Source organism: Bacillus mycoides (genome assembly GCF_001757995.1).
In the GTDB taxonomy this organism is placed as follows: domain Bacteria; phylum Bacillota; class Bacilli; order Bacillales; family Bacillaceae_G; genus Bacillus_A; species Bacillus_A mycoides_B.
Genome location: NZ_LXLV01000062.1, coordinates 115,343 through 173,013, shown reverse-complemented (window position 1 = coordinate 173,013; position 57,671 = coordinate 115,343). Strand labels below are relative to the sequence as shown.

The 57,671-nt window shown below is 37.1% G+C and carries 52 protein-coding genes and 1 riboswitch (1 of these 53 cut by a window edge); all 52 genes read left to right on the top strand.

The genetic code is table 11. From position 1 onward, the window contains the following. The first annotated feature begins 38 nt into the window (after positions 1-38). A complete protein-coding gene (gene xerC, locus BWGOE10_RS19190) occupies positions 39-938 on the top strand; it encodes a tyrosine recombinase XerC (protein ID WP_081338190.1) in 900 nt (299 codons plus the stop codon). Positions 939-980: 42 nt separating this feature from the next. Next, complete coding sequence (gene hslV / locus BWGOE10_RS19185) at positions 981-1,523, top strand: ATP-dependent protease proteolytic subunit HslV (RefSeq protein ID WP_070144585.1); 543 nt, start codon at positions 981-983, stop codon at positions 1,521-1,523. 22 nt (positions 1,524-1,545) lie between these two features. Continuing rightward, complete coding sequence (gene hslU / locus BWGOE10_RS19180) at positions 1,546-2,937, top strand: ATP-dependent protease ATPase subunit HslU (RefSeq protein ID WP_070144584.1); 1,392 nt, start codon at positions 1,546-1,548, stop codon at positions 2,935-2,937. Between the two features lie 77 nt (positions 2,938-3,014). Continuing rightward, on the top strand, positions 3,015-3,794 hold the full coding sequence (gene codY, locus BWGOE10_RS19175) for a GTP-sensing pleiotropic transcriptional regulator CodY (protein ID WP_002014541.1): 780 nt from the start codon (positions 3,015-3,017) through the stop codon (positions 3,792-3,794). 353 nt (positions 3,795-4,147) lie between these two features. After that, complete coding sequence (gene rpsB / locus BWGOE10_RS19170; protein WP_000111485.1) at positions 4,148-4,849, top strand: 30S ribosomal protein S2; 702 nt, start codon at positions 4,148-4,150, stop codon at positions 4,847-4,849. Between the two features lie 103 nt (positions 4,850-4,952). Then, positions 4,953-5,840 carry a translation elongation factor Ts gene (gene tsf, locus BWGOE10_RS19165; protein ID WP_002088177.1) on the top strand — a complete coding sequence of 296 codons (888 nt, stop codon included), beginning with the start codon at positions 4,953-4,955 and terminating at the stop codon, positions 5,838-5,840. A gap of 66 nt (positions 5,841-5,906) precedes the next feature. Then, the gene (gene pyrH / locus BWGOE10_RS19160; protein WP_002111372.1) at positions 5,907-6,629 is read left to right on the top strand and encodes a UMP kinase; all 723 of its coding nucleotides are present in this window, start codon (positions 5,907-5,909) and stop codon (positions 6,627-6,629) included. A 3-nt stretch (positions 6,630-6,632) separates the two neighbouring features. Beyond that, positions 6,633-7,190 carry a ribosome recycling factor gene (gene frr / locus BWGOE10_RS19155; protein ID WP_000531506.1) on the top strand — a complete coding sequence of 186 codons (558 nt, stop codon included), beginning with the start codon at positions 6,633-6,635 and terminating at the stop codon, positions 7,188-7,190. 85 nt (positions 7,191-7,275) lie between these two features. Beyond that, positions 7,276-8,052 carry an isoprenyl transferase gene (gene uppS / locus BWGOE10_RS19150; protein ID WP_002111371.1) on the top strand — a complete coding sequence of 259 codons (777 nt, stop codon included), beginning with the start codon at positions 7,276-7,278 and terminating at the stop codon, positions 8,050-8,052. A gap of 17 nt (positions 8,053-8,069) precedes the next feature. Beyond that, complete coding sequence (cdsA, locus tag BWGOE10_RS19145) at positions 8,070-8,861, top strand: phosphatidate cytidylyltransferase (RefSeq protein ID WP_070144583.1); 792 nt, start codon at positions 8,070-8,072, stop codon at positions 8,859-8,861. A gap of 23 nt (positions 8,862-8,884) precedes the next feature. Next, positions 8,885-10,027 (top strand): 1-deoxy-D-xylulose-5-phosphate reductoisomerase, encoded by a 1,143-nt coding sequence (gene dxr, locus BWGOE10_RS19140; RefSeq protein ID WP_070144582.1) that lies wholly within the window; start codon positions 8,885-8,887, stop codon positions 10,025-10,027. A gap of 17 nt (positions 10,028-10,044) precedes the next feature. Continuing rightward, positions 10,045-11,301 carry an RIP metalloprotease RseP gene (gene rseP, locus BWGOE10_RS19135; RefSeq protein WP_070144581.1) on the top strand — a complete coding sequence of 419 codons (1,257 nt, stop codon included), beginning with the start codon at positions 10,045-10,047 and terminating at the stop codon, positions 11,299-11,301. Positions 11,302-11,410: 109 nt separating this feature from the next. Continuing rightward, the gene (locus tag BWGOE10_RS19130) at positions 11,411-13,111 is read left to right on the top strand and encodes a proline--tRNA ligase (RefSeq protein ID WP_070144580.1); all 1,701 of its coding nucleotides are present in this window, start codon (positions 11,411-11,413) and stop codon (positions 13,109-13,111) included. Positions 13,112-13,235: 124 nt separating this feature from the next. After that, positions 13,236-17,537, top strand: a complete 4,302-nt coding sequence (locus BWGOE10_RS19125; RefSeq protein WP_070144579.1) for a PolC-type DNA polymerase III — start codon at positions 13,236-13,238, stop codon at positions 17,535-17,537. Between the two features lie 333 nt (positions 17,538-17,870). After that, positions 17,871-18,341, top strand: coding sequence for a ribosome maturation factor RimP (rimP, locus tag BWGOE10_RS19120; protein ID WP_000359098.1), 471 nt, complete (start codon positions 17,871-17,873; stop codon positions 18,339-18,341). A gap of 17 nt (positions 18,342-18,358) precedes the next feature. Continuing rightward, positions 18,359-19,465 carry a transcription termination factor NusA gene (nusA, locus tag BWGOE10_RS19115; RefSeq protein ID WP_002173086.1) on the top strand — a complete coding sequence of 369 codons (1,107 nt, stop codon included), beginning with the start codon at positions 18,359-18,361 and terminating at the stop codon, positions 19,463-19,465. 11 nt (positions 19,466-19,476) lie between these two features. Beyond that, positions 19,477-19,749, top strand: coding sequence for an RNase P modulator RnpM (gene rnpM, locus BWGOE10_RS19110; protein ID WP_002088161.1), 273 nt, complete (start codon positions 19,477-19,479; stop codon positions 19,747-19,749). Further along, a complete protein-coding gene (locus BWGOE10_RS19105) occupies positions 19,750-20,061 on the top strand; it encodes a YlxQ family RNA-binding protein (RefSeq protein ID WP_001286519.1) in 312 nt (103 codons plus the stop codon). A gap of 4 nt (positions 20,062-20,065) precedes the next feature. Further along, positions 20,066-22,132: a translation initiation factor IF-2 gene (gene infB, locus BWGOE10_RS19100; RefSeq protein WP_070144578.1), complete on the top strand. Its 2,067-nt coding sequence runs from the start codon at positions 20,066-20,068 to the stop codon at positions 22,130-22,132. Then, positions 22,129-22,410 carry a DUF503 domain-containing protein gene (locus BWGOE10_RS19095; protein ID WP_002088157.1) on the top strand — a complete coding sequence of 94 codons (282 nt, stop codon included), beginning with the start codon at positions 22,129-22,131 and terminating at the stop codon, positions 22,408-22,410. The genes infB and BWGOE10_RS19095 overlap by 4 nt, the downstream gene beginning before the upstream one ends. A gap of 15 nt (positions 22,411-22,425) precedes the next feature. Next, on the top strand, positions 22,426-22,782 hold the full coding sequence (gene rbfA, locus BWGOE10_RS19090; protein WP_000776437.1) for a 30S ribosome-binding factor RbfA: 357 nt from the start codon (positions 22,426-22,428) through the stop codon (positions 22,780-22,782). 90 nt (positions 22,783-22,872) lie between these two features. Then, entirely contained in the window at positions 22,873-23,796 is a 924-nt protein-coding gene (gene truB / locus BWGOE10_RS19085) for a tRNA pseudouridine(55) synthase TruB (RefSeq protein WP_070144577.1), read from the top strand. Positions 23,797-23,839: 43 nt separating this feature from the next. After that, a complete protein-coding gene (ribF, locus tag BWGOE10_RS19080; protein WP_070144576.1) occupies positions 23,840-24,811 on the top strand; it encodes a bifunctional riboflavin kinase/FAD synthetase in 972 nt (323 codons plus the stop codon). A 100-nt stretch (positions 24,812-24,911) separates the two neighbouring features. Continuing rightward, positions 24,912-25,181, top strand: a complete 270-nt coding sequence (rpsO, locus tag BWGOE10_RS19075) for a 30S ribosomal protein S15 (RefSeq protein ID WP_001229392.1) — start codon at positions 24,912-24,914, stop codon at positions 25,179-25,181. A gap of 161 nt (positions 25,182-25,342) precedes the next feature. Next, positions 25,343-27,496, top strand: coding sequence for a polyribonucleotide nucleotidyltransferase (pnp, locus tag BWGOE10_RS19070; RefSeq protein ID WP_070144575.1), 2,154 nt, complete (start codon positions 25,343-25,345; stop codon positions 27,494-27,496). Between the two features lie 154 nt (positions 27,497-27,650). After that, complete coding sequence (locus BWGOE10_RS19065; protein ID WP_070144574.1) at positions 27,651-28,550, top strand: polysaccharide deacetylase family protein; 900 nt, start codon at positions 27,651-27,653, stop codon at positions 28,548-28,550. A gap of 86 nt (positions 28,551-28,636) precedes the next feature. Then, complete coding sequence (locus BWGOE10_RS19060) at positions 28,637-29,878, top strand: M16 family metallopeptidase (RefSeq protein WP_002088150.1); 1,242 nt, start codon at positions 28,637-28,639, stop codon at positions 29,876-29,878. A gap of 133 nt (positions 29,879-30,011) precedes the next feature. After that, positions 30,012-30,263, top strand: coding sequence for a YlmC/YmxH family sporulation protein (locus BWGOE10_RS19055; protein ID WP_070144573.1), 252 nt, complete (start codon positions 30,012-30,014; stop codon positions 30,261-30,263). A 169-nt stretch (positions 30,264-30,432) separates the two neighbouring features. Continuing rightward, complete coding sequence (dpaA, locus tag BWGOE10_RS19050; protein ID WP_070144572.1) at positions 30,433-31,335, top strand: dipicolinic acid synthetase subunit A; 903 nt, start codon at positions 30,433-30,435, stop codon at positions 31,333-31,335. Further along, a complete protein-coding gene (gene dpaB / locus BWGOE10_RS19045; protein WP_002111357.1) occupies positions 31,332-31,931 on the top strand; it encodes a dipicolinate synthase subunit B in 600 nt (199 codons plus the stop codon). The genes dpaA and dpaB overlap by 4 nt, the downstream gene beginning before the upstream one ends. A 150-nt stretch (positions 31,932-32,081) precedes the next feature. Continuing rightward, a complete protein-coding gene (gene asd / locus BWGOE10_RS19040; RefSeq protein WP_002014577.1) occupies positions 32,082-33,128 on the top strand; it encodes an aspartate-semialdehyde dehydrogenase in 1,047 nt (348 codons plus the stop codon). Positions 33,129-33,151: 23 nt separating this feature from the next. Next, positions 33,152-34,384 (top strand): aspartate kinase, encoded by a 1,233-nt coding sequence (gene dapG / locus BWGOE10_RS19035; RefSeq protein ID WP_070144571.1) that lies wholly within the window; start codon positions 33,152-33,154, stop codon positions 34,382-34,384. A gap of 11 nt (positions 34,385-34,395) precedes the next feature. Next, complete coding sequence (dapA, locus tag BWGOE10_RS19030; protein WP_070144570.1) at positions 34,396-35,274, top strand: 4-hydroxy-tetrahydrodipicolinate synthase; 879 nt, start codon at positions 34,396-34,398, stop codon at positions 35,272-35,274. A 607-nt stretch (positions 35,275-35,881) separates the two neighbouring features. Continuing rightward, complete coding sequence (locus BWGOE10_RS19025) at positions 35,882-37,552, top strand: ribonuclease J (protein WP_070144569.1); 1,671 nt, start codon at positions 35,882-35,884, stop codon at positions 37,550-37,552. A 102-nt stretch (positions 37,553-37,654) separates the two neighbouring features. Further along, the gene (tepA, locus tag BWGOE10_RS19020; RefSeq protein ID WP_070144568.1) at positions 37,655-38,404 is read left to right on the top strand and encodes a translocation-enhancing protein TepA; all 750 of its coding nucleotides are present in this window, start codon (positions 37,655-37,657) and stop codon (positions 38,402-38,404) included. Further along, complete coding sequence (locus BWGOE10_RS19015; RefSeq protein WP_002088064.1) at positions 38,401-38,604, top strand: YlzJ-like family protein; 204 nt, start codon at positions 38,401-38,403, stop codon at positions 38,602-38,604. The genes tepA and BWGOE10_RS19015 overlap by 4 nt, the downstream gene beginning before the upstream one ends. Positions 38,605-38,818: 214 nt before the next feature. Further along, complete coding sequence (locus tag BWGOE10_RS19010; RefSeq protein WP_070144567.1) at positions 38,819-41,203, top strand: DNA translocase FtsK; 2,385 nt, start codon at positions 38,819-38,821, stop codon at positions 41,201-41,203. A 203-nt stretch (positions 41,204-41,406) separates the two neighbouring features. Further along, positions 41,407-41,508, top strand: a riboswitch (purine riboswitch). A gap of 232 nt (positions 41,509-41,740) precedes the next feature. After that, positions 41,741-42,466 (top strand): GntR family transcriptional regulator, encoded by a 726-nt coding sequence (locus BWGOE10_RS19005; RefSeq protein WP_070144566.1) that lies wholly within the window; start codon positions 41,741-41,743, stop codon positions 42,464-42,466. Positions 42,467-42,556: 90 nt separating this feature from the next. Beyond that, complete coding sequence (locus tag BWGOE10_RS19000; protein ID WP_070144565.1) at positions 42,557-43,633, top strand: BMP family lipoprotein; 1,077 nt, start codon at positions 42,557-42,559, stop codon at positions 43,631-43,633. Between the two features lie 108 nt (positions 43,634-43,741). Then, positions 43,742-45,274, top strand: a complete 1,533-nt coding sequence (locus tag BWGOE10_RS18995) for an ABC transporter ATP-binding protein (RefSeq protein ID WP_070144564.1) — start codon at positions 43,742-43,744, stop codon at positions 45,272-45,274. Beyond that, on the top strand, positions 45,267-46,325 hold the full coding sequence (locus tag BWGOE10_RS18990; protein ID WP_002111343.1) for an ABC transporter permease: 1,059 nt from the start codon (positions 45,267-45,269) through the stop codon (positions 46,323-46,325). The genes BWGOE10_RS18995 and BWGOE10_RS18990 overlap by 8 nt, the downstream gene beginning before the upstream one ends. Further along, a complete protein-coding gene (locus BWGOE10_RS18985; RefSeq protein WP_000008059.1) occupies positions 46,326-47,285 on the top strand; it encodes an ABC transporter permease in 960 nt (319 codons plus the stop codon). A 210-nt stretch (positions 47,286-47,495) separates the two neighbouring features. After that, positions 47,496-48,770 carry an EF-P 5-aminopentanol modification-associated protein YfmF gene (yfmF, locus tag BWGOE10_RS18980; protein WP_070144563.1) on the top strand — a complete coding sequence of 425 codons (1,275 nt, stop codon included), beginning with the start codon at positions 47,496-47,498 and terminating at the stop codon, positions 48,768-48,770. Further along, a complete protein-coding gene (yfmH, locus tag BWGOE10_RS18975) occupies positions 48,771-50,057 on the top strand; it encodes an EF-P 5-aminopentanol modification-associated protein YfmH (protein ID WP_070144562.1) in 1,287 nt (428 codons plus the stop codon). Positions 50,058-50,161: 104 nt separating this feature from the next. Continuing rightward, positions 50,162-50,875, top strand: coding sequence for an elongation factor P 5-aminopentanone reductase (gene ymfI / locus BWGOE10_RS18970; RefSeq protein WP_070144561.1), 714 nt, complete (start codon positions 50,162-50,164; stop codon positions 50,873-50,875). Between the two features lie 75 nt (positions 50,876-50,950). After that, on the top strand, positions 50,951-51,199 hold the full coding sequence (locus tag BWGOE10_RS18965) for a DUF3243 domain-containing protein (protein WP_000114449.1): 249 nt from the start codon (positions 50,951-50,953) through the stop codon (positions 51,197-51,199). 139 nt (positions 51,200-51,338) lie between these two features. Continuing rightward, on the top strand, positions 51,339-52,124 hold the full coding sequence (locus BWGOE10_RS18960; RefSeq protein WP_070144560.1) for a DUF3388 domain-containing protein: 786 nt from the start codon (positions 51,339-51,341) through the stop codon (positions 52,122-52,124). Positions 52,125-52,144: 20 nt separating this feature from the next. Beyond that, positions 52,145-53,071: a helix-turn-helix domain-containing protein gene (locus tag BWGOE10_RS18955; RefSeq protein WP_070144559.1), complete on the top strand. Its 927-nt coding sequence runs from the start codon at positions 52,145-52,147 to the stop codon at positions 53,069-53,071. A gap of 63 nt (positions 53,072-53,134) precedes the next feature. After that, a complete protein-coding gene (gene pgsA, locus BWGOE10_RS18950) occupies positions 53,135-53,713 on the top strand; it encodes a CDP-diacylglycerol--glycerol-3-phosphate 3-phosphatidyltransferase (RefSeq protein ID WP_002014596.1) in 579 nt (192 codons plus the stop codon). 20 nt (positions 53,714-53,733) lie between these two features. Beyond that, a complete protein-coding gene (locus BWGOE10_RS18945; protein WP_070144558.1) occupies positions 53,734-54,972 on the top strand; it encodes a competence/damage-inducible protein A in 1,239 nt (412 codons plus the stop codon). A gap of 143 nt (positions 54,973-55,115) precedes the next feature. Further along, positions 55,116-56,147: a recombinase RecA gene (gene recA, locus BWGOE10_RS18940; protein ID WP_070144557.1), complete on the top strand. Its 1,032-nt coding sequence runs from the start codon at positions 55,116-55,118 to the stop codon at positions 56,145-56,147. A 484-nt stretch (positions 56,148-56,631) separates the two neighbouring features. Beyond that, positions 56,632-57,671, top strand: the 5' portion of a protein-coding gene (gene rny / locus BWGOE10_RS18935) for a ribonuclease Y (RefSeq protein WP_070144556.1). 523 nt of this gene lie beyond the right edge of the window; 1,040 of the gene's 1,563 nt are visible here — the first part of the coding sequence; the start codon lies at positions 56,632-56,634; its stop codon lies off the right edge, out of view.

The window sequence follows — 57,671 nt, the reverse complement described above, 5'->3', positions numbered from 1 at the left end:
ACGATTTAGTAGCCTTTATTGAGGTGAGTTATATGGATGTGAATGTGAAGAAATTGTTACAATTATTCGTTGGATATTTACAAATTGAAAGAAATTATTCAAAATATACAATTGCAAGTTATCAAAATGATTTAGAACATTTTGTGCAATTTATGGAGCGAGAAGGCATATCCTCTTTTTTAGATGTTACATACGCGGATGTTCGTTTATACTTGACGACGTTGCACGATGAAAAGTTAGCCCGTAAATCTGTCGCAAGGAAAGTATCAAGCTTACGAAGTTTATATCGTTTTTTGATGCGTGAAGGTTATCAAAAAGATAATCCGTTTGCACTTGCGTCACTCCCCAAGAAAGAATTGTCAATCCCAAAGTTTTTATATGCTGAAGAGTTAGAGGAATTGTTTGAAGTTTCTGATACAGGGGCGCCATTAGGTCAAAGGAATCAAGCTTTATTAGAGTTGATGTATGCAACTGGGATTCGTGTAAGCGAATGCGTTAATTTGCAACTTACCGACATTGACTTTGCAGTGGGAACAATTTTAGTGATGGGAAAAGGGAAAAAACAAAGATATATTCCGTTCGGAAGCTATGCGCAAGATGCTTTAATTACTTATATAGAGAACGGGAGAAAACAGTTAGCTCAAAAGACTGAAGAACAATCTCATATGGTATTTTTAAATGCGAAAGGTAAGCCGTTAACAGATCAGGGTGTACGTTATGTGTTGAACGAACTCATTAAGAAAGCTTCACTTACAATGCGGATAAGTCCCCATATGTTAAGGCATACATTTGCTACACATATGTTGGATGAAGGAGCGGATTTACGTACTGTGCAGGAGCTATTAGGTCATGAGAATTTGTCGACGACACAAATTTATACGCATGTCTCTAAAGAAAGATTGCGTTCTGTGTACATGAAGCATCACCCGCGGGCATAAATTGCTTTTAAAGCTATAAAAACATATAAAGGAGTTTTTTCTATGGGAAATTTCCACGCTACAACGATATTTGCAGTTCATCATAATGGAGAATGTGCAATGGCTGGAGATGGTCAGGTAACGATGGGGAATGCTGTTGTAATGAAACATACAGCTCGCAAAGTTCGCAAACTTTTCCAGGGGAAAGTTTTAGCTGGTTTTGCAGGCTCAGTTGCTGATGCATTTACTCTTTTTGAAATGTTTGAAGGAAAATTAGAAGAGTATAATGGCAACTTGCAGCGCGCTGCAGTTGAGATGGCGAAACAATGGCGTGGTGATAAAATGCTACGTCAGCTAGAAGCAATGCTCATTGTCATGGATAAAACAACGATGCTCCTTGTTTCAGGTACAGGAGAAGTAATTGAGCCAGATGATGGTATTTTAGCAATTGGTTCAGGTGGACATTATGCGCTTGCTGCTGGTCGTGCTTTAAAGCAACATGCAAGTGAACAATTAACAGCGAAACAAATTGCGAAGGCCAGTTTAGAAATTGCAGGCGATATTTGTGTTTATACGAACCACAACATAATTGTTGAAGAATTGTAGAATCGTAAGGGAGGCATTTTATATGCATTTACATTTTACTCCGCGTCAAATTGTGGAAAAATTAGATCAATACATCATCGGTCAAAAAGATGCAAAGAAAGCGGTTGCTGTAGCTCTACGAAATCGATACCGTCGCAGTAAATTAGTTGAAAATTTACGTGATGAAATTGCACCTAAAAACATTTTAATGATTGGACCGACAGGTGTTGGTAAAACAGAGGTAGCACGGCGGATGGCGAAACTCGTTGGAGCACCTTTTATTAAGGTTGAAGCGACGAAATTTACAGAAGTTGGATATGTGGGTCGAGATGTAGAGTCGATGGTCCGCGACCTTGTTGAAACGTCCGTTCGTATCGTGAAAGAGGAAATGGTAGTTAAAGTTCAAGATAAAGCAGAAGAGCAAGCGAATCAACGTCTTGTTGAAATTTTAGTGCCTAGTCCGGAGAAACAATCTGGATTTAAAAATCCATTAGAAATGCTTTTTGGTGGTACTCAAAATTCAAACCAAACATCTGATGCACAGGAAGATGATGAAATCGAAAAGAAACGTCAAGATGTGGAAAGAAAGCTTGAGGCAGGCCTTCTTGAAGATGAAGTGGTATCGATCGAAGTGACGGAACAACAGTCTTCTATGTTTGATATGTTGCAAGGAACTGGCATGGAGCAAATGGGAATGAATTTCCAAGATGCACTAGGAAGTATCATGCCGAAAAAAACGAAAAAACGTAAACTTTCTGTAAAAGAAGCAAGAAAACTCTTGACAAATGAAGAGGCACAGCGCTTAATTGATATGGATGAAGTTACACAAGAGGCTGTTTATCGTGCTGAACAGCTCGGGATTATTTTTATCGATGAAATTGACAAAATTGCTGGTAAGCAGTCGAATAGCGTAGATGTATCGCGTGAAGGTGTGCAACGTGACATTTTACCGATTGTAGAAGGATCGAATGTTGCAACGAAATACGGATCAGTAAAAACGGATTATATTTTATTTGTTGCAGCTGGAGCGTTCCATATGTCTAAACCGTCGGATTTAATTCCGGAATTGCAAGGGAGATTTCCGATTCGAGTAGAATTAACAAAATTATCGGCGGATGATTTTGTTAAAATATTAATCGAGCCTGACAATGCGCTAATTAAACAGTACATGGCGTTATTAGCGACTGAAGGTATAGAAATTGAATTTTCAGACGAAGCTATTCGTAAGATTGCTGAGATTGCTTATCAAGTTAATCAGGATACAGATAATATTGGAGCGAGAAGACTTCATACTATTATGGAGAAGCTCCTTGAAGATTTATCGTTTGAGGCATCTGAAATTACGTTAGAGAAAATAACGATAACACCTCAATATGTTGAGGAAAAATTAGCGACAATAGCTAAAAATAAAGATGTGAGCCAGTTTATTTTGTAATAGTGTCATCAGGTGACTCGCCCTAGTTTCCAAGTGATGAAAAAATATGTAAGTAACATGTAGGAGGAAATTTTGAAATGGAATTATTAGCAAAAACGAGAAAATTAAATGCGTTATTACAGAGCGCAGCAGGAAAGCCTGTAAACTTTAGAGAGATGTCTGATACAATGTGTGAAGTAATTGAAGCGAACGTGTTCGTTGTAAGTCGTCGCGGTAAATTATTAGGATATGCGATTCACCAACAAATCGAGAACGAACGTATGAAGCACATGCTTGCAGAGCGTCAATTCCCAGAAGAGTATACGCAAAGCTTATTCAATGTTACAGAAACATCTTCAAATTTAGGTGTGGATAGTGACTACACAGCATTCCCAGTAGAAAATAGAGAATTATTCGGTCAAGGTTTAACTACAATCGTACCAATCGTTGGTGGCGGTGAGCGTCTAGGTACACTAGTCTTAGCTCGTCTTGGTCAAGAGTTCTTAGACGATGATTTAATTCTTGCTGAATACAGCTCAACTGTTGTAGGTATGGAAATCTTACGTGAAAAAGCAGAAGAAATCGAAGAGGAAGCACGTAGTAAAGCTGTTGTTCAAATGGCGATTAGCTCATTATCTTACAGTGAGTTAGAAGCAATCGAGCATATCTTCGAAGAATTAAATGGAACAGAAGGTTTACTTGTTGCAAGTAAAATTGCTGATCGCGTAGGAATTACTCGTTCTGTAATCGTAAATGCACTACGTAAATTAGAAAGTGCTGGTGTTATTGAGTCTCGCTCTTTAGGTATGAAAGGAACATACATTAAAGTGCTAAACGACAAGTTTCTACAGGAACTTGCTAAATTAAAAACAAACTAATTTATAAAAAAACTCTCCTCGCTTGAGGAGAGTTTTTTGTTTTTTTAAGAGAATGATTTTGCTTACGTAAGGCGTCATGCCAACATTCATTAGAAAACTATTAATTAACCTTCAATTCCTTGCTTAAAGGAATTGAAGGTTGGTAATACTAGAATTTGAGCGTAAAAAAAAGAAAGTTTTACATTGTTCTCATTTTCGACTTGATTGTAATATTTCAGTATGATATAGTAAGCAGTGGTGTCAGTACAAAGTACACACGTTTACTGATTTAAGTGTTGGTGCTACGTTCGTAGTTTCGCTTAGAGATGAAGTAAACGGAGGATATCAAAAAACCATTTAGGAGGAACTAAATTATGTCAGTAATTTCTATGAAGCAATTGCTTGAAGCTGGTGTTCATTTCGGACATCAAACTCGTCGTTGGAACCCAAAAATGAAGCGTTACATTTTCACAGAGCGTAACGGTATCTACATCATCGACTTACAAAAAACTGTGAAAAAAGTTGAGGAAGCTTACAGAACGATGCGTGACATCGCTGCTGAAGGCGGAGACATCTTATTCGTAGGTACTAAAAAACAAGCACAAGAAGCTATTAAAGAAGAAGCAACTCGTGCTGGTATGTACTTCGTTAACCAACGTTGGTTAGGTGGAACTTTAACAAACTTCCAAACAATCCAAAAGCGTATCAAGCGTCTTAAAGATATCGAAAGAATGCAAGAAGATGGTACTTTCGAAGTACTTCCTAAGAAAGAAGTTGTTCAACTTAAAAAAGAGTTAGAGCGTCTTGAGAAATTCTTAGGCGGTATTAAAGATATGAAAGGTCTTCCAAGTGCATTATTCGTAGTAGACCCTCGTAAAGAGCGTATTGCAGTTGCTGAAGCACGCAAATTACACATTCCAATCATCGGTATCGTTGATACAAACTGTGATCCAGACGAAATCGATCACGTTATCCCAGCAAACGATGATGCAATTCGTGCTGTAAAACTTCTTACATCTAAAATGGCAGACGCGATCCTTGAAGCAAAACAAGGTGAAGAAACTGTTACTGCGTAACAAATTTGGAAAGGTGATAAGGGGTTCGGCCTTTTATCACCTTTTTTAAGGTATAAACACCTTTTTAAAAGGTATAAATACATATTTTAGGAGGATGAAAAACATGGCAATCACTGCACAAATGGTAAAAGAACTTCGTGAAAAAACTGGCGCAGGTATGATGGACTGCAAAAAAGCTTTAACAGAAACTAACGGCGACATGGAGAAAGCAATTGACTTCTTACGTGAAAAAGGTATTGCGAAAGCTGCTAAAAAAGCAGACCGCATCGCTGCTGAAGGTTTAACTTTCATCGAAACAAACGGTAACGAAGGTTTAATCTTAGAATTAAACTCTGAAACTGATTTCGTTGCGAAAAACGAAGGTTTCCAAGCATTAATTAAAGAACTAGCTGCTCACTTATTAGCTAACAAACCTGCTAACGTTGAAGAAGCTATGGCTCAAACAATTGAAGGCGGCAAAACAGTAGAAGAGCACATCAATGAAGCAATCGCTAAAATTGGTGAAAAACTTACACTTCGTCGTTTCGAAATCGTATCAAAAACTGATGCAGATGCATTCGGCGCTTACCTACACATGGGTGGACGTATTGGTGTATTAACAGTTCTTGAAGGTTCTACTGATGAAGCAGCTGCTAAAGATGTAGCAATGCACATTGCAGCAGTTAACCCTAAATACATCGACCGCGATGCTGTAACAGCTGAAGAAGTTGAGCATGAGCGTCAAGTATTAACACAACAAGCTTTAAACGAAGGCAAGCCTGAAAAAATCGTTGCGAAAATGGTAGAAGGTCGTCTGGGCAAATTCTTCGAAGAGATCTGCTTACTTGACCAAACATTCGTTAAGAACCCTGACATGAAAGTTCGTCAATTCGTTGAGTCTAAAGGCGGAACATTAAAAGGATTCGTTCGCTACGCTGTTGGTGAAGGTATCGAAAAACGCGAAGACAACTTTGCTGAAGAAGTAATGAACCAAGTAAAAGGTAACAACTAATACAGATTAGGGAACACATTGTGTTCCCTTTTTTAAAATAAAGATGTAAGCAATTGGAGGTTCATTATGAGTAAACCGAAATATAATCGTGTCGTTTTAAAGCTGAGCGGAGAAGCTTTAGCTGGCGAGCAAGGATTTGGAATTAACCCAGCTGTTATTAAATCAGTTGCGGAACAAGTGAAAGAAATTGCAGAACTTGATGTAGAGGTTGCTGTTGTTGTTGGTGGCGGTAACATTTGGCGTGGAAAAATTGGAAGCGAGATGGGCATGGATCGTGCAGGAGCAGATTACATGGGCATGTTGGCAACAGTTATGAATTCATTAGCTCTTCAAGATAGCTTAGAGAATATTGGAATTCAAACTCGCGTACAAACTTCAATTGAGATGCGTCAAGTGGCAGAGCCTTACATTCGTCGTAAAGCAATTCGTCACTTAGAGAAAAAACGTGTTGTTATCTTTGCTGCAGGTACTGGTAACCCATACTTCTCTACAGATACAACAGCAGCATTACGTGCAGCTGAAATCGAAGCGGACGTTATTTTAATGGCGAAAAATAATGTAGATGGCGTATATAGTGCAGATCCATCTATTGACCCAACAGCTACGAAATACGAAACACTTACTTACTTAGATGTATTAAAAGCAGGTTTAGGTGTAATGGATTCTACAGCTTCTTCTTTATGTATGGATAATGATATTCCATTAATTGTATTCTCGGTTATGGAAAAAGGTAATATTAAACGTGCCGTTTTAGGCGAAAATATTGGAACAGTTGTAAGGGGGAAATAAATTATGGGACAACAAGTATTGAAGTCTTCAAATGAAAAAATGGAAAAAGCAGTTGCTGCTTATTCTCGTGAATTAGCAACAGTTCGCGCTGGTCGTGCAAGCTCGTCTGTATTGGATAAGGTACAAGTTGATTACTATGGTGCACCAACACCAGTTGTGCAATTAGCGAACATTACAGTTCCAGAAGCACGTTTGCTTGTAATTCAACCTTATGATAAAACTTCTATCGGTGATATTGAAAAAGCAATTTTAAAAGCAGATTTAGGTTTAAACCCTTCTAATGATGGAACTGTAATTCGTATTGCATTCCCTGCATTAACAGAAGAGCGTCGTCGTGATCTTGTAAAAGTTGTGAAAAAATATGCTGAGGAAGCAAAAGTGGCTGTTCGTAACGTACGTCGTGACAGTAATGATGACCTTAAGAAGCTTGAAAAAGCTGGCGACATTACAGAAGATGATTTAAGAGGATATACTGAAGATATCCAAAAAGAAACAGATAAATATATTGCAAAAGTTGACGAAATCGCAAAAAACAAAGAAAAAGAAATTATGGAAGTGTAATAGCGATAATTTCGCAAATATGACCCTCTTCTTAAGGGGGTCTTTTTACACTTTTAGGCATACGTCTGCTTGTTGGAGGGTATGAATGATGTTTAAAAAGTTTCCTTTTTTTAAAAGTAAAAAGGTCACATCGTTTGATCATCTCATTGAAAAAGTAAAAAAAGGATATATCCCAGAACACATTGCTATTATTATGGATGGTAATGGAAGATGGGCAAAGAGAAGAGCGATGCCTCGCATTGCTGGCCATCATGAAGGTATGCAAGTTGTGAAAAAAATCACAAAATTTGCAAGTAAGCTTGATGTGAAAGTATTAACTCTTTATGCTTTTTCGACTGAGAACTGGAAAAGACCGAAAAAAGAAGTTGATTATTTGATGAAGCTTCCAGAAGAATTTTTAGGTGCATTTTTACCAGAGTTGATTGAAGAAAACGTACAAGTCCGAGTAATAGGGCAAAAAGATCGTCTTCCTACGCATACGCGCAGAGCGATGGAAAAAGCCATGGAAGATACGAAAGAGAATACGGGATTAATTCTTAATTTCGCGTTAAACTATGGAAGTCGAGATGAAATCGTTTCTGCTGTGCAACATATGATGAAAGATAGTGAGGAAGGAAAAATTCGTTCGGAAGAAATAAGTGAAGAAATGATTTCTTCTTACTTAATGACGAGTTCTTTACCTGATCCAGAGTTGTTAATCCGTACAAGCGGAGAGCTACGTATTAGTAATTTCATGTTATGGCAAATTGCTTATTCGGAATTTTGGTTTACAGATGTGTATTGGCCAGATTTTACCGAGGAACATTTGCTAAATGCGATTACGGACTTTCAACATAGAGGGCGCAGATTCGGAGGCGTGTAGAAAGAGAGGGTTTGGTAGTGAAACAGAGAATTATTACTGGAGTGATTGCTGCCGCGCTATTCATTCCCATCGTAATTTACGGTGGCGTGCCTTTTACAGTTTTAGTGTATGCACTTGCTTCTATAGGTTTATATGAATTAATTCGTATGAACAAGCTTACGCTTATTTCGGTACCAACAGTTTTAGCTGCAGTATTATTGTGGATTATTTTAATTCCGAGTAGTGCATCAGAACTGTTTACATGGATTGGGTTAGGTAAATTAGAAATCACATTTGTGATTGTTTTATTACTTTTATCATATACAGTCCTTTCTAAGAATACATTTACTTTTGACAATGCTTCATTTTTACTTATGGCAACGACATATGTTGCAATGGGATTCTTATATTTAAATGAAACGAGAATATTAGGAATCAAATATGTGTTCTGTGCACTATTTGTCATATGGGCAACGGATTCAGGTGCATATTTCATAGGAAAAGCATTTGGAAAAAGAAAATTGTGGCCAGAAATTAGTCCGAATAAAACGATTGAAGGTTCATTAGGCGGTATTGTTTGTGGAATTGTTGTTGCACTTGTTTACAATATGTTCTTCCCAGTTGAAGCAAATGTAGGAGTTTTAATCGTTCTGACGATTATCATTTCTATTTTTGGACAAATTGGTGATTTAGTACAATCTGCATTTAAACGCCATTATGGTGTAAAGGATTCAGGTACAATTTTACCTGGACATGGTGGTATTTTAGATCGAACAGATAGTTGGTTATTTGTGTTACCAATTCTATACTTCTTATTACAATACAATTAATAAATGAACGAGGGGTTGGAGTCATGAAAAACATTAGTTTATTAGGTGCAAGCGGATCGATCGGTACACAAACATTAGATGTGTTACGCTCGCACCCAGACCAATTCCGTCTCGTTGCTTTTTCTGTAGGGAAAAATGTTGATTATGCAATAAAGGTAATTCAAGAATTTTCTCCGCAACTTGTCTCTGTGCAAAGAGAGGAAGATGTTTTAAAATTACAAGCTGTTTCTGGTAATACAAAAGTCGTATATGGTAGCGAAGGCTTATTAGAAGTAGCGCTCTGCCCAGATACAGAAATTGTAGTGAATGCTGTTGTAGGTAGCGTAGGGTTGTTACCGACACTCCGCGCAATTGAGGCGAAAAAAACAATTGGAATTGCAAACAAAGAAACGTTAGTAACTGCAGGGCATCTTGTAATGGAAGCAGCACGAAAACATAATGTATCGTTACTTCCAGTAGACAGTGAACATTCAGCTATTTTTCAATGCTTGAATGGTGAAAATGAAAAAAGAATCTCTCGATTAATTATAACTGCTTCAGGCGGAAGTTTTCGTGATAAAACGAGAGATGAATTGCATCATGTGACCGTAGAAGATGCGCTTCGTCATCCAAACTGGTCAATGGGTTCGAAAATTACAATTGATTCTGCTACAATGATGAATAAGGGGCTAGAAGTAATTGAAGCACACTGGCTTTTTGGTATCCCTTATGAGCAAATCGATGTTGTTCTACATAAAGAAAGTATTATTCATTCTATGGTTGAATTTGAAGATCGTAGTGTAATGGCACAGCTTGGCTCACCTGATATGCGAGTACCGATTCAATACGCGCTTACATACCCTGATAGATTACCTCTTTCAGACACAAAACAGTTAAATTTATGGGAAATGGGAACATTGCATTTTGAGAAAATGGATCAAGAACGTTTCCGTTGTCTACGTTTTGCGTATGAAGCTGGAAAGACAGGTGGAAGTATGCCAGCTGTAATGAACGCGGCAAATGAAGTAGCTGTTGAAGCTTTTTTACAAAAGAGAATTAGTTTCTTAACAGTGGAAGACCTCATTGAAAAAGCAATGCACCATCACACTGTCATTGCACGTCCGAGCTTAGAGGAAATTCAGGAAATTGATGCAGCCACAAGACGGTTTGTGATGGAACAAATTTAGCAAAGGTGGTTATGGAATTGAATACAGCGATTGCCTTTATATTAATTTTCGGTGCACTCGTATTTTTCCATGAGCTAGGGCATCTATATTTCGCAAAAAGAGCAGGTATTTTGTGCCGCGAGTTTGCGATTGGTTTTGGTCCGAAAATATTCTCATTTGAAAAGAATGAAACGGTGTATACGATTCGATTACTGCCCCTTGGTGGCTACGTAAGAATGGCTGGCGAGGATGCGGACACAGTTGAGTTAAAGCCTGGAAAAAAGGTTGGACTTGTATTAAATGAAAAAGACGAAGTTGTGAAATTAGTTTTTGACGGGCATGAAAAATATCCAAATGTTCGTGTCATTGAAGTTGAACAAGCTGATTTAGAGCATAATCTTACAATTTCGGGTTATGAAGAGTACGAGGAAGAGCTGCAAACATTCCGAGTGAATGAAAAAGCTCGTATCATTTCTGCGGGAGAAGAAATTCAAATCGCTCCGTACAATAGACAATTTGGCTCTAAAAAATTGGGCCAACGTGCTCTAACAATCTTTGCAGGTCCTGCAATGAACTTTATTCTAGCATTTGTTATTTTTGTAATTCTTGGATTTGTACAAGGAGTTCCTGTTGACAAACCGATGGTCGGAAAAGTAATGGAGAATAGTGCTGCAGAACAAGCTGGATTAAAAGAAAACGATACAATTCAAGCAATCAATGGGAAAAACACTAGTACATGGAAAGATGTTGTAACGATTGTACGTGAAAACCCAAATAAAGAAATTACGTTACATGTAAAGCGTGATAGTGAGCAATTTAATGTGAAAGTAACACCGACGCTTGATAAAGAAGGGAAAGACGAAGTTGGTAGAATTGGTGTTTATTCTCCTGTAGAGAAAACAGTGATGGGTTCTATTAAATCAGGATTTGAACAAACATACGAATGGACGAAACTAATTTTTGATTCTCTTATGAAATTAGTAACGGGTCAATTTTCTATTAATGAGTTGTCAGGTCCAGTAGGAATTTATAATCTAACAGATCAAGTTGTAGATTATGGATTTACGCGTGTACTAAGTTTAGCGGCAGTTTTAAGTATTAACCTTGGTTTATTTAATTTATTACCAGTCCCAGCTTTAGACGGTGGACGTTTGTTCTTCTTCTTAATTGAAGCATTACGAGGAAAACCAATTGATCGTCAAAAAGAAGGAATGGTTCACTTTATTGGGTTTGCATTATTAATGTTGCTTATGTTAGTTGTAACATGGAATGACATCCGTAAGTTTTTCTTGTAAAATAAGAAGAAGTTTATAATGAAATAGAGCTCGTAGAATAAAATCCCTCACCTAACTCGAGGTGAGGGATTTTATTGCATGTAAGAGTAAAATGAAGAGGTGCGAATAAATGAAACAAAGTATGGTATTCAGTCCTACATTACGTGAAGTTCCAGCAGATGCTGAAATTAAGAGTCATCAATTATTACTTCGCGCAGGGTTTATGCGTCAAAATGCTTCTGGTATTTATAGTTTTCTACCATTTGGTTTAAAAGTGTTACACAAAGTAGAACGTATTGTTCGTGAAGAAATGGAGCGCGCAGGGGCAGTAGAACTATTAATGCCAGCTATGCAAGCTTCTGAATTATGGCAAGAATCAGGCCGTTGGTATTCTTACGGATCAGAATTAATGCGTATGAAAGATCGTAATGCTCGCGAGTTTGCGCTAGGGGCAACTCATGAGGAAGTAATTACAGACCTTGTACGTGATGAAATTAAATCATACAAAAAACTACCATTAACATTATATCAAATTCAAACAAAATTCCGTGATGAGCAAAGACCACGTTTCGGTTTATTACGCGGAAGAGAATTTTTAATGAAAGATGCGTATTCTTTCCATGCAACACAAGAAAGTTTGGATGAAGTATATAGCGGTTTATACAAAGCGTATTCTAATATCTTTGCTCGTTGTGGTTTGAATTTCCGTGCAGTTATCGCTGATTCTGGAGCAATGGGCGGAAAAGATACACACGAATTTATGGTGTTATCTGATGTAGGTGAAGATACAATTGCGTATTCTGATACATCTGATTATGCGGCAAATATTGAAATGGCTCCTGTTGTTGCTACGTATACGAAGAGTGATGAAGACGTAAAAGCACTTGAAAAAGTAGTAACTCCAGATCAAAAAGCTATTGAAGAAGTATCTGCATTCTTAAATATTGCAGCGGAAAAATGCATTAAATCTATGGTGTTTAAAGTAGATGAGAAATTAGTAGTAGTACTTGTTCGTGGCGATCATGAAGTCAATGATGTAAAAGTGAAGAATGTATACGGAGCTTCAGTCGTTGAGCTTGCTTCCCATGAAGAAATAAAAGAGTTATTAAACTGTGAAGTTGGTTCTTTAGGACCGATTGGTGTTACAGGGGATATCGAAATTATCGCTGATCATGCTGTAGCATCAATTGTCAACGGATGTTCAGGAGCGAACGAAGAAGGATTCCATTATATAAATGTAAATCCAGAACGTGACTTTAAAGTAAGTCAATATACAGATTTACGCTTCATCCAAGAAGGAGACCAATCTCCAGATGGAAATGGAACAATTCTTTTCGCACGTGGAATTGAAGTTGGTCATGTATTCAAATTAGGAACTCGTTATAGTGAAGCAATGAACGCAACGTTCCTAGATGAAAATGGAAAAACAAAACCACTTATTATGGGTTGTTACGGTATCGGTGTATCTCGTACAGTGGCAGCAATTGCAGAGCAGTTTAATGATGAGAATGGTTTAGTTTGGCCAAAAGCTGTAGCACCGTTCCATGTGCATGTAATTCCAGTAAATATGAAATCTGATGCGCAACGTGAAATGGGTGAAAATATCTACAACTCATTACAAGAGCAAGGATACGAAGTATTACTAGATGATCGTGCAGAACGTGCAGGTGTTAAATTTGCAGATGCAGATTTATTCGGCCTTCCAGTTCGTGTTACAGTTGGTAAAAAAGCAGATGAAGGTATTGTAGAAGTGAAAGTACGTGCTACAGGCGAGTCTGAAGAAGTGAAAGTAGAAGAACTTCAAACATATATTGCTAATATTTTAAAATAAGAAGAGGTACCTCGTAATGAGGTACCTTCTCTTTCTTTGTAAACGTATTTTGTAAAAGAAGAAGGAAGAAATCTTTCTTTGTAGTACGTTTCAATTTATAATAGCAAATGGAAGGAGAGTGCTTATGTCATTAACAAATGAACAACAAGAGCGATTTCAAATTTTGCTCCAACAGTTGCAAATACCAGAAGACCTTATAAATCAATATTTACATGGCGGTGGTATTGAAAAGCTAGTTATTGATAAAGCGAATAAAAGTTGGCATTTTGACTTACAAGTGCCACGTATTTTGCCGACAGAATTATATGAGTTGCTAGAAACAAAGCTTAAGCAATCATTTTCTCATATTGCAAGAACAACATTTGCATTAGAAACAGAGAATAAACAATTTACAGAAGAAGAAGTGAAGGCATATTGGCCGCTTTGTACAGAACGAATTACATTTTCACCTATGTTCGCGTACTTAAAGAAGCAACTTCCGCAGGTCAATGGCGTGAAGTTGCTAGTAAATGTGAATAATGAGCTGGAATCTACTGCTTTAAAGAAAAACGTTGCGAAACCAGTAGGTGATCAATACGAAGCTTTTGGATTCCCACGTTTTCAGTTAGACACACATATAAAGCAAAATGCAGAAGAAATGCAAAAGTTTCGTGAGCAAACACAGGAAGAAGATCGTCAACGAGTTATACAGGCTATGGAAGAGATGGCTAAAAAGCAAGCTGAAGAAAGTGATGTTGTTCATGAAGGACCAGTTGTGCTTGGTTATCTTATTAAGCCAGGTGAAGAGATTACGCCGCTGCGTGAAATTCAAGATGAAGAAAGAAGAAAAACCGTTCAAGGGTATGTTTTCCATGTAGAGACGAAAGAACTTCGTAGTGGACGTACGTTATTAACTTTAAAGATAACTGACTATACGAATTCTATTATGATTAAGATGTTCTCACGTGATAAAGAAGATATCCCGATGTTACAATCCTTGAAAAAAGGAACTTGGGTAAAAGCGCGTGGTTCAGTTCAAAATGATACATTCGTGCGTGATTTAGTTATGATCGCAAATGATATAAATGAAATAACGGGACCTTCTCGTAAAGATAAAGCAAAAGAAGGGGAAAAAAGAGTAGAACTTCATCTTCATACTCCAATGAGTCAAATGGATGCTGTTACTTCTGTTTCTAAGCTCGTTGCCCAAGCAGGAAAATGGGGGCATGAGGCTATTGCAGTTACAGACCATGCTGTTGCACAGTCATTCCCAGAAGCATATTCTGCTGGTAAAAAGGCTGGAGTTAAAGTTCTATATGGTGTAGAAGCAAATTTAGTTAATGATGGTGTGCCAATAGCGTATAACGAAGCACATCGTCTACTTGCAGAAGAAACATATGTTGTCTTTGACGTTGAGACAACAGGGTTATCTGCTGTATATGATACAGTCATTGAGTTAGCTGCTGTAAAGATAAAAGGTGGCGAAATTATTGATCGCTTTGAATCTTTCGCAAATCCTCATCAACCATTATCGGCGACGATTATTGAATTAACAGGTATTACAGATGATATGTTAACCGATGCACCAGAAGTGGACGAAGTGTTTAAAAAGTTTGAGGAATGGATGGGTGACCATACACTTGTTGCTCATAACGCAAGCTTCGATATGGGCTTTATTAACGTAGGTTTTAAAAAGGCTGGGATAGAAAAAACGAAAAATCCAGTTATTGATACGTTAGAACTTGCACGGTTCTTATTCCCAGAAATGAAAAATCATCGATTAAATACGATGTGTAAAAAGCTTGATATTGAATTAACGCAACATCACCGTGCGATTTATGATACAGAAGCAACGGGATATTTACTTGTGAAGATGTTAAAAGATGTGATTGAAAAGGGATTTGAATATCACGATCAACTAAACGATAGTATGGGACAAGGGGATGCATATAAACGTGGGCGACCAAGTCATATGACATTACTTGCCACATCAGATGTTGGATTGAAAAATTTATATAAACTTGTTTCATATTCTCACTTGAATTACTTTTATCGTGTACCACGTGTACCACGATCACTATTAAAAAAATATCGCGAAGGCATTTTAGTAGGAACAGCTTGTGACAAAGGTGAAGTGTTTGAAGCTATGATGCAAAAAGCACCTGAAGAAGTAGAAGAAATTGCACAGTTTTACGATTACATTGAGGTTATGCCTCCAGAAGTGTTACGTCATTTAGTAGAACGTGAACTCGTTCGAGATGAAGGACAGTTAAAAACAATAATTTCTAACTTAGTAAAACTAGGTGAGACATTAGATAAGCCAGTTGTTGCTACAGGGAATGTGCATTATTTAGATCCAGAGGACGCGATATATCGGAAAATTTTAGTCAGTTCGCAGGGCGGAGCTAATCCGTTAAATCGCCATTCATTACCGCCTGTACATTTCCGTACAACAAATGAAATGCTAGATTGTTTTTCATTCTTAGGTGAAGACAAAGCAAAAGAAATTGTTGTGACAAATACACACAAGATCGCATCATTAATTGGTGATGTTCATCCAGTAAAAGATGATTTATACACACCGAAAATTGAAGGTGCTGATGATGAAACACGTGATATGAGCTATATAATGGCAAGAAGTATCTATGGAGATGAACTACCGGAAATTGTAGAAGCTCGTTTGGAAAAAGAATTGAAAAGTATTATTGGACATGGATTCGCCGTTATTTATTTAATTTCACATAAGCTTGTGAAAAAATCGTTAGTAGACGGTTATCTAGTAGGTTCGCGTGGATCGGTAGGTTCATCATTTGTTGCAACGATGATGGAAATTACAGAAGTAAACCCATTACCACCGCACTATGTATGTCCAAAGTGTAAACAATCAGAGTTCTTTAATGACGGTTCTGTAGGTTCTGGTTTTGATTTACCAGATAAAGAATGCCCAACATGTAATGTTCCATATGTGAAAGATGGACATGACATTCCTTTCGAAACGTTCCTTGGATTTAAAGGGGATAAGGTACCCGATATCGATTTGAATTTCTCCGGAGAATACCAACCACGCGCCCATAACTATACGAAAGTACTGTTCGGTGAAGATTATGTATACCGCGCAGGAACAATTGGTACGGTTGCGGAAAAAACCGCTTATGGGTATGTGAAAGGTTATGCTAATGATCATAACTTAACAATTCGAAATGCAGAGATTGATCGCTTAGTTGCGGGATGTACAGGTGTAAAGCGTACAACCGGACAGCATCCAGGTGGTATTATCGTTGTACCAGATTACATGGATATTTTTGACTTTTCACCAATTCAGTTTCCTGCTGATTCAATAGGTGCTGAGTGGAGAACAACGCACTTTGACTTCCACTCAATTCATGATAATTTATTGAAACTTGATATATTAGGACACGATGATCCGACTGTTATTCGTATGCTTCAAGATTTAAGTGGTATTGACCCGAAAACAATCCCAACGGATGATCCAGAAGTAATGAAGATTTTCTCTGGTCCAGAATCTTTAGGGGTAACGGAAGAACAAATTAACTGTAAAACAGGTACACTTGGTATACCAGAGTTTGGTACGAAATTCGTAAGACAAATGTTAGAAGAAACGAAACCAACGACGTTTTCAGAGCTTGTCCAAATTTCTGGACTGTCCCATGGTACAGATGTATGGTTAGGTAATGCGAATGAATTAATTTATAACGGTACGTGTACACTGAGTGAAGTTATCGGTTGTCGTGATGACATCATGGTATATTTAATTTATCAAGGCTTGGATCCATCATTAGCCTTCAAAATCATGGAGTCGGTGCGTAAAGGTAAAGGTGTACCAGAAGAATGGGAAGAGGAAATGAGAAATAACAATGTACCAGGTTGGTATATTGATTCATGTAAGAAGATTAAGTACATGTTCCCTAAAGCCCATGCGGCTGCTTACGTACTTATGGCTGTACGTATCGCATACTTTAAAGTACATTTCGCACTTTTATTCTATGCGGCATATTTTACAGTTCGTGCAGATGACTTTGATGTAGAGGCGATGGCGAAAGGTTCAGCATCCATACGTGTAAAAATTGATGAAATTGCACAAAAAGGATTGGATGCAGCACCGAAAGAGAAGAGTTTATTAACGGTACTAGAAATGACACTTGAAATGTGTGAGCGTGGTTATTCATTCCAAAAGGTTGATTTATACCGCTCGCATGCAACCGAATTTATAATTGATGGGGATACTTTAATTCCTCCATTTAATGCAGTGCCTGGTCTTGGTACAAACGCAGCTTTCAGTATTGTTGAAGCTCGTAAAAATGGTGATTTCTTATCAAAAGAAGACTTACAGCAGCGCAGTAAGGTTTCTAAAACGATTATTGAGTATTTAGATGGTCAAGGTTGTCTAGGAGATTTACCGGATCAAAACCAATTGTCACTGTTCTAATAGGTAGGAAAAGTCTTTGCAAATCAATATTTGCTATGGTATACTATAAACCGAGATAACCATGTCATGTATATTTTGTGAAAAAGAGAGTGGGGAAACCCACTCTTTCGTGTTACTATCTACATTTTGTTTATGTAGATAGTAAAGATATTTCTGTCGTATATACATATTTTGTTACAAGTTTTACTTCTTAAATTTGGTAATACTAAGACAGATATTCCCTGCTTAACGGCAGGGGCTTTTGTTAGCTAACGAGAAAGAATAAGATAGACCGTCTTTATGAACGGGATCTTTTCTTGTAAATGGTACATGGCGGCAGGAAGGAGGCTGTTTATGGATAAGAAAGTCACAGAAGTTGTAGAAGCATTTGCGCAGCCAATCGTTGAAGAGTTAAATCTTGAACTTGTAGATGTAGAGTATGTGCAAGAAGGACAAGACTGGTTCTTACGCGTATTCATCGATTCTGAAAAGGGAGTCGACATTGAAGAATGCGGTGCGGTAAGTGAACGTTTAAGCGAAGCTTTAGATAAAGAGGATCCAATTCCTCATCTTTACTTTTTGGATGTATCATCTCCTGGAGCGGAACGCCCATTAAAGAAAGAGAAAGACTTCCAGCAAGCGGTAGGAAAACAAGTGGCAATTAAAACATATGAGCCGATTGATGGTGAGAAGATGTTTGAAGGAAAGCTACTTTCCTACGACGGTACTACAATTACACTACTATTAACAATTAAAACACGTAAAAAAGAAATCCAAATTCCAATGGATAAAGTTGCAAATGCGCGACTTGCTGTTACGTTTTAGTAAGAAGGGGGATCTTCATGAGCACTGAGTTGTTAGATGCTTTGCTCGTATTAGAGTCAGAAAAAGGTATTAGTAAAGATATTATTATTGATGCGATTGAAGCAGCATTAATCTCTGCTTATAAACGCAATTTTAACCAAGCACAAAACGTTCGTGTTAGCTTTAATCCAGAAGTGGGAACAATTCAAGTTTTAGCACGTAAGGACGTTGTGGATAATGTGTTTGATCCACGTCTTGAAATCTCTGTAGAAGAGGCAAGACAAATTAATCCAAACTACCAAGATGGCGACGTACTAGAAATTGAAGTAACGCCAAAAGATTTTGGTCGTATTGCAGCGCAAACTGCAAAACAAGTTGTAACACAACGAGTTCGTGAGGCGGAACGTGGTGTTATTTATTCAGAATTTAGTGATCGTGAAGAAGACATTATGGTTGGTATTGTACAGCGCCAAGATGCTCGTTTCATCTATGTAAGCTTAGGTAAAGTAGAAGCTTTATTACCTGTAAGTGAGCAAATGCCAAATGAGCAATATAAACCACATGATCGTATTCGCGTATTTATTACAAAAGTAGAAAAGACAACAAAAGGACCACAAATTTACGTATCACGTACACATCCTGGTCTTTTAAAACGTTTATTCGAAATGGAAGTTCCAGAAATTTATGATGGAACTGTAGAAATTCGCTCTGTAGCACGTGAAGCAGGCGACCGTTCTAAAATTTCTGTATATGCAGAGAATATCGATGTTGATCCAGTAGGTTCTTGTGTAGGACCGAAAGGACAACGTGTACAACGCGTTGTAGATGAACTAAAAGGTGAAAAGATTGACATCGTTCGCTGGTCGAATGACCCAGTTGAATATGTTGCAAATGCTTTAAGTCCATCACAGGTTGTTAAAGTACTTGTAGATGAAGAAGAGAAAGCAACAACTGTTGTTGTTCCAGACCACCAGCTTTCATTAGCGATTGGTAAACGTGGACAAAATGCGCGTCTTGCAGCTAAATTAACAGGCTGGAAAATTGATATTAAAAGTGAGTCTGATGCGAAACAACTTGGTATTGTGACAGAAGAAGATAGCGTAATCGCATTCGGATTCGATTCAGTTGAAGACGAAATCGAATAGAGGTGATGAGTATGAGCAATCGAAAAGTTCCGTTAAGAAAATGTATTGCGACGCAAGAGATGAAATCAAAACGAGAGCTCGTTCGCATTGTTCGTTCCAAAGAGGGCGAAGTGTCTATTGATTTATCAGGAAAAAAATCAGGACGAGGTGCATATTTATCAAAAGATAAAGAAAGCATTATTCAAGCCCAAAAGAAAAACATTTTGGAACATCATCTAAAAGCGAAAATCGACAGTTCTCTGTACGAAGAGCTTCTTGAGCTTGTTGAGAAGGAGTCGAAATAAGTGTCTGATTGGAAATCGTTTTTAGGACTAGCAAACCGCGCTCGAAAAATTATTTCGGGTGAAGAACTCGTTTTAAAAGAAGTACGAAGTGGCAAAGCAAAGCTAGTATTGCTTTCTGAAGATGCGTCAGCGAACACTACAAAACGTATCATTGATAAAACCACGTACTACAACATACCAATGAGAAAAGTCGAAAATCGACAACAATTAGGGCATGCGATTGGGAGAGACGAGCGAGTCGTTGTAGCTGTGTTAGATGAAGGCTTTGCGAAAAAGCTACGTAGCATGCTCGATACAAATTACCGGGGGTGAAGGTATGAGTAAAATTCGAGTACATGAATATGCAAAAAAAAATAATATCTCAAGTAAAGATCTTATGACAAAACTAAAAGAGATGAATATCGAGGTTTCGAATCATATGACAATGTTAGAAGATGAAGTAGTAAACAAATTAGATAATCAATATAACACTGGAGCAGAAAAACCTTCTGTTGCAGATGAGTTTGAAGTAGAAGAGAAAGTTGTTCGCAGTAAAAAGAACAGCAATAAGAAGAAGAAAAAAGGCAAAGGAAATGAAGACAAACGTCAAGATAACTTTGCTGGAAGACAACAAACACAAATAGTAGAAACACCAGATAAAATCACTTTCTCTGGAAGCCTTACAGTAGGTGACCTTGCTAAAAAGTTAAGCAAAGAGCCATCTGAAATTATTAAAAAGCTCTTCATGCTAGGAATTATGGCAACAATTAACCAAGACTTAGATAAAGATACAATTGAGTTAATTGCTACTGATTACGGTATTGAAGTAGAAGAAGAAGTAGTTGTAAGTGAAACTGAATTTGAAACATTCATCGATGAGCAAGATGATGAAGAAAACTTAAAAGAACGTCCAGCTGTTGTTACAATTATGGGACACGTTGACCATGGTAAAACAACATTGCTTGACTCTATCCGTAATTCAAAAGTAACTGCTGGCGAAGCTGGTGGAATTACTCAGCATATCGGTGCATACCAAGTTGATGTAAATGATAAGAAAATTACGTTCTTAGATACACCAGGTCACGCGGCATTTACAACAATGCGTGCTCGTGGTGCACAAGTAACAGATATTACAATTCTTGTTGTTGCAGCTGATGACGGTGTTATGCCACAAACAGTTGAAGCGATTAGCCATGCGAAAGCAGCTGGAGTACCAATTATTGTTGCTGTGAATAAAATGGATAAACCAGCGGCAAATCCTGATCGTGTAATGCAAGAATTAACAGAATATGAATTAGTTCCAGAAGCTTGGGGCGGAGACACGATTTTCGTACCAATTTCTGCAATTCAAGGCGAGGGAATTGACAACTTACTAGAAATGATTCTTCTTGTGAGTGAAGTAGAAGAATATAAAGCAAATCCAAATCGCTATGCAGCTGGTACTGTAATTGAAGCACAGCTTGATAAAGGTAAAGGAACTATCGCGACATTACTTGTTCAAAACGGTACACTTCGAGTTGGAGATCCAATTGTTGTTGGAACATCATTCGGTCGTGTTCGTGCAATGGTAAGTGATATTGGTCGTCGTGTAAAAGTTGCTGGTCCATCAACTCCTGTTGAAATTACAGGTTTAAATGAAGTGCCACAAGCGGGAGATCGTTTCATGGCATTCGCGGATGAGAAGAAAGCTCGTCAAATCGGTGAATCACGTGCACAAGAAGCGTTAGTTGCACAACGTGGTGAGAAATCTAAATTCAGCCTGGAAGATTTATTCCAACAAATCCAAGAGGGCGATGTAAAAGAAATTAACTTAATTGTGAAAGCAGACGTACAAGGTTCTGTAGAAGCAATGGCAGCATCACTTCGTAAAATTGATGTTGAAGGCGTAAAAGTGAAAATTATCCATACAGGCGTAGGTGCGATTACAGAATCTGATGTTATTTTAGCTTCTGCATCTAATGCAATTATAATTGGATTTAACGTACGCCCTGATGTGAATGCGAAGCGTACAGCTGAATTAGAGAAAGTTGATGTTCGTTTACACCGCATTATCTATAAAGTAATCGAAGAAATTGAATCAGCAATGCAAGGTATGCTGGATCCAGAATTCGAAGAAAAAGTAATCGGTCAAGCGGAAGTTCGTCAAACGTTCAAAGTAACAAAAGTTGGAACAATCGCAGGTTGTTACGTAATAGACGGTAAAATTACACGTGATAGTGGCGTTCGTATTATCCGTGATGGCGTAGTAGTTTTCGAAGGACAGCTTGATACGTTAAAACGTTTCAAAGACGACGTAAAAGAAGTTGCACAAAACTATGAGTGTGGTATTACAATTGAGAGATATAATGATCTTAAAGAAGGGGACATCATTGAAGCATACGTTATGGAAGAAGTGAAGCGATGATTATCGCTTCACTCTCATTCGAGTGTATGATTTACGATGTGCATTCTTTAAAAGAGAAACGAGCAATTTTGCAACGTGTGTTAACTCGTGTGAAACAGCGCTATAATGTTGCTGTTTCTGAAGTTGGGCATCAAGATGTATGGCAACGTACAGAAATTGCAATTGTTTCCGTATCCTCAAATCGTGTTGTCTGTGAAAAAGAAATGAATCGTGTACTTGAGTATATCGATTCATTTCCTGAAATTGAACGTACGATAACACATTTGGAATGGTATTGAATGAGGTGAAGAGTTATGAAATTACGTGCGAACCGTGTGGGCGAGCAAATGAAAAAAGAATTAGGCGACATTATCAGTCGTAAAATTAAAGACCCACGTATTGGATTTGTTACAGTAACAGATGTACAAGTGAGTGGAGATTTACAAATTGCTAAAGTATACATTTCTGTTTTAGGTGACGAAGAACAGAAAGAAAATACATTAAAAGGTTTAGCGAAGGCAAAAGGCTTTATTCGTTCAGAAATTGGCCAACGTATTCGTCTTCGTAAAACACCAGAAATTACCTTTGAGTTCGATGAGTCTATCGGATATGGTCATCGAATTGATACACTTTTACATGAAATTAATAAAGACGGTAAACGTGAAGAATAATGGATAGACATTTGTCTATCCATTTTTTCAATGTAAAATAAGTTTTGCATAATTGCAATTACTACAAAAGAATAATGATGAGGTGAGTATATGGAAGGTGTAGTATTATTACATAAGCCAAAGGGAATGACATCACATGATTGTGTGTTCAAATTAAGAAAGATATTGCGTGAGAAACGAATTGGTCATACAGGGACACTGGATCCAGATGTAACAGGAGTATTACCTATTTGCGTTGGGCGTGCAACAAAAATTGCGCAATTTTTAACAAGTGAAACAAAAACATACGAAGGTGAAGTAACATTAGGATTTTCGACAACAACAGAAGATGCTTCTGGTGAAGTTGTGGAGAAACAAGATGTAAATCGTGTCATTACACGTAAAGAAGTAGAAGAGGTACTAGCGGAACTAACAGGGACAATTGAACAAATGCCACCGATGTTCTCAGCTGTAAAAGTTAACGGGAAAAAACTATACGAATATGCAAGGGCAGGACAAGAAGTTGAACGTCCGGTTCGTACAATTACAATTCATGAATTTGTATTACTTGATGAACGTGAAGTTTTTGGAGGGGAAAACATTTCATTTCGTTTCCGTGTAACGTGTAGTAAAGGAACATATGTAAGAACACTAGCAGTAATGATTGGTGAAAAACTTGGATTTCCATCACATATGTCTCACCTTGTAAGAACAGCATCTGGTGAATTTTTACTAGAAGATTGCATATCATTTGAAGAAATTGAAGAAAACGTGCAAAATGGAACAGTAGAGTCTATTTTCATCTCAATTGATGAGGCGCTAAGTAAGTTTCCAAAAATGGTTGTAGATGAAAAGCAAGCTGAAAAAATAAAGAACGGTATGTTTTTAAAGAATGAATTAGAAACAACAGCACCATTTATTACAGTATTTGATAAAAATGATCGTTGCTTAGCAATTTATGAGCATCACCCAAAACACCCTGGCATGCTAAAGCCAATGAAAGTACTTGTGAATAATCAAGAACTAAAGCTATAATGAATTATTGGAAGGATTATTACAGAAAAAGGTGAATTCAAGCGTGAAACTTATTCATTTAACTCATCCACATGAACAAAATAAAATAGAATTACCACCTACTGTAATGGCATTAGGGTATTTTGATGGCATTCATTTAGGACATCAACGTGTGATTCGAACAGCGAAAAAAATAGCGGATGAAAGAGGATGTAAAAGTGCTGTCATGACGTTCCATCCACACCCATCTGTTGTATTAGGGAAAAAAGAAGCGCATGTGGAGTATATTACACCGATGCGCCTTAAAGAAGAAATCATCGCAAGTTTAGGAATTGATATCTTATATGTAGTGAAATTCGATGAGCCATTTGCTGGATTATTGCCACAACAGTTTGTCGATGAGTATATTATTGGTTTAAATGTAAAGCATGTAGTAGCAGGCTTTGATTATTCATATGGACGTTTAGGAAAAGGGAAGATGGAGACTTTACCATTTCATGCAAGAGGGGAGTTTACACAGACCGTGATCGAAAAAGTTGAATATCAAGAAGAAAAAGTAAGTTCCACTTCATTACGAAAGTTAATTCGAAACGGTGAAATGGAACAGATTCCATCTATTTTAGGGAGAGCTTACACGGTAGAAGGCACAGTTGTACACGGTGATAAGCGTGGACGTCAAATTGGTTTTCCAACTGCAAATGTAGGTTTAAATGATGAATATTTGTTGCCACCTGTAGGTGTATATGCGGTAAGGTTGAAGGTTCATGATGAATGGCATGATGGTGTATGTAATATCGGATATAAACCAACCTTCAAAGAGAATGAGCGTCAATTATCTATTGAAGTGCATCTATTTGAATTTAATAAAGACATATACGATCAAAGTGTTACAGTTGAGTGGCACATGCGTATAAGAGAAGAAAAAAAGTTTAATGGAATTGATGAGTTAGTTGCGCAAATCGCTCAAGATAAAAAGGTTGCCCAAGAATATTTTGCGAGCGTAAAGAATATACTTGCTTTTTCAAATGAAAAGTAGTATTCTATGTTATGTACTTTATGACAACCATTACTTGGCATTGCGACTCACCGATGCTTGCTAGGTAACTGGGGGTTTAATTATTAGGAGGTGAAATAGGATGGCTTTAACACAAGAGCGTAAAAATGAAATCATTGCACAATTTAGAACTCATGAGACTGATACTGGTTCTCCAGAGGTTCAAATTGCTGTCCTAACGGAGCAAATTAACACTCTAAACGAGCACTTACGTACTCACAAGAAGGATCATCATTCACGTCGTGGTCTATTAAAGATGGTTGGTAAACGTCGTAACTTACTTACTTACCTTCGTAATAGCGATATCACACGTTACCGTGAATTAATCACAAAGCTTGGCTTACGTCGATAGTCAAAGAAGCGGGAATATTCCCGCTTTTTTGTTAGGTAAAAATATATCTTCTACTCTTTATAGCTTACTTAATTTTCGGCAATACTAGAGGAAAGAATATTGTGATATACTATCCATTTACATAGAAGAATTGAATATTTTAAATTGAGAGGGGTACTTAAATGAGTCAGGAAAAGCAAGTCTTCTCGATAGATTTAGCTGGTCGTCAGCTAACAATTGAAACAAGTCAGCTTGCAAAACAAGCAAACGGAGCAGTATTAGTAAGATATGGCGACACAGCAGTTCTATCTACAGCAACTGCATCAAAAGAGCCAAAAAATGTAGATTTCTTCCCGCTTACAGTAAACTATGAAGAGCGTTTATATGCAGTCGGAAAAATCCCAGGTGGCTTTATTAAGCGCGAAGGCCGTCCAAGTGAAAAAGCAATTTTAGCAAGTCGTTTAATTGACCGTCCAATCCGTCCACTTTTCGCAGATGGTTTCCGTAATGAAGTACAAGTTGTCAGCATCGTAATGAGTGTTGATCAAGACTGTTCTTCTGAGATGGCAGCTATGTTTGGTTCTTCATTAGCATTATCTATTTCAGATATTCCATTTGAAGGTCCAATCGCAGGTGCGACAGTTGGTCGTATTAATGGCGAGTTCGTTATTAATCCAACAGTAGAACAGCAAGAACAAAGTGATATGCACCTTGTTGTAGCTGGTACGAAAGATGCAATTAACATGGTTGAAGCAGGAGCGGATCAAGTACCTGAAGAAACAATGTTAGAAGCAATTATGTTTGGACACGATGAAATAAAACGTCTAATTGCATTCCAAGAAGAGATTGTACAAGCTGTCGGTAAAGAGAAAACAGCAGTGAAACTTTATGAAGTGGATGCTGATTTGAACCAAGCTGTACGTGAAATGGCTGAGACAGATATGCATTCTGCAATTCAAGTGCACGAAAAACATGCACGTGAAGATGCAATTAGCGTAGTGAAAAAGCGTGTAATTGAGCATTACGAAGCAGCGGAAGCTGATGCTGATACATTAGGACAAGTAAGTGAGATTTTATATAAAATTGTAAAAGAAGAAGTACGTCGTCTTATTACAGTTGAAAAAATCCGCCCAGATGGTCGTAAAGGTGACGAAATTCGTCCTTTAGCATCAGAGGTTGGTATTTTATCTCGTACACATGGTTCTGGTCTATTCACACGTGGGCAAACGCAAGCATTAAGTATTTGTACATTAGGTGCATTAGGCGATGTGCAAATTTTAGATGGTCTAGGTGTAGAAGAGTCAAAACGCTTTATGCACCATTATAATTTCCCTTCATTTAGTGTTGGTGAAACAAGACCAATGCGTGGACCAGGTCGTCGTGAAATTGGTCACGGTGCACTAGGAGAACGTGCTCTTGAGCCTGTAATTCCATCTGAAAAGGATTTCCCATATACAGTGCGTCTTGTATCTGAAGTATTAGAATCAAATGGTTCTACTTCACAAGCGAGTATTTGCGGTAGTACATTAGCGATGATGGATGCGGGTGTACCACTTAAAGCACCAGTTGCTGGTATTGCAATGGGTCTAGTAAAATCTGGTGAGCATTACACAATTTTAACAGATATTCAAGGAATGGAAGACCATTTAGGTGATATGGACTTTAAAGTAGCAGGTACTGCAAAAGGTGTAACTGCACTACAAATGGACATTAAAATTGATGGTTTATCTCGTGAGATTTTAGAAGAAGCATTACAACAAGCGAAAGTTGGTCGTATGCACATTCTAGATCACATGTTATCTGTTATCGCTGAACCTCGCATTGAGTTATCTGCGTATGCTCCGAAGATTATTACAATGACAATTAACCCAGATAAAATTCGTGATGTTATTGGACCAAGTGGTAAACAAATTAATAAAATCATTGAAGAAACTGGCGTTAAAATTGACATCGAGCAAGATGGTACAGTATTCATTTCATCAATTAATCAAGAGATGAATGATAAAGCGAAGAAAATTATCGAAGATATCGTTCGCGAAGTACAAGTAGGCGAAATCTACTTAGGTAAAGTTAAACGTGTTGAAAAATTCGGTGCGTTCGTTGAATTATTTAGCGGTAAAGATGGACTTGTTCACATCTCTGAACTTGCACTTGAGCGTGTAGGTAAGGTAGAAGACGTTGTGAAAATCGGTGATGAGATTTCAGTTAAAGTTATCGAGATCGATAAACAAGGTCGTGTAAACTTATCTAGAAAAGTATTGCTAAAAGAAGAGCAAGAAAAAGAAGCTGCTAAAGAAGAAGCAGTTAAAGAAGAAAACGCACAAGAGCAACAATAAGTGAAAGCCAGTTTAGCTGGCTTTTTTTGTTATGTAAAAAATGTGATTCATTTAGATTTTTATGTGAGTATAGGTATAGTTTTCATCATAACGCTCAAATTAACAAAGATAAGAAGAAAATGGTTTCTTTTTTATAGTTAATGGGAGGGTTTATATGAAAGCTCGTATATTAGCGTACATATTTATATTTTCTTTATATGTGGGTTTTGGCTCTTATTCCGTTTTTGCGCAGGATGACTTGCATGAAGAGATTCAAAAGCATGCAAAACAGTACGAGATTATGCCGCAAAATGCGATGATTGATAAGATTTGGAAGGCGACGCCTGGGTATAATGGAAAACAAGTGGATATAGAAGCGTCCTATAATAATATGAAGAAAATCAAGAAGTTTGATCAAAAACAACTTGAATTTAAGGAAGTATCACCGAGTGTTCACTTAGAAGATTTACCACCAGCTCCCATTTATCGAGGACATCCAAATAAAAAAATGGTGGGATTAACAATTAATGTGGCCTGGGGTAATGAGTATTTGCCACGTATATTAGAGATATTGAAAAAACATGATGTGAAGGCGACTTTCTTTTTAGAAGGACGCTGGGTGAAAGAAAACTTACGATTTGCCAAAATGATTGTCGATGCAAATCAAGAAGTAGGAAATCATTCTTACACACACCCTAATATGAAAACGCTGTCTACAGATGAAATACGAGATCAATTACAAAAAACGAATCGAATGATAGAAGCAGCTACAAATCAGAAAGTGAGATGGTTTGCTCCGCCAAGCGGAAGCTTTCGGGATGAGGTAGTAAAAATAGCGGATGATTTCCAAATGGGGACGATTATGTGGACTGTAGATACAATTGATTGGAAGCGGCCAGAACCGGGTGTGCTATTGCAGAGAGTAATGCGAAAAATACATCCAGGTGCTATTGTGCTAATGCATCCTACTTCATCTACAACACAAGCGCTAGATACTATGATTAAAAATTTAAAGGAACAAGGATATAAAGTGGGGAATATTACAGAATTACTAGATGAAAAACGTGTGGATTAAATACATTTGCATGACATTCATCTCTAAACTTGTTATCATTAAATAATAGCAATTATTTAGAGAAACTGGCATTAGGAGGAAAGTTTTTGATTAAAAAATATACGTGTAAAAATGGTGTAAGAATTGTTATGGAGAATATACCAACTGTACGCTCGGTTGCGATTGGTATATGGATCCACGCAGGTTCAAGAAATGAAAATGAAAAAAATAATGGGGTTTCGCACTTTTTGGAACATATGTTCTTTAAAGGGACAGAAACGCGAAGTGCAAGAGAGATTGCTGAATCATTTGATAGCATTGGTGGACAAGTAAATGCTTTTACTTCAAAAGAATATACATGTTACTATGCGAAAGTGCTAGATGAGCATGCTAAATACGCGTTAGATGTTTTAGCAGATATGTTCTTTAATTCAACATTTGATGAGGAAGAACTGAAAAAAGAGAAGAATGTTGTATGTGAAGAAATAAAAATGTACGAAGATGCGCCAGATGATATTGTGCATGATATGTTAACGAAAGCAACATATGAAACGCATCCGCTTGGATATCCTATTTTAGGAACAGAAGAAACGCTTGAAACATTTACAGGTGATACGTTACGTCAATATATGAAAGATCATTACACACCTGAAAATGTTGTTGTATCAATTGCAGGGAATATTGATGAAGCATTTTTACAAACTGTAGAGCAATATTTCGGTAGTTACGAAGGAACAACAAATCGTGAACAAGTACATAGCCCAATTTTCCATTTCAATAAAGTAGCACGTAAGAAGGAAACAGAACAAGCTCATTTATGTTTAGGATATAAAGGCTTGCAAATGGGACACGAAGATATTTATAACTTAATTGTATTAAATAATGTTTTAGGCGGTAGTATGAGTAGCCGTTTATTCCAAGAAGTACGTGAGCAACGTGGATTGGCGTACTCAGTATTCTCTTATCACTCTTCTTATGAAGATACAGGAATGTTAACACTTTACGGTGGAACAGGTAGTAAACAATTAGATACACTGTATGAAACAATGCAAGAAACGTTAAATACGTTGAAAAATACAGGTATTACAGAAAAAGAGCTTGTTAACAGTAAAGAACAATTAAAAGGAAACTTAATGTTAAGTTTAGAAAGTACGAATAGTCGTATGAGCCGTAATGGTAAAAACGAATTGCTTCTTCGTAAACATCGTTCTCTTGATGAGATTATTGAAAGTGTAAACACTGTAACAAAGCAAAATGTAGACGAGTTAATTCGCAATATGTTTACCGATGAATTCTCTGCGGCACTTATTAGTCCAGATGGAAAACTGCCAAAAGGAATGAAACTTTAATCGATTTTGTAATTCATTCGCTTTCGGAAATAACCGTATCTCTTTTATATGAGATACGGTTATTTTTTTTATATATGCAGAATAGGTACTTATTATAGGGAGGCTTTGATAAAAAAGATAAGGGGGAGATTTCATGCGTTTAAGTGAATTAAGTGGTAAAGAGATTGTGGATTTAGAAAGAGCGGAAAAAATGGGAGTTTTAGGCCACGCAGATTTAGAAATTAATGAGCGAGATGGACGAATACAAGCTCTTATTATACCTGCTGGGAAGTGGGGAGGTTTTAAAAGAGAACAGCAAGAAGTGAGGATCGAATGGAACCAAATTAAGAAAGTGGGACATGATATGATACTTTGTGATTTTACAAACCATTCAAAATCAGAGTGAAAGATGACCATTTTGGTTGTCTTTTTTTTATCTTTATATAAAGAAGATAAATCATGTGTGCTTTTTGTTTTTCAATCACCTCAAACTCGTACATTACATATGATGTGGAGGAAAAAGAAAAAGTAGGCATTTTTCTTATAAATGAAAGAAAAAGAAGGTGAATTAGGGAATGTTGACTGAGATGCATATCGCTGTCATAGGAGGAGATGCACGGCAGCTAGAAGTAATTCGCAAGTTAGTTGAACTAGATGCGAAACTTTCATTAATAGGGTTTGAACAGCTAGATCATGGCTTCACTGGGGCAGCAAAAGAAAGTATACAAGATTTAAATTTCGCTGCTTTAGATGCCATTATTTTGCCAGTTGCAGGGACGAATGCCAAAGGAGAAGTAGATACTATTTTTTCAAATGAAAAAGTTTCTATAACGCAAGAGCAAATTGAAAAGACACCAGAACACTTTACTATATATTCAGGTATTGGAACGCCTTATTTGGAGAATCTTGTATCTACTACGAATCGAAAACTTGTAAAATTATTTGATCGTGATGATGTTGCAATTTATAACTCTATTCCGACTGTAGAAGGTACACTAATGATGGTTATTCAACATACTGATTACACAATCCATGGATCGAATGTAATGGTTTTAGGGTTTGGTAGAACTGGTATGAGTGTAGCAAGAGCCTTTCAATCATTAGGAGCACATGTCAAAGTAGGAGCGAGACGATCGGAACATATTGCTCGTATTACAGAAATGATGTTTTCTCCTTTTCATATGCAAGACATAGAGAAAGAAGTAGGTAATATCGATATTGTAATAAATACCATTCCGCATCTCGTTGTAACGGCAAGCGTAATTTCACGGATGCCGGCTCATACATTAGTTATCGATTTAGCTTCTAAGCCAGGTGGTACTGACTTTCGTTATGCGGAAAAACGTGGCGTGAAGGCGCTATTAGCACCTGGTCTTCCTGGGATTGTTGCACCGAAAACAGCAGGACAAATTTTAGCGAATGTTCTTTCGCAGTTATTAATAGCAGATGCAAACGTAAAGGAGGAAGATGAGAAATGAGTTTGAAGGGGAAACGAATTGGTTTCGGATTTACAGGTTCACATTGTACGTATGAGGAAGTTATGCCACACCTAGAAAAGTTAATTGCAGAAGGTGCGGAAGTACGTCCCGTTGTTTCTTATACTGTCCAATCCACAAATACTAGATTTGGCGAAGGAGAAGAATGGATTAAAAAGATCGAAGAAATAACAGGGTTTAAAGCAATTAATTCAATTGTCGGAGCAGAACCACTCGGACCTAAAATCCCGTTAGATTGCATGGTAATTGCACCGCTAACAGGAAATTCTATGAGTAAATTTGCAAATGCAATGACAGACTCTCCAGTATTAATGGCAGCAAAAGCGACGCTTAGAAATGGAAAGCCTGTTGTGTTAGCTGTTTCGACGAATGATGCTTTAGGGCTTAATGGGGTTAATCTAATGCGCCTAATGGCTACAAAAGACATCTACTTTGTACCATTCGGCCAAGATGCACCAGAGAAAAAACCGAACTCAATGGTAGCTCGTATGGAGTTACTTGAAGATACAGTATTAGAAGCACTGCAAGGAAAACAATTACAACCTGTTGTTGTAGAAAAATTCAGATATATGAATTAAAAAACGAAAAAAAACGGACAATTTTTGATGAAACCATCATTCTTACTGTAGAATATGATAAAATTAACGTTATTAAGATTAGAAGGGGCATTGTAGGCTCCTTCTAATTCTAAGTTATAGAAGGATTGGTATCTAGAAAGGGGCATAGTGATGGAAAAGCAAAAAACTTTTCATGTCGCTGTAGTTGGAGCAACCGGCGCAGTTGGTGAACAAATGTTAAATACTTTAGAGAAACGAGAATTTCCAATTGGGAAGTTAACGTTACTTTCATCTAAACGATCTGCAGGTAAGAAACTTGTATTTAAAGGCGAAGAATTTACAGTTCAAGAGGCAACTCCTGAAAGTTTTGAAGGAGTAGATATTGCACTATTTAGTGCTGGTGGATCTGTATCGAAACAATTAGCGCCTGAAGCAGCAAAGCGCGGTGCAATTGTTGTTGATAATACAAGTGCATTCCGTATGACAGAAAACGTGCCACTTGTTGTACCTGAAGTAAATGAAAATGATTTAAAAGAACATAATGGTATTATTGCAAATCCAAACTGTTCTACAATTCAAATGGTAGTAGCTCTTGAGCCAGTTCGTCAGCAATATGGTTTAAAACGAGTAATCGTTTCCACATACCAAGCTGTATCAGGTGCTGGTGCGGCAGCTATTGAAGAACTTCATGAACAATCACAAGCAATCTTAAATGGTGAAGAAGTAAAGGCGAATGTTTTACCTGTATCAGGTGACGAAAAGCATTTCCAAATTGCTTTTAATGCTATTCCACAGATTGATAAATTCCAAGATAATGGATTTACATTTGAAGAAATGAAAATGATTAATGAAACGAAAAAAATTATGCATATGCCTGAATTAGAAGTAGCTGCGACATGTGTACGTTTACCAGTTGTATCGGGTCATTCTGAGTCTGTGTACATTGAAGTAGATAAAGAAGGCGTAACAGTAGAAGAAATGAAAAACTTACTTGCAAATGCAGAAGGTATTGTACTGCAAGATAATCCAGCAGAGCAGTTATATCCAATGCCAGCTACTGCAGTAGGTAAAAACGAAGTATTCGTTGGAAGAATTCGTAAAGATTTAAATAATGATAAAGGATTCCATCTTTGGGTCGTATCTGATAACTTATTAAAAGGCGCTGCATGGAATTCTGTTCAAATTGCAGAGCGCTTAGTAAAATTACAATTAGTGTAAACGGCTAAGAGAAGGTGCAAAATATGAAAATTATTGTTCAAAAATTTGGTGGTACATCAGTACGTGATGACAATGGGCGTAAGCATGCGCTTCACCATATAAAAAAATCGTTAGCTGCTGGTTATAAAGTAGTTACTGTCGTATCAGCGATGGGCCGTAAAGGTGAACCGTATGCAACTGATACGTTATTAAGTCTTGTAAATCAAGAGGAATCTAATATTTCTAAACGTGAGCAAGATTTATTATTATCGTGCGGAGAATTAATCTCGGCAATCGTTTTCTCTAATATGTTGAATGAGAATGGTATAAAAGCAGCAGCATTAAATGGTGCACAAGCTGGTTTTGTAACGAATGGCGATTTTACGAATGCTAAGATTATTGAAATGAATTGCGATCGTATACATGAAGAGTTACAAAATATAGATGTTATCGTCGTTACTGGATTCCAAGGTCAAACGAAAAATGGAGATACGACAACACTTGGACGCGGAGGTAGTGATACTTCAGCTTCAGCATTAGGTGTTGCGCTTCATGCTGAATATATCGATATCTTCACAGATGTTGAAGGTGTTATGACTGCGGATCCTCGTATCGTAAAAGATGCGCGTCATCTTCAAACTGTAACATATAACGAGATTTGTAACATGGCTTATCAAGGTGCGAAAGTTGTCCATCCGCGTGCGGTTGAAATTGCGATGCATGCAAAAGTACCACTTCGTGTACGTTCTACGTATTCTGATAGTGAAGGTACGCTTATTGCGGCATACGATGGTGCCACAAAAGGGCAGGATGTAGAAGAACGTCCTGTTACAGGGATTGCCCATGTGTCAAACGTAACGCAAATTAAAGTGCTTGCAAAAGAAACTGCATACGATTTACAACAACATGTGTTTAAAGAGATGGCAAACGAAGGCATTAGTGTCGACTTAATAAATATTTCTCCTACTGGTGTAGCTTATACAGTAAATGATAGTGTATCAGCTCGCGCTGTCGAATTGTTGAATCAACTTGGATATGAGCCAATTGTGACAGAGCATTGTGCGAAAGTATCTATTGTTGGAGCTGGAATGGCAGGTATTCCAGGGGTTACTGCAAAAATCGTCACAGCCTTAGCGGAAAAAGGTATTCAAATTCTGCAATCAGCAGATAGTCATACGACAATTTGGGTTCTTGTAAAAGAAGCCGATTTAGTGGAGGCTGTGAATGCATTACATAGTGCATTTGAGCTTTCAAAAGAAAAGCAACTGGAACAATAAGGAGTGAGATCATGATAGATTTTGGGACAATTGCAACTGCGATGGTAACACCGTTTGATAAAAACGACAATATCGATTTTGCAAAGACAACGAAATTGGTAAATTATTTAATTGATAACGGTACAACAGCAATCGTGGTAGGAGGAACGACTGGAGAATCTCCTACATTAACATCAGAAGAAAAAGTAGCGTTATATCGCCATGTCGTATCTGTTGTCGATAAAAGGGTGCCCGTAATCGCTGGAACAGGTAGCAATAATACGCATGCTTCTGTTGATTTAACCAAAAAGGCAACTGAAGTTGGTGTTGATGCAGTTATGCTAGTGGCACCGTATTATAACAAACCGAGTCAAGAAGGGATGTACCAGCACTTTAAAACAATCGCTGAAAGCACTCCGCTTCCGGTAATGCTATATAATGTTCCAGGGCGATCTATTGTACAAATCTCCGTTGATACAGTTGTTCGTTTATCAGAAATAGAAAACATTGTTGCGATTAAAGATGCAGGCGGCGATGTGTTAACAATGACAGAAATCATTGAAAAAACAGCGGACGACTTTGCGGTATACAGCGGTGATGATGGTTTAACATTACCAGCTATGGCAATTGGAGCAAAAGGTATTATTTCTGTAGCATCTCATGTTATCGGGAATGAAATGCAAGAAATGATTGCTGCATTCCAAGCTGGAGAGTTCAAAAAAGCGCAGAAATTACATCAATTACTAGTAAAAGTAACGGATGCACTATTTATGGCGCCAAGCCCAACACCAGTAAAAACAGCATTACAAATGGTTGGATTAGATGTAGGTTCTGTACGTTTGCCACTTCTTCCATTAACGGAAGAAGAAAGAGTAACGTTACAATCTGTAATGCAATCTATTCCTCGTTAATAAAAATGACCTAGTGTGAAACTAGGTCATTTTTATTTTGACTAACTATATGTAAGCGGTGAAAATTAGCTATAGTTAATAGGTTGTAACAAGAAGGGGATGGCAGAGTGTAGGATTAGTTAGGAACTGATTACAGAGATAAGATTTTTTAGTGAATATCGTTTCATGTTTATGTAAAGAATTTACATGCATATTTTTCCATTGAACTCCTATTAGGTAGGAAAAATAGTGAGTATGATATGAAAATCCCTCCCGAAAATTACAGCCTCACTTTAGCGTCTTCTCTTGTCTTTCGCATAATTTAACTTGTGTTCTATTTCTTGTATCAGGTATAATATGGCTAAGTAGCTTAGTACGGGTATGCTTAGCAAAATTAGTAAAAATTACGATTCAATGAAATTTTCATATCATATCGAATAAGATATTTGATTTATATAATGAAAGAGAGGTGAAACCTGGTTTAAAAAATTAACAAGGACATGATATCGCATAACGGTAAGGACATTCGTCTTGGACGGTGAATATATGGTGGTTGCAGAGTTTCCCCTGGTGTCTCTGCAATTTTAGTGAAATCAGTGTTTGCAAGATTTTTAAACCAGGCAACAACATGAAGAGAAAAGAGAATGAGTCTGTTAAAGTATTTGCTCTTGGCGGAGTAGGTGAAATTGGAAAAAACATGTACTGTGTTGAAATTGATTCTGAAATCTTTATTGTAGATGCAGGATTGATGTTCCCGGGAGATGAAATGTTTGGGATTGATATTGTTATTCCTGACATTACATATTTAGTAGAAAATCAAGAGCGAGTAAAAGGGCTATTTATTACCCATGGTCATGAAGATCATATTGGTGGAATTGTTTATGTGCTTCGTAAATTATCTATTCCAGTATATGCGACGAAATTAACGGTAGGACTTATACAAGAAAAGCTTGGCGAAGCAGGAATGTTAGGCCGTGTAGACTTAAAAACAATTGACTCAAATTCAACAGTAGAGTTTAATTCGACAACTGTGTCATTCTTCGGAACGACACATAGTATTCCGGATTCTGTGGGTGTTTGTTTCCATACATCAAAAGGTGCTGTAGTATATACAGGAGACTTTAAATTTGATCAAACTCCAATCGGAAATAGTGGAGCAGATCTTGGGAAAATGGCGCAAATCGGAAATGAAGGCGTACTTTGCTTATTATCCGATAGTACAAACGCTGAACGCCCTGGTTATACAGGTTCGGAAAAAGAAGTTGGTATAGAGATTTCTAAAGTGTTCTATAGTTCAGAAGGACGTATTATTGTTGCTTCATTTGCATCGAATGTACACCGTATTCAACAAGTGTTTGATGCAGCTGCTGAAACTGGAAGGAAAGTAGCGGTAGTAGGACGTAGCATGGTGAAAGTGGTAGATATTGCAAGACGTCTTGGTTATTTAGATGTTCCAGAAGGTATGGTTATTTCATTACAAGAAATAGACAATTTCCCAGAAAAAAAGGTAGCTATTTTAACGACTGGTAGTCAAGGGGAACCGATGGCAGCCCTTTCTAGAATGGCGAAACAAGCTCATAAACAAATTTCAATTCGTAAAGGTGATACTGTTATTATTGCAGCTTCTCCAATTCCAGGAAATGAAATATCTGTATCAAAAATTATTGACTTGTTATTTAGATCTGGAGCTGAGGTTATTTATTACGGTGAAAGAAAAGTTCACGTTTCAGGTCACGGTAGCCAAGAAGAATTAAAACTGATGATAAATTTAATGAAGCCGAAGTATTTTGTACCCGTACACGGTGAGTTCCGTATGCAAAAAGCACATGCATATTTAGCGGAAGATGTAGGTATTGCGAGAGAGAATATCTTTATCGTAGAAAAAGGTGATGTAATTGCTTTTGGTGACGATGAAGCAAAATTAGCTGGTAAAGTGCAAGCTGGCAATGTTTTAATTGATGGATTAGGTGTAGGTGACGTCGGTAATATCGTTCTTCGAGATAGAAAGATGTTATCTCAAGATGGAATTTTAGTTGTTGTTGTAACACTAGGTAAGGATGAAAAGAAAATAATCTCTGGTCCAGAAATTATTTCACGCGGCTTTGTATATGTTCGTGAATCAGAAGCATTAATCGAACGATCCACAGATATTGTACGTATGATTGTTGAACAATCAATTAAAGAGTATACAATTGAATGGTCTATGTTGAAACAAAATATTCGTGAATTATTAGGGCAGTTCTTGTACGAAGAAACGAAGAGAAAGCCAATGATTTTACCGATTATTATGGAAGTATAAAGAAGGTCACCTTTACAGGTGATCTTTTTCTTTTTTAACCCTATCGAATGAAATTCATAACTTAAGAAATAATAGTTATATACGAGTGAAAGGGGATTCGATATGACAGAACGTGATCGTTATACAAATGAAGAAAAAGAAGCTGAGCCGAAAGAAGTTCCAAAAGAGGCTTCTATAGTGGAGAAAATTCAGCAACTTGGACAGACGAATGTACCACAAATGAATGAATCGCGTATTCATTGCTTAACAATTGTTGGGCAGGTGGAAGGTCATATTCAGTTGCCACCACAAAATAAAACAACAAAATATGAACACATCATTCCGCAAATTGTCGCGATTGAACAAAATCCAAAAATTGAAGGTTTACTGTTAATATTAAATACAGTTGGAGGTGACGTTGAAGCTGGGTTAGCGATTTCTGAAATGGTGGCTTCGCTTTCAAAACCAACTGTATCTCTTGTTTTAGGAGGAGGGCATTCAATCGGTGTACCGATTGCGGTCTCAACTGATTATTCATTTATTGCCGAAACAGCGACGATGACAATTCATCCGATTCGTTTAACAGGTCTTGTTATAGGTGTGCCGCAAACATTTGAGTATTTGGATAAAATGCAAGAAAGAGTCATTCGATTTGTGACAAAGCATTCGAAAGTAACGGAAGATCGTTTTAAAGAGCTTATGTTTGCAAAAGGGAATTTGACGCGAGATATTGGGACGAATGTAATAGGTGGAGATGCAGTGAAGTATGGTCTTATAGATGGTGTCGGTGGTATTGGTAGCGCACTTCGAAAATTAAACGAATTAATTGATGAACACATGGACAATCGTACAGAAGGGACAATGCTACAATGATTTTATATACAATTATGCCAGAGCAACTTGTGTATCCGGCCGATTATTCACAATGCGAAAGCCAAAAAGTTGTGAATATAAATGGAGTGGAATTAGTGGTTTCTGAGGAGGATAATCAATGTTACTCTATCGTACGTGTATTAAGTACGAATCCGTCTCACTACCTAGAGTTTGAGCCTGGACAGAAAATTACCTTTTAGCAAAAAGCAGGATTTTGTTTAGGAGCTATGGTATAATATAAAAAACAAGACGGTTGAGCAGCCATGAGTAGGCTGCTTTCTTCTGTTTATTTAACATTTTACAAGAAGTGTAAAAATAGAAGATATAAAGACCTGAAAAATAGAGAGAAAGACATATAAGTAGAGCTTTTTTATAAGAAAGTTGTACTTAATTTTTAGAACACGAGGTGAAGAAATGGCAAAACAAAAGCAAAGAGGGACGAAGGCTAAGGCAAGACGTACGATAAAGCCAACTTTGTATTATGAAATCGTCGGGTTGACTCTTTTTGCACTTTCGATTATTACGATTTTACAGCTAGGTGTTGTAGGGAAATCGTTTGTGTTATTTTTTCGCTTCTTCTTTGGTGAGTGGTACATAATTGGTGTGTTAGGTGTAATAGCTTTATCTGTTGCGTTTGTAATAAAGCGTGGATGGCCAAACCTTTTAAATAAACGGCTAATAGGTGTTTATTTAATTGTACTAGCAATATTAATGTTTAGTCATATTACATTATTTAACCTTCTTACGAAAGATGGAGCTGTGCAAAATACTTCTGTAATTGTTAGTACAAAAGATTACTTCTTCCTTGAAATGAAAAAGGGCCCGGATAGTGTTCATTTAGGTGGTGGTATGTTCGGTGCACTTATGTTCGCAACGTGCTACTTCTTATTTGACGAAGTAGGGGCATATATCATTGGAATTATTTTAGTTATTCTTGGAATACTTTGTATAACAAATAAGCATATTGGAGAAGTACTTGCTCCGGTAGGGAGAATTCTTAGAAGTCAATTTCAAGTAATGCAAGGGGATTATAAAGATTGGAAATCTCAAAGGGTCGCCGAGCAAACTGAAAAGAAAAAAACAACAAGAAGCAAGAGGCGTGAACGTGTTGCTGAACAAGAAGAAGCTATTGAGCCAGTAGAAGAGATAGAAATTGGTCCACCAATTATTTCAAATTTTACTGAGAATTATCCAGTAAGTGAAGAGACGGAAAAGCAAATAGAAGAAAATGATTTAATCAATCCTCCGTTTATTGAAGAGGCAGTTCCACCTACGCCAGAAGAACAACCTCAAAAGAAACGAGGAGAAAAAATCGTTGAATCGCTAGAAGGTGAAACGAAAGCACCTCCTATGCAATTTTCTAATGTGGAAAATAAAGATTATAAGCTTCCTTCGCTTGATATATTAAAGTTTCCCCAAAATAAGCAAGTTACAAATGAAAATGCGGAAATTTATGAAAATGCTCGTAAATTGGAACGTACATTCCAAAGTTTTGGTGTGAAAGCGAAAGTAACAAAAGTACATAGAGGTCCTGCAGTTACGAAGTATGAAGTGTATCCTGATATGGGAGTAAAGGTAAGTAAAATTGTTAGTTTAAGTGATGATTTAGCGCTTGCTTTAGCAGCGAAAGACATTCGTATTGAAGCACCTATTCCCGGGAAATCAGCTGTAGGGATTGAGGTTCCGAATTCAGAAGTTTCTATAGTAACGCTTAGAGAAGTTCTTGATTCAAAGGCGAATAACCACCCAGAAGAGAAGTTATTAATCGGTCTTGGACGTGATATTACAGGAGAGGCTGTATTGGCACGTTTAAATAAAATGCCCCATTTATTAGTAGCTGGTGCGACTGGTAGTGGAAAGAGTGTATGTATTAATGGAATTATTGTAAGTATTTTAATGCGTGCGAAACCGCATGAAGTAAAATTGATGATGATTGATCCGAAAATGGTAGAGTTAAATGTATATAACGGTGTTCCGCACTTATTAACACCAGTCGTAACTGATCCGAAAAAAGCGTCACAGGCTTTGAAGAAAGTTGTGAGTGAAATGGAGCGTCGTTATGAATTATTCGCGCATAGCGGTACGCGTAACATTGAAGGGTATAACGATTATATTAAAGAACATAATAGCCAATCGGAAGCGAAACAACCTGAATTACCATATATTGTAGTAATTGTGGACGAGTTAGCTGATTTAATGATGGTTGCTTCTTCGGATGTAGAAGATGCGATTATGCGTTTAGCGCAAATGGCACGTGCTGCTGGTATTCATTTAATTATTGCGACTCAGCGCCCGTCAGTTGATGTTATCACGGGTGTTATTAAAGCGAATATTCCATCGCGTATTGCATTTGCTGTATCTTCCCAAATAGATTCTCGAACGATTCTTGACGGTGGTGGTGCAGAGAAGTTGCTAGGTCGTGGAGATATGTTGTTCATACCAATTGGTGCATCAAAACCTGTTCGTGTACAAGGGGCGTTTTTATCAGATGATGAAGTTGAGAGAGTCGTAGAATCTGTTATTGCGCAGCAAAAAGCGCAATATCAAGAGGATATGATTCCACAAGATGTTCCTGAAACAAAGCAGGAAGTAGAAGATGAATTATACGATGAAGCGGTTCAGCTTGTAGTAGAAATGCAAACAGCATCTGTTTCTATGTTACAACGTAGATTTAGAGTAGGATATACGCGAGCAGCTCGTTTAATTGATGCCATGGAAATGAATGGTGTAGTAGGCCCTTATGAAGGTAGTAAACCAAGGGGAGTACTCATTAAAGATGTGCAAGAAAAAAGTTCTTAAAAAAAGCCTAATTGTTTTTACAATTAGGCTTTTTTATATGCTGTTTTTGTTATATACTATAGTCAACAGAAAAGAAAGGGCTTACATCATAGGGTGCTCTTTAGAATACGAATGCTTATCGTTTTGGTTATCGAAACGTTCGATATTTAATGTAGAAAAATGTTGAATTCTGTTGACACATATGGGAGCAAGTGGTAAGATTACTTCGAAAAGAATCACTGCCTCATATAATCTTGGAGATAAGGTCCATAAGTTTCTACCTGGCAACCATGAATTGCTAGACTATGGGGGAAAAGTGTGTAACAAAGGATGTAAGGAATCTTTGTGCCGAACTTTTTCTCGATATGAGGAATGTTTATGGTGCAAAGTTTTTTTTATGGAATAAAGTGTGAAAATTTCATCTTGAAAAATTATTAATATTTATTCGATAATTACGCTTATTTTTATTGTTTAGTAATTTATACTATGTTGTAAGTTGAAAAAAGAGAAAAGAAGTCTTACATCAGAGGTCGAATAATTGAAATGCGGGGGAGTCTTATGTCAGTAAAATCCGATAGTCGTCACCTATATTTACGGGTGATTGATCACATCAAAGGAAAAATTAAAGATGGGGCTTACAAAGAAAAACAAAAGTTACCTTCAGAGTTTGATCTAGCGAAAGAACTTGGTGTAAGTAGGGCAACTTTAAGGGAAGCACTACGTATTTTAGAAGAAGAAAATGTTGTTATTCGTAGACATGGTGTAGGGACATTTGTAAATGCGAAGCCGTTATTTTCTTCTGGAATAGAGCAACTTTCTAGTATTACAGATATGATTTCTAGTGTGGGGAAAACACCAGGAACAATCTTTTTATCATCATCTACAACAACTTTAACAGAAGAAGAAAAAGAGAAATTTAATTGTGAAGATGGTTTTAGCGCAGTAATGATTGAACGTGTTCGTACAGCGGATGGGGAACCAGTTGTATATTGCATTGATAAACTGGCAAAAGAGATATTACCAGATTTATCGGGATACAATGAGGAATCGCTGCTTACAGTAATACATAATAATACGCACAAGCGTATCACATACGCAGTTGCTCACATTGAACCGATTGGTTATCACCCGAAAGTTTCACCGATTTTAGAATGTGAACCTGAAACGGCACTGCTAGTTTTAAAACAAATGCACTATGATCAAAATGATGAGCCAATCTTATATTCTATTAATTACTTTAGAGCTGATAAGTTTAGCTTCCACGTATTAAGAAAACGTATGTAGGGAAGTTCCTTTTTAGGGAGGTGACAGCAAGAAGTAAGGGACAGCAGCGTATGAATCATTAGACAAAACATTTCAGGAGGGGTTTCTAGTATGAAGAAAAAAACAGGTCTTTTATTATCGTTAACGTTAGCAGCAAGTACAGTGTTAGGTGCATGTGGTAACTCGGATAAAGCGGATAGTGACAAAAAAGGGGATAAAGAGTTTAAGGTTGGTATGGTTACAGATGTTGGGGGCGTTGATGATAAATCATTTAACCAATCAGCTTGGGAAGGTTTAACAAAATTCGGTAAAGACAACGATTTAAAGAAAAATGAAGGATATCGTTACCTTCAATCAAGTAAAGATGCTGATTACATTCCGAATTTAACGAAATTTGCGAAAGATCATTATAATACAACGTTTGGTATTGGATTTTTAATGCAAGACTCGATTGAAAAGGTTGCAAAACAATATCCGAAAGAGCAATTTGCAATTGTAGATACTGTTGTGAAAGAACCGAATGTAACAAGTATTACATTTAAAGACCATGAAGGTTCATTCCTAGTTGGTGCTGTAGCAGCAATGACAACAAAATCAAATAAAGTTGGTTTTGTTGGTGGTGTGAAGAGTCCATTAATTACAAAATTCGAATCAGGTTTTAAAGCTGGAGCGAAAGCAGTAAATCCAAATATCGAAATTGTATCACAATATGCTGATGCATTTGATAAGCCAGAAAAAGGATCTGTATTAGCTTCAGCAATGTACGGTCAAGGTGTTGACGTAATTTACCATGCTTCAGGTGCAACTGGTAACGGTGTATTCACAGAAGCGAAAAACCGTAAGAAAAAAGGTGAAAATGTTTGGGTAATCGGTGTTGACCGTGACCAAAATCAAGAAGGTATGCCTGAAAACGTAACTTTAACTTCTATGGTGAAACGTGTTGATATTGCAGTTGCAAAAGTAGCACAAGAAGCGAAAGATGGTAAGTTAAAAGGCGGTAAAGTAGAAGAGTTTGGCTTAAAAGATGATGGTGTTGGTATCTCGAAATCAACTGATAATGTGAAAAAAGTAAACCCAGAAATTTTAACAAAAGTAGAAGAGTTTGAGAAAAAAATCACTGCTGGTGAAATTAAAGTACCTGCGACTGATGATGAATATAAAGCATACGAAGCTGCTCTAAAGAAATAATGATAGAGCAATAGCAAAGGTTAGTTCTTAGAACTAACCTTTGTATATATAAAAATACTTTTAATAGAGTGTAATTAGGGAGTGTTCCCTGCTAGAAGGAGGAACAAAATGGAATACGTAATTGAGATGAACAATATTACAAAAGTATTCCCAGGCATTGTAGCGAATGATGATATTACGCTGCAAGTAAAACAGGGAGAGATACACGCTTTACTTGGAGAAAATGGTGCAGGGAAATCAACGTTGATGAATGTACTGTTCGGTTTGTATCAACCAGAACAGGGCGAAATTAAAATTAAAGGAAACCCTGTAAAAATTACAAATCCGAATATAGCAAATGACCTTGGAATTGGGATGGTCCATCAGCATTTTATGCTTGTTCATAATTTTACAGTTACAGAGAATATCATTCTTGGAAATGAGCCGAAGAAAAAAGGGAAAATTGCTGTTGAAGAAGCTGCGAAAGAAATTAAACAATTATCTGAACAGTATGGTTTAGCGGTTGACCCATATGCAAAGATTGAAGATATTTCGGTTGGGATGCAGCAAAGGGTTGAAATATTAAAGACGCTTTATCGTGGTGCGGAGATTTTAATATTCGATGAACCGACTGCAGTGTTAACTCCTCAAGAAATTCATGAGTTGATTCAAATTATGAAAAAGCTTGTGCAAGAAGGAAAATCTATCATTCTTATTACACATAAATTAAAAGAAATTATGGAAGTTTGCGATCGTTGCACAATTATTCGTAAAGGTAAAGGGATTGGTACAGTTGATGTTTCGGAAACTGATGAACATAAACTTGCAGAGTTAATGGTCGGACGTCAAGTGAATTTTAAAACAGAAAAAATAGAGGCCAAACCGAAAGAGGAGGTTCTGTCTGTTGCGAATCTTGTCGTTCATGATGCACGCCAATTACCTGCTGTAAAAGGCCTTGACTTAACTGTTCGTGCAGGAGAAATCGTTGGTATTGCAGGGATTGATGGAAATGGACAAAGTGAATTAATAGAGGCAATTACTGGTTTACGAAAAGTTGAGTCAGGTTCTATTGCAATTAAAGGAAAAGAAATAACGAATTGGCCTGTTCGAAGAATTACAGAGGAAGGAATTGGTCATATTCCAGAAGACCGTCATAAACACGGGCTTGTGCTTGATTTTTCTGTTAGAGATAATATAGTTTTGCAAACGTACTATAAAAATCCATTCTCAAAGAAAGGGATTTTTAATTTTAGTAAAATCACACAAAAAGCAAAAGCGCTTATAGAACAGTTTGATGTACGTACACCTAGTGAACAAACGTTAGCTCGTGCACTATCTGGTGGAAACCAGCAAAAGGCAATTATCGCACGTGAAGTGGATCGTAATCCAGATTTATTAATTGCGGCACAGCCAACACGTGGTTTAGATGTAGGTGCGATTGAATTTATTCATAAAAAATTAATCGAGCAGAGAGATAATGGGAAAGCAGTATTACTTCTATCGCTAGAACTGGATGAAATTTTGAATGTAAGTGATCGAGTTGCTGTTATATATGAAGGGAAAATTGTAGCAATTGTCGATGCGAAAGAAACAAATGAACAACAGCTTGGCTTGTTGATGGCTGGCGGAACGGAGAAAGAGAAGGTGAATACAAATGGCTAAAAAATTTTTAACGGAGCGAACAATTAACATTTTAGTTCCTGTATTATCCGTTATTTTTGGTTTACTTGTTGGTGCCATTGTAATGTTAGTTAGTGGATATGATCCAATTGTTGGGTATGCAGCGCTTTGGGAAGGAATGGTTGGAAATCCGCAAGCAATTGGTGAGACATTACGTACGATGATTCCGCTTGTGTTAGCAGGACTTTCTGTGGCATTTGCATTCCGTACAGGTCTTTTTAACATCGGAGTAGAAGGGCAATTATTAGTTGGTTGGCTTGCTGCTGTTTGGTTTGGATATGCAGTATCATTACCGGCAATTTTACATATTCCGTTGTCAATTTTAGTAGCGGCGATAGCTGGTGGTTTATGGGGATTTATCCCGGGATATTTGAAAGGGAAATTTAAAGTAAATGAAGTAATCGTAACGATCATGATGAATTATATTGCACTTTACGTGACGTATGATTTAATTAAGCGCTTTTTACATGAGGCGAATGAGAAATCGTATGACATAAAATCTAGTGCTTCTTTATCTTCTGAATGGTTATCTTCTTTAACGGATGGTTCTCGTTTGCACTGGGGAATTATCGTAGCGATTTTAATTGCGATTATTATGTGGTTCTTATTGGACAGAACGACATTGGGATACGAATTGAAATCTGTTGGGTTTAATCAACATGCTTCTCAGTATGCGGGGATGAAAGTTTCTCGAAATGTTGTGCTATCTATGACGATTGCGGGTGCATTTGCAGGGATTGGTGGTGCTATGGAAGGGCTTGGTACATTCCAAAACATGACAGCGATGTCTTCGTTTACAGGTATTGGATTTGATGGGATTGCGGTAGCTCTTCTTGGAGGGAATAATCCGTTTGGTATATTATTATCGGCTTTACTGTTCGGTGGTTTGAAAAGTGCAGCCCCGCAAATGAATTTTGAAGCAGATGTACCTTCTGAGTTAATTAATGTTATTATTGCATGTATTATTTTCTTTGTTGCTTGCAGTTATGTTTTACGCTGGGCACTTACACGCATGAGCAAGGAGGGGAAATAAATGAGCTTTATAGATATTTTAGCCATTCTTGTGACTGGTACGTTATATACGGCAGCGCCACTTATTTTTACGGCGTTAGGTGGAGTGTTCAGTGAACGTTCTGGGGTTGTAAATATAGCATTAGAAGGTTTAATGTTATTTGGTGCATTTACTGGTATTGTTACAACGTTATTAATGGGTGATACATGGGGAGCAATGACTCCTTGGATTGCACTATTATTTGCAGCTATTGGTAGCGGGTTATTTGCACTTCTTCACGCAGTAGCATCCATTACATTCCGCGCGGATCAAGTAGTAAGCGGGGTAGCGATTAACTTTTTGGCTCTCGGTTTAACAGTATTTGCGATTAAGAAAATCTTTGGTAAAGGACAGACTGATTTTATTCAATACCGAATTGAAAAAATCGATGTTCCAGGACTTTCGGATATTCCGGTAATCGGGAAAATCTTTTTCTCAAATGTACCGTTAACATCGTATATTGCTATTATTTTAGCTTTTGTTGTCTGGTACATTATTTATAAAACACCATTCGGTCTTCGTCTTCGTGCTGTTGGTGAACATCCAATGGCAGCAGATACGATGGGGATTAATGTATATAAAATGCGTTATATTGCAGTTTGTATATCGGGAATGTTTGCAGGAGTTGGTGGTGCGGTCTTCGCAATGTCGATTTCTGGTAACTTCTCAGGTGCAACAATTACAGGACAAGGTTTCTTAGCACTAGCAGCTATGATTTTCGGTAAATGGAATCCACTAGGCGCCCTTGGAGCAGCTCTGTTCTTCGGATTTGCTCAATCACTTGGGATAACTGGTGGTACAATTCCTGTATTGAAAGAAATTCCAAGTGTATTCTTAACGATATTACCGTATGTATTTACAATATTAGCACTCGTTGGTTTTGTAGGTCGATCTGAAGCTCCAAAAGCATTAGGAACACCTTATGAAAAAGGAAAACGATGAGTATTTAAAAAGTATAAGAAAAGCTCGCACATTAGTGCGGGCTTTTTTACATAGAATATATTTAATACGGAATTTTACTATGTTCCTTACATATTAAAGTTTTTAGAAAGACTCAAATGTAAGCATAATAAGGAAGAAAAGTTGATTTTTTATTTCTAAAAACTGTATATTGAAGAGGAATATTCCTACATACGTAAAGGAGGGCTATTAATGAAACTAATGGAACAGCAACTGCATGAATTAGGTGGCTTGCGAGTACATATTATTCCGACTGATAAATATAAAACAAATACCTTTGTATTTCGTTTTAAAGCACCTTTAAATGAGGAGACGGTGACAGAGCGTGCCTTATTACCATACGTATTGCAAAGTGCGACAGAAAAACTGCCTTCTGTAATTCGTCTTCGTCAATATTTAGAAGAATTATATGGATCTTCTTTAGCGGTAGATGTAAGTAAAAAAGGTGAAGACCATATCATCTCTATTTATGTAGACATTGCAAATGAAACGTATTTACGCGATGCACCACCGTTATTTGAAAAAGCGCTTTCTATGTTATCTGATATTGTTTTAAATCCAGCAACAGAAGGGGACGGTTTTCTATCTTCTATTGTAGAAAGTGAGAAACGAGCACTCTTGCAACGAATTGAAGCTACTTATGATGATAAAATGCGTTATGCAAACGAGCGTTTAATTGAAGAAATGTGCAAAGTAGAACCGTATCGCTTAAGTGCAAATGGAAAAAAAGAGAGTGTTGCTTCTATTACAAATGAAAGTCTGTATCAATATTATCAAAAAGTGTTAGCGGAAGATGAAATGGATCTATATATTATTGGTGATATTTCAGAAAGTGCAGTTGATCTTGTAAGTAAGTATTTTTCTATTTCAGCGCGTCCTGTGAGAGAAAGAAATGTACTCCTTCATAAGCGAAATAATGAAGAAAAAGAAGTTGTTGAAAAACAAGAATTAAAACAAAGTAAATTACACATCGGTTATCGTACGTTTGTCACATATAAAGATGAAGATTATTTCGCGCTGCAATTGTTCAATGGGTTATTTGGAGGCTTTTCTCATTCGAAGCTATTCGTAAATGTGCGTGAAAAAAATAGTTTAGCGTACTATGCAGCATCACGCTTTGAAAGTCATAAAGGCTTGTTGTTTGTTATGTCAGGAATCGAAGCGAAAAATTATGAAAAAGCAGTTGAAATTATTAAAGAACAAATGCTAGCGATGCAAAATGGTGATTTTTCTGAAGAAGAGATGCATCAAACAAAAAGTGTAATTCAAAATCAAATCTTAGAGGCAATTGATACACCACGTGGTTTTGTTGAAATGCTTTATCACGGGGTAATCTCGGAGCGTACGCGTCCAGTTGAAGAATGGCTAACGGGCATAGAAAGCGTGACGAAAGAAGAGATTGTGAAAGTTGCTAATAATATTGAACTAGATACAATTTACTTTTTACATGGAACGGAGGGAGAATAAATGGAGAAAATTGTGTATGAGCAATTAAAAGAGACGTTATATTATGAAAAACTTCCGAATGGATTAGATGTATATATTTTACCGAAGCAAGGATTTAATAAAACATTTGCAACGTTTACGACAAAATATGGTTCTGTGGACAATACATTTGTACCATTAGGTAAAGAAGAAATGATTCGTGTGCCTGATGGGATTGCTCATTTTCTTGAGCATAAATTATTTGAAAAAGAAGATCACGATGCTTTCCAATTGTTTAGTAAACAAGGAGCATCAGCAAATGCTTTCACATCTTTCACACGAACAGCTTACCTTTTTTCATGTACATCAAATGTAGAACGAAATTTAAATACATTGTTAAACTTCGTACAAGAGCCTTACTTCTCTGAAAAAACAGTTGAAAAAGAGAAGGGGATTATCGGGCAAGAAATTCAAATGTATCAAGATAATCCAGATTGGCGCTTATACTTTGGATTAATTGATAGCTTGTTTGTAAAGCATCCAATTAAAATTGATATTGCAGGGACAATCGAGTCTATTAGTAAAATTACGAAAGACCTATTATATGAATGTTACGAAACATTTTATCATCCGAGCAATATGTTATTATTTGTTGTGGGTGCAATTGATCCAGAGAAAACAATGGATTTAGTACGTGAAAATCAAGCGAAAAAAGATTATAAAAACCAGCCAGAAATTGTACGTTCATTTGAAGAAGAACCAGATGAAGTAAACGAAAAGAAGAAAATCATTTCAATGCCTGTACAAACACCGAAATGTTTAGTTGGTATTAAAGCGACAAATTTAAAAGAAAAAGGGAAAGCCCTTTTAAAACAAGAAATTGCGCTTACGTTACTTTTAGATTATTTATTTGGAAAAAGTTCTGTTCATTACGAAGCTTTATATAATGAAGGGCTTATTGATGATTCGTTCTCATATGACTATACGGAAGAGAATAACTTCGGTTTTGCAATGGTTGGCGGTGATACGAAGCAACCTGATGAATTGGAAGAGCGTTTGAAAGGTATTTTATTAAACACAAATTATGATCAATTAGATGCGGCAGCATTAGAACGAGTAAAGAAAAAGAAAATTGGTGGTTTTTTACGGTCGTTGAATTCACCGGAATATATTGCAAATCAATTTACACGATATGCGTTTAATGAATCTAGCTTGTTTGATGCATTGACTGTATTAGAAGGTCTAACTGTTCAAGATTTACAAGAAGTAGCAAAATTATTATTATCAGAAGAAAAAATGAGTGTTTGTCAAGTTTTACCGAAAAAATAAAAGGTTTCATAATAATACCCTCATCTTATCATTGATAAATTATAAGATGAGGGTATTATTTAGTTGTATGAAAAATGAGCTTGTAGAGATAAGAGAGGGAAATTATGAAAAAGTATGCATTAGTAACTGGAGGGAGCGGAGGAATCGGCTCTGCTATTTCAAAACAATTAATTCAGGATGGATATACAGTATATGTTCATTACAATAAAAGCGAAGAGAAGATAAAGGAGTTACAAAAGGAATTTGATGTAGTGATTCCTGTGCAAGCAAATTTAGCTTCTATCGATGGAGCGGAGAAATTGTGGGGACAAATCGAACATCCTATTGATGTTATTGTATACGCAGCTGGAAAGAGTATCTTTGGATTAGTAACAGATGTTACTAATGAAGAATTAGATTATATGGTGGAGCTTCAAGTAAAGAGTTTATATAGACTTCTATCGATGGCGCTTCCACCGATGATCGGGCGGAGAAGTGGTAATGTTGTCATTATTTCATCCATTTGGGGGCAAATAGGAGCTTCTTGTGAGGTGCTGTACTCAATGGTGAAAGGTGCACAAAATTCATATGTGAAGGCTTTAGCGAAAGAAGTTTCTTTAAGTGGATTGCGCGTTAATGCGGTAGCGCCAGGTGCAATCGAAACAGAAATGTTAAATGTATTTTCAGAAGATGATAAAAATGAAATTGCTGAAGATATTCCATTAGGTAGAATAGGACTACCCGAAGAGGTAGCAAAAACAATCTCCTTCCTTGTTTCGCCAGGAGCTTCTTATATTACGGGGCAAATTATTGGAGTCAATGGCGGTTGGCATTGTTAAAAATTTCTTACATAAAAAATAAAAAAATGCACAAATTAAGCATGATTCTATTACTCAATAGTGAGGTGCTTAAACATGTCAGTGTTAGATAATTTTGATCAGTGGAAGAGCTTTTTAGGAGAACGTTTAGAACAAGCGGGGGGAAAAGGGCTTGATGGTGGTGCCGTATCAGATATGGCATTTCGTGTGGGTGATTATTTAGCAAATGAAGTAGAAGCGCGCAACGATCAAGAAAAATTATTGTCTGAGCTTTGGAAAGTTGCTGATGAACAAGAGCAACACACAATCGCAAATTTAATGGTAAAATTTGTACAACACAAGTAAAAGTAGAGAGGAGAAGTTCCTCTCTACTTTTTTTGTATAATAATTAGGAGGAATAGATTATACATTTAGCTTCCCTATTAAGATGAAATCATATAATATAGTACGTAGGTGTAAAGTAAGCGTGGGGGAGTGATCTTGGATGATTGAATGGTATTTTGAATATGAAATACATAAAAACCGACCTGGCTTACTTGGTGACGTTTCTTCGTTAATCGGTATGCTTGGCATCAATATTGTCACAATTAATGGTGTAGATAATGCACGACGTGGACTTTTGCTTATGTGTGATAATCAAGAACAAATCGCTAGACTTGAATCAATTTTAAATACGATGGATAATATAACGGTAACGAAATATCGTCCGCCAAAGCTTAGAGATAAGCTAGCAGTTAGACATGGTAGGTACATACAACGAGATGCAGATGATAAGAAAACATTTCGATTTGTGCGTGATGAACTAGGATTACTTGTAGACTTTATGGCGGAAATAATGAAAAAAGAAGGTCATAAACTAATTGGGATACGAGGAATGCCTCGTGTCGGAAAAACAGAATCTATTGTTGCCGCAAGTGTTTGTGCAAATAAGAGATGGTTATTCGTATCATCTACTCTCATTAAGCAAACTGTTCGTAGCCAATTGATTGAAGATGAGTATAGCGACGATAATATTTTCATACTGGATGGAATTGTGTCGACAAAGCGTGCCAATGAAAGACACTGGCAGCTCGTTCGTGAAATCATGAGATTGCCTGCAACGAAAGTTGTGGAACATCCGGATGTGTTTGTGAGTCAGTCAGAATACACATTGGATGATTTTGATTATATTATCGAATTGCGTAACGATTATGATGAAGAAATTCAATATAATTTAGTAGATGAAATTGAGCAAGGTACGCAAAATAATTTCTCTATGTTCGACTTTTAAGAAATATTGAGGTGTTAGTAGTGACGGAATTAGGACAAAAGCTGACAGAAGCAAGAGAAGCGAAAGGCTTGTCTATTGATCAGCTGCATGAGATTACAAAAATTCAAAAGCGCCATTTAGTAGCGATTGAAGAAGGCAAATATGATGTGTTGCCAGGAGCTTTTTATGCGCGTGCATTCATTAAACAATATGCAGATGCTGTTGGATTAAATGGAGAGGAACTGCTTGTAGAATATCAGAGTACGATACCACAATCTGAAAAACGTGAAGTTCCACAAGTATCAACTGGACAAAAAACACAAGAAACAATGCAAAAGTCTTCATCATGGCCAATTGCAGATCATATGCCAAAAATTTTGATTGCGTTGTTAGTAATCGCATTTGGAGTGGTAGTCTGGTTTGTTATTCAAGCGTTAACTGGAAAAGATGATAGGCAAGTTCCAAATGCTCAAAGTGAGAAAATTGAGGTTCAAAAAGCAAAAGATTCTCCGTTAGATACGAAGAAAGATGAAGCGAAAGCGGAAGAACAAAAAAAAGAAGAACCCAAAAAAGAAGAACCAAAGAAAGAAGAGCCAAAGAAAGAGGAACAACCAGCACAACCAACTGGACAGCAAGAGATAAAAGTAGTTGGAACGACTGGTAAGGTATCTACTTTGGAAATTCATAATAATAAAACATTAGAACTGGAAATATCGGGTAAAGGTGCGAGTTATGTAGATGTTAAAGATGATGCTGGGAACGAAATTCTAAACACTACAGTACAAGGTGGCCAAATAGAAAAACGTGATTTATCAACAGTAAAAGAAGTGCGACTTAATATTGGAAATGCAACGAATGTTGAAGTTAAACTGAATGGTCAAGTGGTTGCTTTCCCATTGGATCCAGAAAAAGAACTTCACCAAAGATTGGTGATAAAAAACCAAGGGATAGGGCAAGCTGCGCAATAACAGTCATCGCTTCGATGACTTTTTTCAATGAACAAATGTTTTTGATATGATGGAGGAATAGCTGTGAATTTACCAAATAAAATTACAATATCTAGAATCTTCTTAATTCCAATTTTTATGGTAATTATGTTAGCGCCCTTTGAGTGGGGCTCATTTATAATTGGTGATGTAGAGTTACCAATTCAACATTTAGTAGGGGCACTTATCTTTATTATTGCTTCGGCTACAGATTGGATTGATGGACATTATGCAAGAAAATATAATCTTGTAACGAATTTAGGGAAATTCCTTGACCCGTTAGCAGATAAATTACTTGTTTCTGCAGCACTTATCACGTTGGTAGAGATGCAATATGTACCTGCTTGGATCGTTATTGTAATTATAAGCCGTGAGTTTGCAGTAACAGGTTTACGCCTTGTACTTGCTGGGACAGGGGAAGTAGTTGCAGCAAATCAGCTAGGGAAAATTAAGACATGGACACAAATTATTGCGATTGCAGCATACTTATTGCATGATGTACCGTTAAATTTACTTCATATTCCAGTTGCAGATATTTTCATATGGATTGCATTATTCTTTACCGTTATTTCAGGATGGGATTATTTCTGGAAAAATAAAGATGCTTTTGTAAACTCAAAATAGAAGTTTATGGGGGAATTGGGATGAATGCTGAAATTATTGCGGTTGGAACGGAATTATTACTTGGACAAATTGCAAATACAAATGCCCAGTTTTTATCTGAAAAGTTAGCTTCAATCGGAATTAACGTGTACTACCATACTGTTGTTGGGGATAATAACAAGCGATTACAGAAGGCAATTGAATTGGCTGAAGAACGAGCTGATATGCTCATTTTTACAGGTGGATTAGGACCGACAAAAGATGATTTAACGAAAGAAACAATTGCGTCTAGTTTAGATAAAGAGCTTGTGTATGATGAAAAGGCATTAACATCGATATGCGATTATTTTAAGCGTACAGGCCGTGAATTTACGGAGAATAATAAAAAGCAGGCGCTCGTTTTAAATGGATCGACTGTATTTGCGAATGATCACGGTATGGCGCCTGGTATGGGGTTAAATAAGAACGGAAAAGTTTATATTTTATTACCAGGACCACCAAAAGAAATGAAGCCGATGTATATAAGTTACGTAGAGCCGTTTTTATGCAAGTTTACAACGGGGGAAAATATTTATTCTCGTGTTCTTCGTTTTTTCGGTATTGGAGAATCTCAATTAGAGGTGAAAGTTCAAGATTTAATTGATGGACAAACGAACCCAACCATTGCACCACTAGCAAATGATGGAGAAGTGACATTACGTTTAACTGCCAAACATCATGATGCTGATGAGGCGGAGAAACTGATTCAGCATGTGGAAGATTTGATTTTAGAAAGAGTAGGGGAATTTTTCTACGGATATGACCAAGATTTCCTTCATTACAAGGCAATAAGGCTATTGAAGGAAAAGGGGTTAACTTTAGCATGTGCAGAAAGTTTAACAGGCGGTCTTTTTGGAAATCAAGTAACAGAAAATGCTGGTGTTTCGTCTGTATTTAAAGGCGGTGTCATTTGCTATCAAAATGATGTGAAGCAACAAATTTTACATGTACCTGAAGAAGTGTTACGTACTGACGGCGCGGTTAGTAAACAGTGTGCTCGTTATCTTGCTGAAAATGTAAAGAAACTGTTAAAAGCAGATATCGGAATTAGTTTCACTGGGGTGGCAGGACCGGATGCTTCAGAGCATAAAGAACCAGGAACAGTATTTGTTGGACTGGCGATTAAAGATGAGCCAGCTGTAGTCTTCTCGCTTAATTTAAGTGGAAGTCGTCAACAAATTAGAGAACGCTCTACAAAATATGGATTTTATCATTTATTTAAAAAGCTAGAAGAGATATAAATTTCTTCTAGTTTTTTTTGTGGAAAAATCTAGTTATATTCGATATGAAATAAAAAAAACGAATAAATGTTCGATTTTTGTTGGCAAATTGAATTGAAAATAGGTATAATAAGATTAGCAATTTAGTTAAGGAGGAATTTTGAATGAGTGATCGTCAAGCGGCATTAGATATGGCGTTAAAACAAATAGAGAAGCAATTCGGTAAAGGTTCAATTATGAAATTAGGAGAACAAGCGGAGCGTAGAATTTCTACAATTTCAAGTGGTTCTTTAGCACTTGATGTGGCACTAGGAGTAGGCGGATACCCACGTGGACGTATTATTGAAATTTATGGACCTGAAAGTTCAGGTAAAACAACAGTTTCATTACACGCAATCGCAGAAGTGCAGCGTCAAGGTGGACAAGCGGCGTTCATCGATGCGGAGCATGCAATGGATCCTGTATATGCACAAAAATTAGGTGTTAACATTGATGAATTACTATTATCACAGCCTGATACAGGGGAGCAAGGACTAGAAATCGCAGAAGCACTTGTACGAAGTGGCGCGGTTGATATTATCGTAATTGACTCTGTAGCAGCTCTTGTACCGAAAGCTGAGATCGAAGGGGACATGGGTGACTCTCACGTTGGTTTACAAGCACGTTTAATGTCACAAGCACTTCGTAAACTTTCAGGTGCAATCAACAAATCAAAAACAATCGCAATCTTTATCAACCAAATTCGTGAAAAAGTTGGGGTTATGTTCGGGAACCCAGAAACAACTCCAGGTGGTCGTGCGTTGAAATTCTATTCAACTGTCCGTCTTGAAGTACGTCGTGCTGAGCAATTAAAGCAAGGTAATGACATCGTTGGTAATAAAACGAAAGTAAAAGTAGTTAAAAATAAAGTAGCACCGCCATTCCGTGTTGCTGAAGTTGATATTATGTACGGAGAAGGTATTTCAAGAGAAGGTGAAATCTTAGATATGGCTTCTGAACTTGATATCGTTCAAAAGAGCGGTGCTTGGTACTCTTATAATGAAGAGCGTTTAGGACAAGGTCGTGAAAATTCGAAGCAATTCTTAAAAGAGAATACGGATTTAAGAGAAGAAATTGCCTTCTTTGTTCGTGAACATCACGGAATTGGTGAAGATTCTGGTGTTGAAGGCACGGAAGATTCAGCTCTTCAAGATTAAAAAATAAAAAGACACGGGACCGTGTCTTTTATTTTTTAATTCATTATGAAAGCGTTGTATATAGCTAGAGATAAAATATTTATTCTATCCAAAAGGCTATGTGTAAAGAGGGATATTCATATGTTTTAAGTGAATGAATTGGGATTTACTAAGGTTTTCCAGGATAATATGCCGTCTGTTTTTTAAATCCATATAAGATTCAGGGCTGAAGGTAAAGAAAGTAAAAGTAGACAACGCTTGACAATGAAAATTGCGATAGATACAATGAGAATGTATATTTTTTCTTATATACGATATACTCTTCTCAAGAAGAGAAGTAATATTCGGAGTAAGACTTAAATCTTGCCGAAATAATAATATGACATTTTAATTGTGAAATGAAGAAAGTCCCTTAAAAAAGCGGGACGACGGTCTTTGCTGTACGTTGTCATTCAATGTACATGCCGACAGTCTTTTTTCATTCATAGCAAGGGGAGGTGAAATCATGAGTAGTACAGTTTGGATACTCATCTCCATTTTGCTTGCAACAGTCGGTGCAGTTGTTGGCTTTTTTGTTCGAAAGTCTATTGCCGAAGCGAAGATTAATGGTGCAGCTAATGAAGCAAAACGTATTCTAGACGAAGCGAATCGTGATGCTGAAGCACTTAAGAAAGAAGCGCTTTTAGAAGCAAAGGATGAAATTCATACACTTCGTACAGAAGCTGAATTAGAAATTCGTGACCGTAGAAGCGAATTACAAAAACAAGAAAATCGTTTAATGCAAAAAGAAGAGAACCTTGATCGTAAAGACGAAACGCTCGATAAGCGCGAGCAACAGTTAGAAAAGAAAGAGGAATCTCTTTTAGCGAAACAACAACAGATTGAAGAGTTGGAAAGCAAAGTGGGAGAGTTAGTTCAAAAGCAACAAACAGAATTAGAGCGCATTTCCAATCTGACCCGCGAACAAGCGAAAGCAATTATTCTTGGTAAAGTGGAAAGTGAAGTTTCTCATGAAATTGCCGTTATGGTAAAAGAAAGTGAAGTTCGCGCGAAAGAAGAAGCGGATAAGAAGGCAAAAGAGATTTTATCTCTTGCAATGCAAAGATGTGCAGCTGATCATGTTGCTGAAACAACCGTTTCGGTTGTAAATCTTCCAAACGACGAAATGAAGGGACGTATTATCGGACGTGAAGGTCGTAATATTCGTACGTTAGAAACGTTAACAGGTATTGACCTTATTATCGATGATACACCAGAAGCGGTAATTCTATCTGGATTTGACCCGATTCGTCGTGAAACAGCTCGTATCGCTCTTGATAAACTAGTACAGGACGGACGTATTCACCCAGCGCGTATTGAAGAGATGGTCGAAAAATCAAGACGTGAAGTGGACGAGTATATTCGTGAAGTCGGAGAGCAAACAACGTTTGAAGTGGGTGTTCATGGCTTACATCCAGATTTAATTAAAATTTTAGGTCGTTTAAAATACCGTACAAGTTACGGACAAAACGTCTTAAAACACTCTATGGAAGTTGCATACTTAAC

Bases quoted from the DNA above. Each gene is read 5' to 3' on its own strand.
- hslV (WP_070144585.1), top strand. From the start codon at position 981: ATGGGAAATTTCCACGCTACAACGATATTTGCAGTTCATCATAATGGA.
- hslU (WP_070144584.1), top strand. From the start codon at position 1,546: ATGCATTTACATTTTACTCCGCGTCAAATTGTGGAAAAATTAGATCAA.
- codY (WP_002014541.1), top strand. From the start codon at position 3,015: ATGGAATTATTAGCAAAAACGAGAAAATTAAATGCGTTATTACAGAGC.
- rpsB (WP_000111485.1), top strand. From the start codon at position 4,148: ATGTCAGTAATTTCTATGAAGCAATTGCTTGAAGCTGGTGTTCATTTC.
- tsf (WP_002088177.1), top strand. From the start codon at position 4,953: ATGGCAATCACTGCACAAATGGTAAAAGAACTTCGTGAAAAAACTGGC.
- pyrH (WP_002111372.1), top strand. From the start codon at position 5,907: ATGAGTAAACCGAAATATAATCGTGTCGTTTTAAAGCTGAGCGGAGAA.
- frr (WP_000531506.1), top strand. From the start codon at position 6,633: ATGGGACAACAAGTATTGAAGTCTTCAAATGAAAAAATGGAAAAAGCA.
- uppS (WP_002111371.1), top strand. From the start codon at position 7,276: ATGATGTTTAAAAAGTTTCCTTTTTTTAAAAGTAAAAAGGTCACATCG.
- dxr (WP_070144582.1), top strand. From the start codon at position 8,885: ATGAAAAACATTAGTTTATTAGGTGCAAGCGGATCGATCGGTACACAA.
- BWGOE10_RS19130 (WP_070144580.1), top strand. From the start codon at position 11,411: ATGAAACAAAGTATGGTATTCAGTCCTACATTACGTGAAGTTCCAGCA.
- BWGOE10_RS19125 (WP_070144579.1), top strand. From the start codon at position 13,236: ATGTCATTAACAAATGAACAACAAGAGCGATTTCAAATTTTGCTCCAA.
- rimP (WP_000359098.1), top strand. From the start codon at position 17,871: ATGGATAAGAAAGTCACAGAAGTTGTAGAAGCATTTGCGCAGCCAATC.
- nusA (WP_002173086.1), top strand. From the start codon at position 18,359: ATGAGCACTGAGTTGTTAGATGCTTTGCTCGTATTAGAGTCAGAAAAA.
- rnpM (WP_002088161.1), top strand. From the start codon at position 19,477: ATGAGCAATCGAAAAGTTCCGTTAAGAAAATGTATTGCGACGCAAGAG.
- infB (WP_070144578.1), top strand. From the start codon at position 20,066: ATGAGTAAAATTCGAGTACATGAATATGCAAAAAAAAATAATATCTCA.
- BWGOE10_RS19095 (WP_002088157.1), top strand. From the start codon at position 22,129: ATGATTATCGCTTCACTCTCATTCGAGTGTATGATTTACGATGTGCAT.
- rbfA (WP_000776437.1), top strand. From the start codon at position 22,426: ATGAAATTACGTGCGAACCGTGTGGGCGAGCAAATGAAAAAAGAATTA.
- truB (WP_070144577.1), top strand. From the start codon at position 22,873: ATGGAAGGTGTAGTATTATTACATAAGCCAAAGGGAATGACATCACAT.
- rpsO (WP_001229392.1), top strand. From the start codon at position 24,912: ATGGCTTTAACACAAGAGCGTAAAAATGAAATCATTGCACAATTTAGA.
- pnp (WP_070144575.1), top strand. From the start codon at position 25,343: ATGAGTCAGGAAAAGCAAGTCTTCTCGATAGATTTAGCTGGTCGTCAG.
- BWGOE10_RS19065 (WP_070144574.1), top strand. From the start codon at position 27,651: ATGAAAGCTCGTATATTAGCGTACATATTTATATTTTCTTTATATGTG.
- BWGOE10_RS19055 (WP_070144573.1), top strand. From the start codon at position 30,012: ATGCGTTTAAGTGAATTAAGTGGTAAAGAGATTGTGGATTTAGAAAGA.
- dpaA (WP_070144572.1), top strand. From the start codon at position 30,433: ATGTTGACTGAGATGCATATCGCTGTCATAGGAGGAGATGCACGGCAG.
- dpaB (WP_002111357.1), top strand. From the start codon at position 31,332: ATGAGTTTGAAGGGGAAACGAATTGGTTTCGGATTTACAGGTTCACAT.
- asd (WP_002014577.1), top strand. From the start codon at position 32,082: ATGGAAAAGCAAAAAACTTTTCATGTCGCTGTAGTTGGAGCAACCGGC.
- dapG (WP_070144571.1), top strand. From the start codon at position 33,152: ATGAAAATTATTGTTCAAAAATTTGGTGGTACATCAGTACGTGATGAC.
- dapA (WP_070144570.1), top strand. From the start codon at position 34,396: ATGATAGATTTTGGGACAATTGCAACTGCGATGGTAACACCGTTTGAT.
- BWGOE10_RS19025 (WP_070144569.1), top strand. From the start codon at position 35,882: ATGAAGAGAAAAGAGAATGAGTCTGTTAAAGTATTTGCTCTTGGCGGA.
- tepA (WP_070144568.1), top strand. From the start codon at position 37,655: ATGACAGAACGTGATCGTTATACAAATGAAGAAAAAGAAGCTGAGCCG.
- BWGOE10_RS19015 (WP_002088064.1), top strand. From the start codon at position 38,401: ATGATTTTATATACAATTATGCCAGAGCAACTTGTGTATCCGGCCGAT.
- BWGOE10_RS19010 (WP_070144567.1), top strand. From the start codon at position 38,819: ATGGCAAAACAAAAGCAAAGAGGGACGAAGGCTAAGGCAAGACGTACG.
- BWGOE10_RS19005 (WP_070144566.1), top strand. From the start codon at position 41,741: ATGTCAGTAAAATCCGATAGTCGTCACCTATATTTACGGGTGATTGAT.
- BWGOE10_RS19000 (WP_070144565.1), top strand. From the start codon at position 42,557: ATGAAGAAAAAAACAGGTCTTTTATTATCGTTAACGTTAGCAGCAAGT.
- BWGOE10_RS18995 (WP_070144564.1), top strand. From the start codon at position 43,742: ATGGAATACGTAATTGAGATGAACAATATTACAAAAGTATTCCCAGGC.
- BWGOE10_RS18990 (WP_002111343.1), top strand. From the start codon at position 45,267: ATGGCTAAAAAATTTTTAACGGAGCGAACAATTAACATTTTAGTTCCT.
- BWGOE10_RS18985 (WP_000008059.1), top strand. From the start codon at position 46,326: ATGAGCTTTATAGATATTTTAGCCATTCTTGTGACTGGTACGTTATAT.
- yfmF (WP_070144563.1), top strand. From the start codon at position 47,496: ATGAAACTAATGGAACAGCAACTGCATGAATTAGGTGGCTTGCGAGTA.
- yfmH (WP_070144562.1), top strand. From the start codon at position 48,771: ATGGAGAAAATTGTGTATGAGCAATTAAAAGAGACGTTATATTATGAA.
- ymfI (WP_070144561.1), top strand. From the start codon at position 50,162: ATGAAAAAGTATGCATTAGTAACTGGAGGGAGCGGAGGAATCGGCTCT.
- BWGOE10_RS18965 (WP_000114449.1), top strand. From the start codon at position 50,951: ATGTCAGTGTTAGATAATTTTGATCAGTGGAAGAGCTTTTTAGGAGAA.
- BWGOE10_RS18960 (WP_070144560.1), top strand. From the start codon at position 51,339: ATGATTGAATGGTATTTTGAATATGAAATACATAAAAACCGACCTGGC.
- BWGOE10_RS18945 (WP_070144558.1), top strand. From the start codon at position 53,734: ATGAATGCTGAAATTATTGCGGTTGGAACGGAATTATTACTTGGACAA.
- recA (WP_070144557.1), top strand. From the start codon at position 55,116: ATGAGTGATCGTCAAGCGGCATTAGATATGGCGTTAAAACAAATAGAG.